51 protein-coding genes and 1 pseudogene (1 of these 52 only partly in view) are annotated in these 56,313 nt (G+C 72.4%); 26 read left to right on the top strand and 26 right to left on the bottom strand.

Features of this window, described 5'->3' with window-relative positions:
* The 4 genes from ACWCPY_RS10985 to ACWCPY_RS10970 all read left to right on the top strand — a co-directional run.
* Positions 1–284, top strand: partial view of a GNAT family N-acetyltransferase gene (locus tag ACWCPY_RS10985; RefSeq protein WP_451264012.1) — the end only. It extends 325 nt beyond the left edge of the window; 284 of the gene's 609 nt are visible here — the last part of the coding sequence; its start codon lies off the left edge, out of view; it ends in the stop codon at positions 282–284.
* Between the two features lie 342 nt (positions 285–626).
* Positions 627–1,655 (top strand): L-threonine 3-dehydrogenase, encoded by a 1,029-nt coding sequence (tdh, locus tag ACWCPY_RS10980; RefSeq protein ID WP_451264011.1) that lies wholly within the window; start codon positions 627–629, stop codon positions 1,653–1,655.
* A 51-nt stretch (positions 1,656–1,706) separates the two neighbouring features.
* Positions 1,707–2,900, top strand: a complete 1,194-nt coding sequence (locus tag ACWCPY_RS10975) for a glycine C-acetyltransferase (RefSeq protein ID WP_362447244.1) — start codon at positions 1,707–1,709, stop codon at positions 2,898–2,900.
* Positions 2,901–2,970: 70 nt separating this feature from the next.
* The gene (locus tag ACWCPY_RS10970) at positions 2,971–3,903 is read left to right on the top strand and encodes a LysR family transcriptional regulator (RefSeq protein WP_451264010.1); all 933 of its coding nucleotides are present in this window, start codon (positions 2,971–2,973) and stop codon (positions 3,901–3,903) included.
* Between the two features lie 19 nt (positions 3,904–3,922).
* Here the strand turns inward: ACWCPY_RS10970 and ACWCPY_RS10965 are convergent, their stop codons facing one another.
* Positions 3,923–6,544: an ABC transporter permease gene (locus tag ACWCPY_RS10965; protein WP_451264009.1), complete on the bottom strand. Its 2,622-nt coding sequence runs from the start codon at positions 6,542–6,544 to the stop codon at positions 3,923–3,925.
* Entirely contained in the window at positions 6,541–7,257 is a 717-nt protein-coding gene (locus tag ACWCPY_RS10960; protein WP_451264008.1) for an ABC transporter ATP-binding protein, read from the bottom strand. The genes ACWCPY_RS10965 and ACWCPY_RS10960 overlap by 4 nt, the downstream gene beginning before the upstream one ends.
* 163 nt (positions 7,258–7,420) lie before the next feature.
* Here ACWCPY_RS10960 and ACWCPY_RS10955 point away from each other — a divergent pair, with 163 nt between their 5' ends.
* The 4 genes from ACWCPY_RS10955 (at position 7,421) to ACWCPY_RS10940 (ending at position 11,252) form a co-directional block, all read left to right on the top strand.
* Positions 7,421–8,728: a sensor domain-containing protein gene (locus tag ACWCPY_RS10955; RefSeq protein ID WP_451264007.1), complete on the top strand. Its 1,308-nt coding sequence runs from the start codon at positions 7,421–7,423 to the stop codon at positions 8,726–8,728.
* Positions 8,716–9,375 carry a LuxR C-terminal-related transcriptional regulator gene (locus tag ACWCPY_RS10950; RefSeq protein WP_451264006.1) on the top strand — a complete coding sequence of 220 codons (660 nt, stop codon included), beginning with the start codon at positions 8,716–8,718 and terminating at the stop codon, positions 9,373–9,375. The genes ACWCPY_RS10955 and ACWCPY_RS10950 overlap by 13 nt, the downstream gene beginning before the upstream one ends.
* A 27-nt stretch (positions 9,376–9,402) precedes the next feature.
* Entirely contained in the window at positions 9,403–10,053 is a 651-nt protein-coding gene (locus ACWCPY_RS10945) for a nucleoside/nucleotide kinase family protein (RefSeq protein WP_451264005.1), read from the top strand.
* A gap of 71 nt (positions 10,054–10,124) precedes the next feature.
* Positions 10,125–11,252, top strand: a complete 1,128-nt coding sequence (locus ACWCPY_RS10940) for an aminopeptidase P family protein (protein WP_451264004.1) — start codon at positions 10,125–10,127, stop codon at positions 11,250–11,252.
* Between the two features lie 46 nt (positions 11,253–11,298).
* On the opposite strand, the gene treZ is transcribed toward ACWCPY_RS10940, so the two are convergent.
* Positions 11,299–13,089 carry a malto-oligosyltrehalose trehalohydrolase gene (gene treZ, locus ACWCPY_RS10935; protein ID WP_451264003.1) on the bottom strand — a complete coding sequence of 597 codons (1,791 nt, stop codon included), beginning with the start codon at positions 13,087–13,089 and terminating at the stop codon, positions 11,299–11,301.
* A gap of 169 nt (positions 13,090–13,258) precedes the next feature.
* Between treZ and ACWCPY_RS10930 the strand changes: the two genes are divergently transcribed.
* On the top strand, positions 13,259–14,626 hold the full coding sequence (locus tag ACWCPY_RS10930) for a GH1 family beta-glucosidase (protein ID WP_451264002.1): 1,368 nt from the start codon (positions 13,259–13,261) through the stop codon (positions 14,624–14,626).
* Between the two features lie 34 nt (positions 14,627–14,660).
* On the top strand, positions 14,661–15,791 hold the full coding sequence (locus ACWCPY_RS10925) for an alpha-L-fucosidase (RefSeq protein ID WP_451264001.1): 1,131 nt from the start codon (positions 14,661–14,663) through the stop codon (positions 15,789–15,791).
* Here the strand turns inward: ACWCPY_RS10925 and ACWCPY_RS10920 are convergent.
* A complete protein-coding gene (locus ACWCPY_RS10920; RefSeq protein ID WP_451264000.1) occupies positions 15,763–16,674 on the bottom strand; it encodes a GNAT family N-acetyltransferase in 912 nt (303 codons plus the stop codon). The two genes, ACWCPY_RS10925 and ACWCPY_RS10920, sit on opposite strands and share 29 nt — an antisense overlap.
* A gap of 179 nt (positions 16,675–16,853) precedes the next feature.
* On the bottom strand, positions 16,854–17,807 hold the full coding sequence (locus ACWCPY_RS10915; protein WP_451263999.1) for a GNAT family N-acetyltransferase: 954 nt from the start codon (positions 17,805–17,807) through the stop codon (positions 16,854–16,856).
* Between the two features lie 185 nt (positions 17,808–17,992).
* Between ACWCPY_RS10915 and ACWCPY_RS10910 the strand changes: the two genes are divergently transcribed.
* Positions 17,993–18,559 (top strand): DUF1707 and FHA domain-containing protein, encoded by a 567-nt coding sequence (locus ACWCPY_RS10910; RefSeq protein WP_451263998.1) that lies wholly within the window; start codon positions 17,993–17,995, stop codon positions 18,557–18,559.
* A 26-nt stretch (positions 18,560–18,585) separates the two neighbouring features.
* Here ACWCPY_RS10910 and lpdA read toward each other — a convergent pair whose 3' ends face one another.
* A complete protein-coding gene (gene lpdA / locus ACWCPY_RS10905) occupies positions 18,586–20,037 on the bottom strand; it encodes a dihydrolipoyl dehydrogenase (RefSeq protein WP_451263997.1) in 1,452 nt (483 codons plus the stop codon).
* A 99-nt stretch (positions 20,038–20,136) separates the two neighbouring features.
* Between lpdA and ACWCPY_RS10900 the strand changes: the two genes are divergently transcribed.
* Together ACWCPY_RS10900 and ACWCPY_RS10895 are read left to right on the top strand one after the other, a co-directional pair.
* The gene (locus ACWCPY_RS10900; RefSeq protein WP_451263996.1) at positions 20,137–21,093 is read left to right on the top strand and encodes a LysR family transcriptional regulator; all 957 of its coding nucleotides are present in this window, start codon (positions 20,137–20,139) and stop codon (positions 21,091–21,093) included.
* 69 nt (positions 21,094–21,162) lie between these two features.
* On the top strand, positions 21,163–22,230 hold the full coding sequence (locus ACWCPY_RS10895) for a cytochrome P450 (RefSeq protein WP_451263995.1): 1,068 nt from the start codon (positions 21,163–21,165) through the stop codon (positions 22,228–22,230).
* Here the strand turns inward: ACWCPY_RS10895 and treY are convergent.
* Positions 22,190–24,586 carry a malto-oligosyltrehalose synthase gene (gene treY, locus ACWCPY_RS10890; protein ID WP_451263994.1) on the bottom strand — a complete coding sequence of 799 codons (2,397 nt, stop codon included), beginning with the start codon at positions 24,584–24,586 and terminating at the stop codon, positions 22,190–22,192. The genes ACWCPY_RS10895 and treY overlap by 41 nt on opposite strands.
* Before the next feature lie 90 nt (positions 24,587–24,676).
* Entirely contained in the window at positions 24,677–26,842 is a 2,166-nt protein-coding gene (gene glgX / locus ACWCPY_RS10885; protein WP_451263993.1) for a glycogen debranching protein GlgX, read from the bottom strand.
* Between the two features lie 566 nt (positions 26,843–27,408).
* Here glgX and ACWCPY_RS10880 point away from each other — a divergent pair.
* Entirely contained in the window at positions 27,409–28,641 is a 1,233-nt protein-coding gene (locus ACWCPY_RS10880) for an SAV2148 family HEPN domain-containing protein (protein WP_451263992.1), read from the top strand.
* 78 nt (positions 28,642–28,719) lie between these two features.
* Positions 28,720–29,451 (top strand): exonuclease domain-containing protein, encoded by a 732-nt coding sequence (locus ACWCPY_RS10875; RefSeq protein ID WP_451263991.1) that lies wholly within the window; start codon positions 28,720–28,722, stop codon positions 29,449–29,451.
* A 37-nt stretch (positions 29,452–29,488) separates the two neighbouring features.
* Here the strand turns inward: ACWCPY_RS10875 and ACWCPY_RS10870 are convergent, their stop codons facing one another.
* Complete coding sequence (locus ACWCPY_RS10870) at positions 29,489–30,355, bottom strand: phosphotransferase enzyme family protein (RefSeq protein WP_451263990.1); 867 nt, start codon at positions 30,353–30,355, stop codon at positions 29,489–29,491.
* A 104-nt stretch (positions 30,356–30,459) separates the two neighbouring features.
* Here ACWCPY_RS10870 and ACWCPY_RS10865 point away from each other — a divergent pair, with 104 nt between their 5' ends.
* The 6 genes from ACWCPY_RS10865 (at position 30,460) to ACWCPY_RS10840 (ending at position 36,255) form a co-directional block, all read left to right on the top strand.
* Entirely contained in the window at positions 30,460–31,431 is a 972-nt protein-coding gene (locus tag ACWCPY_RS10865; protein WP_451263989.1) for a carbohydrate ABC transporter permease, read from the top strand.
* A complete protein-coding gene (locus ACWCPY_RS10860; RefSeq protein WP_451263988.1) occupies positions 31,428–32,267 on the top strand; it encodes a carbohydrate ABC transporter permease in 840 nt (279 codons plus the stop codon). Before ACWCPY_RS10865 ends, ACWCPY_RS10860 begins: the two co-directional genes overlap by 4 nt.
* Positions 32,267–33,565 (top strand): ABC transporter substrate-binding protein, encoded by a 1,299-nt coding sequence (locus ACWCPY_RS10855; protein ID WP_451263987.1) that lies wholly within the window; start codon positions 32,267–32,269, stop codon positions 33,563–33,565. Before ACWCPY_RS10860 ends, ACWCPY_RS10855 begins: the two co-directional genes overlap by 1 nt.
* Positions 33,566–33,972: 407 nt before the next feature.
* Positions 33,973–35,175 (top strand): S8 family serine peptidase, encoded by a 1,203-nt coding sequence (locus ACWCPY_RS10850; protein ID WP_451263986.1) that lies wholly within the window; start codon positions 33,973–33,975, stop codon positions 35,173–35,175.
* A gap of 88 nt (positions 35,176–35,263) precedes the next feature.
* A complete protein-coding gene (locus tag ACWCPY_RS10845) occupies positions 35,264–35,875 on the top strand; it encodes a DUF1697 domain-containing protein (RefSeq protein ID WP_451263985.1) in 612 nt (203 codons plus the stop codon).
* The gene (locus tag ACWCPY_RS10840; protein WP_451263984.1) at positions 35,872–36,255 is read left to right on the top strand and encodes a nuclear transport factor 2 family protein; all 384 of its coding nucleotides are present in this window, start codon (positions 35,872–35,874) and stop codon (positions 36,253–36,255) included. Before ACWCPY_RS10845 ends, ACWCPY_RS10840 begins: the two co-directional genes overlap by 4 nt.
* 7 nt (positions 36,256–36,262) lie before the next feature.
* Here the strand turns inward: ACWCPY_RS10840 and ACWCPY_RS10835 are convergent, their stop codons facing one another.
* Together ACWCPY_RS10835 and ACWCPY_RS10830 are read right to left on the bottom strand one after the other, a co-directional pair.
* Positions 36,263–37,120 (bottom strand): ABC transporter ATP-binding protein, encoded by an 858-nt coding sequence (locus ACWCPY_RS10835; RefSeq protein WP_451263983.1) that lies wholly within the window; start codon positions 37,118–37,120, stop codon positions 36,263–36,265.
* A 14-nt stretch (positions 37,121–37,134) separates the two neighbouring features.
* Complete coding sequence (locus tag ACWCPY_RS10830) at positions 37,135–38,004, bottom strand: aldo/keto reductase (RefSeq protein ID WP_451263982.1); 870 nt, start codon at positions 38,002–38,004, stop codon at positions 37,135–37,137.
* Positions 38,005–38,117: 113 nt separating this feature from the next.
* On the opposite strand from ACWCPY_RS10830, the gene ACWCPY_RS10825 reads away from it, so the two are divergent.
* The 3 genes from ACWCPY_RS10825 to ACWCPY_RS10815 all read left to right on the top strand — a co-directional run bounded on the left by ACWCPY_RS10825 (position 38,118) and on the right by ACWCPY_RS10815 (position 40,914).
* Positions 38,118–39,122, top strand: a complete 1,005-nt coding sequence (locus ACWCPY_RS10825) for a ketopantoate reductase family protein (RefSeq protein WP_451263981.1) — start codon at positions 38,118–38,120, stop codon at positions 39,120–39,122.
* An 83-nt stretch (positions 39,123–39,205) separates the two neighbouring features.
* Positions 39,206–39,790, top strand: a complete 585-nt coding sequence (locus ACWCPY_RS10820; RefSeq protein ID WP_451263980.1) for a TIGR03086 family metal-binding protein — start codon at positions 39,206–39,208, stop codon at positions 39,788–39,790.
* Between the two features lie 491 nt (positions 39,791–40,281).
* Positions 40,282–40,914 (top strand): DsbA family protein, encoded by a 633-nt coding sequence (locus ACWCPY_RS10815; protein WP_451263979.1) that lies wholly within the window; start codon positions 40,282–40,284, stop codon positions 40,912–40,914.
* Positions 40,915–40,926: 12 nt separating this feature from the next.
* Here the strand turns inward: ACWCPY_RS10815 and ACWCPY_RS10810 are convergent, their stop codons facing one another.
* From ACWCPY_RS10810 to ACWCPY_RS10745, 14 genes are all read right to left on the bottom strand, one after another.
* On the bottom strand, positions 40,927–41,691 hold the full coding sequence (locus ACWCPY_RS10810; RefSeq protein ID WP_451263978.1) for a sirohydrochlorin chelatase: 765 nt from the start codon (positions 41,689–41,691) through the stop codon (positions 40,927–40,929).
* Between the two features lie 8 nt (positions 41,692–41,699).
* Positions 41,700–42,590, bottom strand: coding sequence for an ABC transporter permease (locus tag ACWCPY_RS10805; protein ID WP_451263977.1), 891 nt, complete (start codon positions 42,588–42,590; stop codon positions 41,700–41,702).
* Entirely contained in the window at positions 42,577–43,368 is a 792-nt protein-coding gene (locus ACWCPY_RS10800; protein WP_451263976.1) for an ABC transporter ATP-binding protein, read from the bottom strand. The genes ACWCPY_RS10805 and ACWCPY_RS10800 overlap by 14 nt, the downstream gene beginning before the upstream one ends.
* A gap of 36 nt (positions 43,369–43,404) precedes the next feature.
* The gene (locus ACWCPY_RS10795; protein WP_451263975.1) at positions 43,405–44,520 is read right to left on the bottom strand and encodes an aliphatic sulfonate ABC transporter substrate-binding protein; all 1,116 of its coding nucleotides are present in this window, start codon (positions 44,518–44,520) and stop codon (positions 43,405–43,407) included.
* A gap of 234 nt (positions 44,521–44,754) precedes the next feature.
* Positions 44,755–46,086, bottom strand: coding sequence for a sulfate adenylyltransferase subunit 1 (locus ACWCPY_RS10790; protein ID WP_451263974.1), 1,332 nt, complete (start codon positions 46,084–46,086; stop codon positions 44,755–44,757).
* Positions 46,087–47,022, bottom strand: a complete 936-nt coding sequence (cysD, locus tag ACWCPY_RS10785) for a sulfate adenylyltransferase subunit CysD (RefSeq protein WP_072486023.1) — start codon at positions 47,020–47,022, stop codon at positions 46,087–46,089. It lies immediately after the preceding gene.
* Positions 47,019–47,564, bottom strand: a complete 546-nt coding sequence (gene cysC, locus ACWCPY_RS10780) for an adenylyl-sulfate kinase (protein WP_266428495.1) — start codon at positions 47,562–47,564, stop codon at positions 47,019–47,021. The genes cysD and cysC overlap by 4 nt, the downstream gene beginning before the upstream one ends.
* Before the next feature lie 23 nt (positions 47,565–47,587).
* Entirely contained in the window at positions 47,588–48,289 is a 702-nt protein-coding gene (locus ACWCPY_RS10775) for a phosphoadenylyl-sulfate reductase (RefSeq protein ID WP_451263973.1), read from the bottom strand.
* Positions 48,286–48,465, bottom strand: coding sequence for a hypothetical protein (locus tag ACWCPY_RS10770; protein ID WP_388585710.1), 180 nt, complete (start codon positions 48,463–48,465; stop codon positions 48,286–48,288). Before ACWCPY_RS10770 ends, ACWCPY_RS10775 begins: the two co-directional genes overlap by 4 nt.
* Positions 48,462–50,159 carry a nitrite/sulfite reductase gene (locus ACWCPY_RS10765; RefSeq protein WP_451263972.1) on the bottom strand — a complete coding sequence of 566 codons (1,698 nt, stop codon included), beginning with the start codon at positions 50,157–50,159 and terminating at the stop codon, positions 48,462–48,464. Before ACWCPY_RS10765 ends, ACWCPY_RS10770 begins: the two co-directional genes overlap by 4 nt.
* A 115-nt stretch (positions 50,160–50,274) precedes the next feature.
* Positions 50,275–50,358, bottom strand: coding sequence for a putative leader peptide (locus tag ACWCPY_RS10760; RefSeq protein WP_317864749.1), 84 nt, complete (start codon positions 50,356–50,358; stop codon positions 50,275–50,277).
* Positions 50,359–50,548: 190 nt separating this feature from the next.
* Complete coding sequence (locus tag ACWCPY_RS10755) at positions 50,549–51,145, bottom strand: GNAT family N-acetyltransferase (RefSeq protein WP_451263971.1); 597 nt, start codon at positions 51,143–51,145, stop codon at positions 50,549–50,551.
* Positions 51,146–51,236: 91 nt separating this feature from the next.
* Positions 51,237–52,529 carry a GAF domain-containing protein gene (locus ACWCPY_RS10750; protein ID WP_451263970.1) on the bottom strand — a complete coding sequence of 431 codons (1,293 nt, stop codon included), beginning with the start codon at positions 52,527–52,529 and terminating at the stop codon, positions 51,237–51,239.
* Positions 52,530–52,787: 258 nt separating this feature from the next.
* Complete coding sequence (locus ACWCPY_RS10745) at positions 52,788–54,425, bottom strand: acyl-CoA dehydrogenase family protein (protein WP_451263969.1); 1,638 nt, start codon at positions 54,423–54,425, stop codon at positions 52,788–52,790.
* Positions 54,426–54,526: 101 nt separating this feature from the next.
* On the opposite strand from ACWCPY_RS10745, the gene ACWCPY_RS10740 reads away from it, so the two are divergent.
* Entirely contained in the window at positions 54,527–55,648 is a 1,122-nt protein-coding gene (locus ACWCPY_RS10740) for a YihY/virulence factor BrkB family protein (RefSeq protein ID WP_451263968.1), read from the top strand.
* A gap of 34 nt (positions 55,649–55,682) precedes the next feature.
* Here ACWCPY_RS10740 and ACWCPY_RS10735 read toward each other — a convergent pair whose 3' ends face one another.
* Positions 55,683–56,075, bottom strand: a complete 393-nt coding sequence (locus ACWCPY_RS10735) for a CU044_2847 family protein (protein WP_451263967.1) — start codon at positions 56,073–56,075, stop codon at positions 55,683–55,685.
* A gap of 51 nt (positions 56,076–56,126) precedes the next feature.
* Between ACWCPY_RS10735 and ACWCPY_RS10730 the strand changes: the two are divergent.
* Positions 56,127–56,313 (top strand): annotated as a pseudogene (locus ACWCPY_RS10730) (hypothetical protein); the annotation flags it as partial.

Here is a 56,313-nt window from a genome sequence, read left to right as displayed (position 1 = left end):
GGCTGGCGATGGCCGGCTACTGGCTGTTGCCCACCGCCCGTGGACGGGGCCTCGCGACCAGGGCGGTCGCGGTGGTGACGAACTGGGGCTTCGCGACGGCCGACGCCCGCCGCATCGAGATCGCCCACGCCGTCGGCAACGAGGCGTCCTGCCGGGTGGCGGACCGCTGCGGCTACCTCCCCGAGGGCGTCCTGCGCGCCTCCTACCGCTTCGGCGACGGCGAGTACCACGACGAGCACCTGCACGCCCGGCTGGCCGACGATCCGCAGCCCGCCGGACTCTGACAGGGCGCCGGATGCCTGGGAACCCGCCGTCCCTCTCCCGCGGACGGGGTGCGCCCGGGGCGCCGCACCACGGTCTGAGCCGGCCCCTTCGTGCGCCGGACGGGGGAACCGTGCCGATGGCATGAAGCGGATCTTCGGGCGCGCTTAAGAAAACCTCGATGGACCTGTGGCGCGGGGTGCGGCAGATTTCTCCGTGACGGCCGAGGATGGTGCGCGGCAGCCGATCGACGCGCGCTGCCGATGTGTCCCGTCCCTCTCGATCCTCCCCGGGCCGCAGGCTTCCCCTTGGCATGCCCCCGGCCCGGGGTACTCAACGCCGCACCAGCGCAGGGAGCCACAGCCGTGAAGGCACTCGTGAAGCAGAAGGCCGAGCCCGGACTCTGGCTGATGGACGTGCCGGAGCCGGAGATCGGCCCCACGGACGTACTGATCAAGGTCCTCCGTACCGGCATCTGCGGCACCGATCTGCACATCCGCAACTACGACGGCTGGGCGCAGCAGGCCGTACGCACCCCCCTCGTCCTCGGGCACGAGTTCGTCGGCGAGGTCGCGCGGACCGGCGCCGACGTCGTCGACATCAACGTCGGCGACCTGGTCAGCGGCGAGGGCCACCTGGTCTGCGGCAAGTGCCGCAACTGCCTGGCCGGCCGCCGTCACCTGTGCCGCTCCACGGTCGGCCTCGGCGTCGGCCGGGACGGGGCCTTCGCCGAGTACGTCGCCCTGCCCGCGTCCAACGTCTGGGTGCACCGGGTCCCCGTCGACCTCGACGTCGCCGCGATCTTCGACCCGTTCGGCAACGCGGTGCACACCGCGCTGTCGTTCCCGCTGGTCGGTGAGGACGTATTGATCACCGGTGCCGGGCCGATCGGCATCATGGCCGCGGCCGTCGCCAAGCACGCCGGTGCCCGCAACGTCGTCATCACCGACGTCAGCGAGGCCCGCCTCGAACTGGCCCGGAAGGTCGGCGTCAGCCTCGCCCTGAACGTCGGCGAGGAGACCATCACCGAGGGCCAGAAGCGCCTCGGGCTGCGCGAGGGCTTCGACGTCGGCCTGGAGATGTCCGGCCGGCCCGAGGCGATGCGCGACATGATCGCGAACATGACGCACGGCGGCCGGATCGCCATGCTCGGACTGCCGTCCGAGGAGTTCGCCGTCGACTGGGCCCGCATCGTCACCTCGATGATCACCGTCAAGGGCATCTACGGCCGCGAGATGTACGAGACCTGGTACGCCATGTCCGTACTGCTGGAGGGCGGCCTCGACCTCGCCCCCGTGATCACCGGCCGGTACGGCTACCGCGACTTCGAGGCGGCCTTCGACGACGCGGCGAGCGGCCGCGGCGGCAAGGTCATCCTCGACTGGACCTCCTGACCCGACGCCTCCGAAGACGACGCCACCGTAGACAGCTGGGAGACACCCCTCATGTTCGACTCCGTACGCGACGACATGCGCACCACCCTCGAAGAGATCGAGGCCGCCGGACTGCACAAGCCCGAGCGCGTGATCGGCACCCCGCAGTCCGCGTCGGTCGCCGTCACCGCGGGCGGCCGCCCCGGTGAGGTGCTCAACTTCTGCGCCAACAACTACCTGGGCCTCGCCGATCACCCCGAGGTGATCGCCGCCGCCCACGAGGCGCTGGACCGCTGGGGCTACGGCATGGCCTCGGTCCGCTTCATCTGCGGCACCCAGGAGGTCCACAAGGAGCTGGAGCAGCGGCTCTCCACGTTCCTCGGCCAGGAGGACACGATCCTCTACTCCTCCTGCTTCGACGCCAACGGCGGTGTCTTCGAGACCGTCCTCGGCCCGGAGGACGCGGTGATCTCCGACGCCCTCAACCACGCCTCCATCATCGACGGCATCCGCCTCTCCAAGGCCAAGCGGTTCCGCTACGCCAACCGCGACATGGACGACCTGGAGAAGCAGCTCAAGGAGGCCTCCGGCGCCCGGCGCAGGCTCGTCGTCACCGACGGCGTCTTCTCCATGGACGGGTACGTCGCACCGCTGCGCGAGATCTGCGACCTGGCCGAGCGCTACGACGCCATGGTCATGGTCGACGACTCGCACGCCGTCGGCTTCGTCGGCCCCGGCGGCCGCGGTACGCCCGAGCTGCACGACGTGATGGACCGGGTCGACATCATCACCGGCACCCTCGGCAAGGCGCTCGGCGGCGCGTCCGGCGGCTATGTCGCGGCCCGCGCCGAGATCGTCGCACTGCTGCGCCAGCGCTCCCGCCCGTACCTCTTCTCCAACTCCCTCGCCCCGGTCATCGCGGCCGCCTCGCTCAAGGTCCTCGACCTGCTGGAGGCCGCAGGCGACCTGCGCGAGCAGCTCAACGCCAACACCGCGCTCTTCCGCACCCGGATGACCGAGGAGGGCTTCGACATCCTGCCCGGCGACCACGCCATCGCCCCCGTCATGATCGGGGACGCGGCGAAGGCAGGCCGGATGGCGGAGCTCCTCCTGGAGCGCGGTGTGTATGTGATCGGGTTCTCCTACCCGGTCGTCCCGCAGGGCGCGGCCCGTATCCGCGTCCAGCTCTCCGCCGCGCACTCCACGGCGGACGTGAACCGCGCCGTGGACGCGTTCGTCGACGCGCGGGCCGCGCTGGGGGAGTAGCCCCGGGTCCTGCAGGGGGAGCCCCGCCCGGGGGGTGGGGTTCCCTCCGTGACCTGGGACAATGGGTCACATGATCGATTCACGGCGGCTGCGCATCCTTCGTGCGGTGGCCGACCACCGTACGGTGACCGCCGCGGCCGCCGCGCTGTATCTCACCCCTTCCGCGGTCTCCCAGCAGCTCGCCGCCCTGGAGCAGGAGACCGGGCACCGGCTCGTCGAACGGGGCGCGCGCGGCGCCCGGCTCACCCCCGCCGGGGAGATCCTGCTCACCCACACCAACGCGGTGCTGGCCCAGCTGGAACGGGCCGAGGCGGAGCTCGCCGCCTACGACGCGGGGGAAGCGGGTACGGTCACCGTCGCCGCGTTCGCCACCGGCATCGGTCTGGTCCTCGCTCCCGCGATCGCCGAACTGACGCACACCGCGCCCGGCATCCGGGTCCGGGTCCAGGACGCCGAGGGCGACGCGAGCGTGCCGATGGTGCTCGACCGGCAGGTCGATGTGGCGGTCGCCGTCGAGTACCGGGGCGCCCCGGGCGAGGACGACCTGCGGCTGACCCGGGTGCCGCTGTACTCCGAGCCGTTCGACGCGGTGCTGCCGGTCGGGCACCGGCTGGCCGACCGGGCACAGGTGGCCATCGCCGATCTGGAGAAGGACGCGTGGATCGGCCCGTACCCCGGCAACCCCTGCCACGACGTGGTGGTCCTGTCCTGCGAGTTCGCCGGCTTCCAGCCGAGGCTGGCGCACTCCTCGGACGACTTCCGCGCGGTGGTCGCGCTGGCCGGGGCGGGCGCCGGGGTGGCGCTGGTGCCGCGGTCGGCGCTGCGCGGGATGGAGCTGGCGGGGGTGGTGGTGCGGCCGGTGGCGGGCAGTGCGCCGACCCGCCGGGTCTTCGCCGCGGTACGGCAGGGGGCGGAGGGGCATCCGCTGATCGCCCCGGTGCTCGACGCGCTGGCCGCCGCGGCGGCCCGGGAGGGGGCGCTGCCCCTGCCCGCGGCACCGTGACACCCCGGGGCGACCGCCCTCACGCCCGCCGCCCGCGGCCGGACCGGCCGCCGGACAGCCCCGGCCACAGCGTCCCCGCACCCGCCGCGACCGTCACGGCCAGGGCGAGCACCCCGTACCGCTCCGGTGGCAGATACGGCACCGAACCGGTCGCCGACACCGCGAACGCCACCAGCGGGACCGCCGCGACCAGCGTGCCGATCGCCAGCCCGGCCACCGCCACCAGCCCCGTCTCCAGCACCAGCATCCGCCGCACCTGACGGCGGCCCGCACCGATCGTCCGCAGCAGCCGGAACTCGGCGCGGCGGCCCACCGTGATCAGGGACAGCGTGCTGACCACGGCGAGCAGCGCGAAGCCGCCGATCACCCCGACACCGATGATGATCATCGCGTCGTCCTGGTCCGAGGACGTGGGTGCGATCCGTACGTCGTCGGCCGTCGCGGGCCGGACCCGCACCCCCTCGTACCGGGCGAGCGCACGCCGTACCGAAGCGGCGGCCGTGCCGTCCGTCGAGCGGACCAGGATCCGCTGGTCGCGAAGGGCCGGGACATGCCCCGCCAGCGCCTCGTGGGGCAGCATGAACTCGCCGAGCCCCAGCGCCCGTGCGTAGAGCGCCACCACACGGAGCCGTACCTCGGTGCCGTCGCCGAGACGGAGCTCCACCGTGTCGCCGGGGCCGATGTCGAGATCGTCGGCCCGGTCCTCGCCGACCGCCACCGTGCCCCTGCCGGTGAGGCCGGCCAGATCGCCCGCGGTGACCCGCGGATCGAGCGTGCCGGCCAGCTGGTCCGCCGTCACACCCAGCACCGGGAACCGGTCGAGCTTCGGATCGCCCATCTCCCGGTGGGCGAGGACGACGCCGGAGTGCAGCACTCCGGTCGCCGCCGCCACCCCCGGCGCCCCGCGCACGGCCCGGGCCGCACCGGCAGGCAGTCCGGCCGCCGGGCCCGTCACCACCAGATCGGCCCGGAGCGCGGCGGCGGCCTGCCGGTCGGCGGCCCGCTCCAGGGTCGAGGCCGCCGCGAGCTGTACGCAGACGAAGGCGACGACCAGCACGATCGGCGTGATCGCCGCACCGAGGCGCCGGTTGTGCGCGGCGGCGCCCCTGGCGGCGAGGAAGCCGGAGACCCCACCGGCGCGCCGCACCGGAGTGCCCAGGACCCGCATCGTCACCCGGGCGATCCACGGACCGAGCAGCGCCACGGAGATGATCAGCGAGGTCGCCGCACCCGACGCGGCCACCGCGGCGGCCTGCCCGCCCTGCGCCGTCGCCGCACCGGCCGCACTCACACCCGCCAGGGCCAGCACCGCTCCGCAGACCGTACGCACCCGTCCCGGCTCGCCCGGCTCGGGCGCACCGGCCGCGCCCAGTGCGGCGGCGGGCCGCAGCCCGGTGATGGACCTGGCCGCGAGGACCGACACCGGGCGGGCGGCGAGCGCGACGAGCGCGGCGGCCGCGGCCGCCGCGGCGAACGGCAGCCACACCGGTACCGGCAGCGGCAGCGGACCCGTCGTCAGGAGCGACCGCATCAGCAGCCCCAGCGGTACGGCACCGACCCCGCCCAGCAACGCCGCTCCACCGGCCACCCGGCTCACCTCACGGCCGACGGCCGACCTGAGCTGCCGGGGTGTCGCCCCGACGGCACGCAGCAGCGCCAGTTCACCGGAGCGCTGGTGGACGGCCTGGGAGAGCGTGGTGGCGATCACCAGGAGCGCCACCATGAAGACCGTCCCCGTGATGGAGGCGAGCAGCGGCAGCAGCTCGCCGCGGGCGCCGAGCGCGTCCGGATGCTCGGCCTGCCCGCGCTCCGGGCCGGTGAGCACCAGGACGTCGCGGTCGCCACGGGCCCGGTCGGGCAGCACCTTCTCCAGCGATGCCCGTAGCGCGTCCGTGGAGACGCCTTCCTCGGCGAGGACGCCGATCGCGTCGACCGTGCCGGGATGCCCGGCCAGGGCGGTGAGGCGCCCCTCGGTGAGGAAGACGGCGGGGGGACCGCCCGGGTGCCCGGTGCCGGCGACACCGCTGACGGTGTAGGGCCGGGGAGCCCCGTCGGCCTGCAGGGTCACCCGGTCACCGGTCCCGCTCCCGGTGGCCGCCGCCAGCGCGCCGTCGATGACCACCTCGGTGGCGGTCCTCGGCGCGTGGCCCTCCGTCAGCCGGTACGGGGTGAGCGCGGCGGCCGCCCAGGAACGGCCGGAGCCCGGTGCCGTGCCGCCCCCGCCGCCCACGGTCACCGCCACCGAATCGTCCGCGACGGCCTTCGCGACGCCGTGCGCGGCGGCCGCCCTCGCCACCACGGAGCGGTCCAGCCGCACCCGTTCCGGCAGGTACGCCGTCGCGGTCTGCGGTTTGCTGCCCCACGGCTTCGCCGTGTACGTCACCCGCTGGTCGGCCGCCAGCACCGCGTCGGCCCCCGCGTAACGCTCCACCGGCGGCTGCGCCAGCAGCAGCGAACCCACGACGAGAGCGAAGGCGCCGATCAGCGTGGCCGCCGCCGTCGTCGCCACGAACACCGCGCCCCAGGCCCGGCGGTGGGCCTTCAGCGACCGCCTGGCGAGGAACGCCGACGCCCGGCGGACACCGTGCCGCACACCCGGCCCGGGCCGTGCCGTGTCCTGGCTCGCCTTCCCCCCGCTCATCGCAGCCGGCCGCCGTCCATCGTCAGCACGGTGTCCGCCCAGCTCGCCGCCACCGGGTCATGGGTGACCATGACGACCGTACGGCCGTCGATCCGCACCGCGTCCCGCAGCAGGCCGAGCACCAGCGCCGCCGACTCCGGGTCCAGGGAGGCGGTCGGCTCGTCCGCGAAGATCACCTCGGGTCCGGTCACCAGTGCCCGTGCCACCGCGACCCGTTGCTGCTCGCCGCCGGAGAGCGTCGCCGGGCCCTGCGCGCCGCGCCCCGCCAGACCGACCCGGGCCAGCAGGTCCCGCCCCAGGGCCAGCACCCGCTCGTCCACCGGGTCGGCGCCGGCCAGCACCAGCGGCAGCACCACGTTCTCCTCGATGCTCAGCGAAGGCACCAGATTGAGGGCGTGCGACTGGAAGACGAAGCCGATCCGGTCCCGCCGCAACCGGGTCAGCGCGGCCTCCGAGAGCGCACCGAGATCGGTGTCCCCGATCCGTACCGTGCCCGAGGACGGACGGTCCAGCCCCGCCGCACACTGGAGGAACGTGCTCTTGCCCGACCCCGAAGGACCCACCACCGCGGTGAAGCTCCCGGCCGGGACCACGCAACTGACCGCGTCGAGCGCGGTCGTCTCCCGGCCGCTCCGGCCGTGGCGCCGGCTCACCGACTCCAGCCGCAGCGCGGACGATCGCACCGCTGTGATCGTGTCCACCGTTGCCTCCACCTTCCCTGCCCTGCCTGGCCCTTCTGACCTGGGTAAACGCTATGAATCCCGAGCCGCCCGCACGAGGGTGCGCGGTCCCGGAACGGGGGTGCAGCCAGCTCCACCCCGCCCCGGGGGAGGGCTCCACTCCGGCGGTGGGCGGACCCCCGTAACGTGATGCGTCATGAGCACCACTCCCGCCCCGCTGACGGCCGCCATCCGGCGTTCGTGGGACGCCTCGCGCTATCTGGCCATCGGTATCGCGGTCGCGCTGCTCGCCTATGTGAGCGCGTTCCTGGTGGTGGCGGTGCTGCTGTTCGCCGCCGTGATCATCGGACTGCCCGCGCTGCCGGAGGCCGCCAAGGTGCTGCGCCGCTTCGCGGAGTTCGAGCGGCGCAGGGCCGCGGCGCGGCTGGGCGTGCCGTTCACCCCGACGCGGTATCCGCCGCTGGACCACGGCGAACTGTCCGAGCGGGTACGGCGGGTGCTGGCCGATCCGACGGTCTGGCGCGACGTTCTCTGGCTTCCCCTCCAGGCGCTCATGGGCAACGCCATCGGCTACCTCGCGATGGTGCTGTGGCCGGTCGGACTCCTGGTGGACGGGGTCGCGCTGCCGGTCGTGCACCTGCTGGACCGGCGCGCCGCCGACGAGTACGGGACCCCGTTGCCCGAGCGGCAGGGGTGGGTGCTGCGCTGGCACGGCGTACTCGCGGACCTGTCGGCCGGCTGGACACGGTCGCTGCTCACCTCGTCGCCGTCGGCCGCGCTCGCCGAACGGATCGCCCAGCTGACCGAGAGCCGGGCCGGTGCGGTCGAGGCGCACGGCGCCGAACTGCGCCGCATCGAGCGCGATCTGCACGACGGCGCCCAGGCCAGGATCGTCGCGCTGTCGCTGCGCATCGGCCTCGCCAGACAGCTCCTGGACAGCGACCCGGCCGCCGCGCGCATCCGCCTGGACGAGGCGCAGGACGGCGCGGAGGCGGCCCTCGCGGAACTGCGGCACGTGGTGCGCGGCATCCATCCGCCGGTGCTGACGGACCGTGGACTGGCGGGCGCGGTACGGGCGCTGGCCGCCGACGCGGGCGTGCCCGTCACCGCCGAGCTGGAGGGCGTGGAGGACGGCCGGCGGCTTCCGGCCGCGATCGAGGCCGCCGCCTACTACGTCATCGCCGAGGCGCTCACCAACATCAGCAAACACAGCGGTGCGACAGCCGCGACCGTGCGCGTCGAACGTCCCCCCGGCACCCTGCGGGTGACCATCAGCGACAATGGGCACGGCGGCGCGGGCGAACGGCACGGCACCTCGGAGAAGCCCTCCACCGGTGGCGATCGCCCGGGCCCCCGGCCCACACGGGCGACGGACCGGGGTGGGTCCGGCAGCGGGCTGGTCGGCATCGGACGGCGGATCGCCGCGCTGGACGGCACCACCCGCATCAGCAGCCCCATCGGGGGGCCGACGGACATCGAAGTGGAGCTGCCGTGCGGATCGTGATCGCCGAGGACAACGCGCTGTTGCGGGAGGGCCTGATCCTCCTGCTCACCAGCTCGGGCCACGAGGTGGTGGCCGACGCGGCGACCGGCCCCGAGGTGCTGCCCGCCCTGCTGGAACACCGTCCGGACGCCGCCGTGCTCGATGTGCGGCTCCCGCCCAGCTTCCGCGACGAGGGGCTGCGCGCCGCGCTCGCCGCCCGCGCGGAGCTGCCCGAGCTGCCGATCCTGGTGCTCTCGCAGTACGTGGAGGAGACGTACGCCGCCGAGCTGCTCGCCCAGGGAGCGCAGGGCATCGGTTATCTCCTGAAGGACCGGATCGGCCGGGTCGACCAGTTCCTCCAGGCGCTGGACCGGGTGGCGGCCGGCGGCACGGCCCTCGACCCCGAGGTCGTGACCCAGCTGCTGACCCGCAAGTCGTCGGCCGAGCCGCTGCGGAGCCTCACCCCGCGCGAGCGCGAAGTGCTCGAACTGATGGCCCAGGGCAAGGCGAACGGCACCATCGCGGCCGAGCTCGTCGTGACCGAACGGGCGGTGAGCAAACACATCGGCTCGATCTTCGCCAAGCTCGGCCTGGAACCCGACGACGGAACGGTGCACCGACGGGTGCTTGCGGTGCTGGCGTATCTGGAGGGCAAGGGGGCGCGCTGACGCCCTCGGTCCGCGACAATGCCCCGCATGGACACCAGCGATCCGGCCGTCAGCGATCCCACCGGAGCGACGGCCCGGGCCCGCCGCCTCGCCGTCCCGGGCCACCGCCGCATCCTCGGCATCGCGGGGCCGCCCGGGGCCGGAAAGTCCACCCTGGCGGCGCGGCTCGTCGAAGCGCTCGGCGGTCTCGCCGTCCTCGTCCCCATGGACGGCTTCCACCTGGCCGGGGCCGAACTGGAACGGCTCGGCCGCGCCGCGCGCAAGGGCGCCCCCGACACCTTCGACGCCGCCGGGTACGCGGCCCTGCTCCGGCGCCTGCGCACACCGGAGGCGGGAACCACCGTGTACGCCCCCGCCTTCGACCGCGCCCTGGAGGAGCCGGTCGCCGGGTCCGTCGCCGTGCCCCCGGACATCCCCCTCGTGGTCACCGAGGGCAATTACCTGCTGCACGGCGAGGGCCCCTGGGCGGCCGTGCGCGGGCTGCTCGACGAGGTGTGGTTCCTGGAGGCCGACCCGGTCCTGCGGGTACGCCGGCTCGTCGAGCGGCATGTGCGGTTCGGGAAGCCGCGACCGTACGCCGAGCGGTGGGTGACGGAGTCCGACGAGGCCAACGCGCGCCTGGTCGAGCGCGGCCGGACCCACGCCGACCTCGTCGTGCGGCAGGGTCCGGAAGCCTGAGCCCCGCTCGCGTCGACCGGCCCGGACGGGCAGGATGCTGTGTGCCGTGTCGCGTCGCCAGGAGGTCCCGCATGTCCAGCCAGAGCCAGCCCGTACCGTTCACCGCCGACGACTACCGGGCCCGTATGACGCGCGCCGCCGAGACCGCCGCCGAGGCCGGGCTCGCGGGCGTCCTGGTCGCGCCCGGACCCGATCTCGTGTACCTCACCGGCTACCAGCCCGTGAACACCGAACGCCTCACCGTCCTCGTCCTCACGGCCGGTCAGGACCCGGTCCTCGTCGTCCCGACACTGGAGGCCCCGGACGCCGAGAAGGCCGTCGGCGCCCCGGCCCTCACCCTGCGGGACTGGACCGACGGCAAGGACCCCTACGCCGTCACCGCACCACTGCTCGACGGCGCGGGCCGCTTCGGGATCAGCGACAACGCCTGGGCGATGCATCTGCTCGGGCTGCAGCGCACCCTGCCGGGCACCTCGTACGTCTCCCTCACCGAGGCACTGCCGATGCTGCGCGCGGTGAAGGACGCCCATGAGCTGGAGCGGCTCGCGGCCGCCGGAGCCGCCGCCGACGCCACGTACGAGGAGATCCTCAAGGTGCGTTTCTCCGGCCGCAAGGAGACCGACATCGCCGCCGAACTGGCCGGACTCCTCAAGAAGTTCGGGCACTCCCAGGTCGACTTCACGGTCGTCGGCTCCGGCCCCAACGGCGCCAATCCGCACCACGAGGCCGGTGACCGCACCATCGAGCGGGGCGACATGGTCGTACTCGACTTCGGCGGCCTCAAGCACGGCTACGGCTCGGACACCTCCCGTACGGTCCACGTCGGCGAACCCACCGCCGAGGAGCAGCGGGTCCACGACATCGTGCGGGAGGCGCAGGAGGCGGGCTGCGAAGCGGTCCGGCCGGGCGTCGCCTGCCAGGAGATCGACCGCGCGGCCCGCGCGGTCATCACCGAGTTCGGCTACGGCGAACGCTTCATCCACCGCACCGGTCACGGCATCGGCGTCACCACCCACGAACCGCCCTACATGATCGAGGGCGAGGAGCAGCCGCTGGTGCCCGGGATGTGCTTCTCCGTGGAGCCGGGCATCTATCTGCCGGGCCGGTTCGGCGTGCGGATCGAGGACATCGTGACCGTGACCGAGGACGGGGGCCGGCGCCTCAACAGCACCGCGCGCGAGCTGGCGATCGTCGAGTAGCCGGACGCGGGGCGGGCACGGGGCGCGGCCCGCCCCGCCCGGCCTCTCAGCCGTCGGCCAGCACCACGCACGACTCCGGCGGCAGGTGCAGCAGCCCGTCGGAGCCCGGGGCCTCCACCGGTTCCCACGCCGCCACCACCCGGTCCCCGCCGCCCCGGCGCCGGCCGCCGCCCAGCGGGATCGTGGCCGGCTTCTCGCCGAGGTTGACCGCGATCCGCAGATCGCCCCTGCGGTACGCCAGCCAGCGCGCCTGCTCGTCGTGGGCGGTGCGCACCGACGCCAGGTCCGGGTCGTGGAGGTCGGGCAGGGCGCGGCGCAGCGCGATCAGCTCGCGGTACCAGGCGAGCAGGCGGGCCTGTGGCTCCTGCGACGGTTCGTCCCAGTCCAGACAGGAACGGTTCCGGGTGGCCGGGTCCTGCGGGTCGGGAACGTCGCCCGCCGCCCAGCCGTGTGCCGCGAACTCCCGCCGCCGGCCGCTGCGTACCGCCTCGGCGAGCTCCGGATCGGTGTGGTCGGTGAAGAACTGCCACGGGGTGCGCGCGCCCCACTCCTCGCCCATGAACAGCATCGGTGTGAAGGGCCCGGTCAGGACCAGGGCCGCGGCGCAGGCCAGCAGGCCGGGGGAGAGGGCGGCGGAGAGCCGGTCGCCCAGGGCCCGGTTGCCGATCTGGTCGTGGGTCTGCGCGTAGCCGACGAAGCGGTGGGCGGGCGTGCGGACGATGTCGACGGGGCGGCCGTGGGTGCGGCCCCGGAAGGCGGAGTACGTGCCGTTGTGGAAGAACGCGCTCGTCACGGTCTTGGCGAGGGCGGCCAGCGGAGCCTCGGCGAAGTCCGCGTAGTAGCCCTGGGACTCCCCGGTGAGCGCGGTGTGCAGGGCGTGATGGAAATCGTCGTTCCACTGGGCGTGCAGACCGATGCCGCCCGATTCGCGGGGGGTCGTGGTCCGCGGGTCGCAGAGGTCGGACTCGGCGATCAGCGGGAGCGGACGGCCCAGCTCGGCCGCGAGCGCGTCGGCCGCCGTGGACAGCTCCTCCAGGAAGGTCAGTGCCCGTCCGTCGACCAGGGCGTGGACCGCGTCGAGCCGCAGCCCGTCGAGCCGGTAGTCCCGCAGCCAGGCGAGCGCGCTGCCCAGCAGGAACGCCCGCACCTCGTCCGAACCGGGGGCGTCGAGATTGACCGCCGCACCCCACGGCGTGTGATGGGTGTCGGTGAAGTACGGGCCGAAGGCCGGGAGGTGATTGCCGGACGGGCCGAGGTGGTTGTGGACCACGTCCAGGAGGACCGCGAGCCCGAGACCGTGTGCCGTGTCGACGAAGCGCTTGAGCCCCTCCGGCCCGCCGTACGGCTCGTGCACGGCCCAGAGCGACACCCCTTCGTACCCCCACCCGTGGGTGCCGGGGAACGGGCAGACCGGCATCAGCGACACATGGGTGACGCCGAGCCCGGCGAGATGGCCCAACCGGGCGGCCGCGGCGTCGAAGGTGCCCTCGTCGGTGAACGTACCGATGTGCAGCTCGTACAGGACGGCGCCCGGAAGCCCCCGGCCGGCCCAGTCGCTGCGCCATTCGAACAGCGAGTGGTCGACGACGGCGCTCTCGCCGTCCGGCCCGTCCGGCTGGCGGCGCGAACGCGGATCGGGCAACGCCCGCGGGCCGGCGCCGCCTCCCTCCCCGCCGTCGCCCCCGTCCAGGACGAAGCCGTAGCGGTCCCCGTCCGAGGCCTCCGCCTCGGCCGTCCACCAGCCGTCCCGCCCGGGATCACGCCCCATCGCCCGCAGCCCGCCCGACAGCCGCAGCCCGACCGAGTCCGCATCCGGTGCCCATACCTCGAACAGCATTGCAACGCTCCTCGTCTCCTCGCCCCGCGCCCCATCGTCGGCAGCAGCCGCGATCACCGGCCCACGACACTGGATCGAGCCCGTTACTGGCGATTAAGGTCTGGCTCTGATCATTGCCCCGCCAGGTTCCGCTCAATACGCACTCCCCCTTACGGCTGTGGAGGCCGAGATGACCGTGCCGTCGTTCCCGCCCGGCTTCCTCTGGGGAGCCTCCGCGTCCGCGTTCCAGACCGAGGGGGCGGCCGACACCGACGGCAAGGGCCCCTCCGGCTGGGACGCCTTCGCCGCACAGCCCGGACGGATCAAGGACGGCACCGACACCACCCGCGCAACCGGCTTCCACCAGCACTACCGCGAGGACGTCGCCCTGCTGGCCGGCCTCGGCGCCGACGCCTTCCGGTTCTCCGTCAGCTGGCCGCGCGTGGTGCCCGGCGGGAGCGGACCGGTCAACCCGCAGGGGCTCGACTTCTACGACCGCCTCGTCGACGAACTCTGCGCCCACGGCATCACCCCGGCCCCCACCCTCTACCACTGGGACACCCCGCTCCCGCTGGACGAGGAGGGCGGCTGGCTCAACCGGGACACCGCCTACCGCTTCGCCGAGTACGCGGGCATCGTCGCCGAGCGCCTCGCCGACCGCGTACCGATGTGGATCACCATCAACGAACCGGCCGAGGTGACGATGCTCGGCTACGCCCTCGGCGAGCACGCACCCGGCCGCGCCCTCCTCTTCGACGCCCTGCTCGCCGCCCACCACCAGCTCCTCGCCCACGGCCTGGCCGTGCGGGCCCTGCGCGGCGAGGGCGCGGACAACATCGGCATCGCCGTCTCGCACACCCCCGTCTGGACCGCCGGGGACCGCGACGAGGACCGCCTGGGCGCCCGGCTCTACGACACGATCACCAACTGGCTGTTCGCGGACCCGCTCCTCACCGGCCGCTACCCCGACGAGAACCTCGCCGCACTGATGCCGGGACCGGTCGAGGACGACCTGACGACCATCTCCGCCCCACTCGACTGGTACGGGGTCAACTACTACAGCCCCACCCTCGTCGGCGCCCCCGACGCCGGTGCCCAGGACACCTTCTCCGGCTTCCGGATGCCCGCCGAACTCCCCTTCGGCATCCGCGAGATAGAGGGCTACGAGAAGACCGACTTCGGCTGGCCCGTCGTCCCCGACGGCCTGCGCGAGACCCTCGTCCAGCTCCACCACCGCTTCGGCGACCGGCTCCCGCCGCTCTACATCACCGAGAACGGCTGCGCCGTCGACGAGCCCGCCGAGGACACCCGCCGCATCGCCTACCTCGAAGGGCACCTGCGGGCCCTGCGTACGGCCATCGACGCGGGCGTCGACGTACGCGGCTACTTCACCTGGTCGCTCACCGACAACGTCGAGTGGACCGAGGGCGCCAGCAAACGCTTCGGCCTGGTGCACATCGACTACGAGACTCTGCGCCGGACCCCCAAGGACTCGTACGCCTGGTACCGCGAGCTGATCCGCACGCAGAAGGCGGGGCGGTCCGGCACACCGGCCTGACGGACCGCCCACGGTGTGATCCATACTTCGCGGCATGGTTGCTTCATGGTGGACCCGGGCCGGACTGGGGATCTTCGTGCACTGGACGCCCGCCTCGGTACCGGGCTGGGCCCCGCCGTACGTCCCGGCGGACGAACTCCCCCTGGCCGGCCGCCGCGCGCCGCTCGGCTGGACGTCGTACGCCGAGTGGTACGAGAACGCGCTCCGGTTCCCCGGCAGCCCCGTCTCCGCCCACCACCGCGCGACCTACGGAGCCCGCCCCTACACCGCCTTCGGGGGCGACTTCAACGACGCCCTGGCGAGCTGGGACCCCACCGAGTGGGCCCGCGGCTTCCGCGCCGCGGGTGCCCGCTACGCCGTCCTCGTCACCAAGCACCACGACGGCTTCTGCCTCTGGCCCTCCGAGGCCGCCAACCCGCACCGCGCCCGCTGGCACACCACACGGGACGTCGTCGGTGAGTTCGCCGAAGCGGTACGGGCCGAGGGGCTGCGTTTCGGGGTCTACTACTCCGGCGGACTCGACTGGACCTTCGACGACCGCCCCATAGGAACGGGCGCGGACACCGTCTCGGCCGTACCGCGCGGCGGCTATCCCGCCTACGCGGGCGCCCAGATACGCGAACTGATCCGCCGCCACCGCCCCGACATCCTGTGGAACGACATCGCCTGGCCCGGCTCCCGCACCGATGTCCAGCGGATCGTCGAGTACTACCGCTTCGCCGTCCCGCACGGCGTCGTCAACGACCGGCTGTTCCCGTACGCACCGATGTGGCGCGCACTGCGGCTGCCCGGCGCCAAGGCCCTGTACGACAGCTGGGAACGCCGCACCGTCGCCCAGGGCGAGGGCTTCGTCCCGCGCCGGCCCCCGTACTACGACTTCCGCACCCCGGAATTCGCCCGTTACAGCGGCCCCGACCCGTACGAGATCACTCGCGGCATCGACCACAGCTTCGGCTACAACCGCAACTCCCCGCCCGAGGCGTACCTCGGCCGCGAGGCACTGGAGTCGCTGGTACGGGAGACGGCGGCCGACGGCGGCAACCTGCTGCTCAACGTGGGGCCGCGCGGCGAGGACGCGACGATCCCCGCCGAGCAGCGGCTCCGCCTGGAATGGCTGGCGGAACTCACCCGTGAAATCACACCAGATGGATGCGTTCCTGGTTGATGCGATGACCGGCCCGCGCGAACGCGGCCGCCATCGGCACATTGCCCCGGTCGGTGGCGCCCGCGATGAACCCGGCGCCCTCGGCCGCGAGGAAGTGCGTGCACTCCGCGAGCAGGTCGTACCCGTAGCCGTGACCCCGCTGTTCGGGCACGACGCCGATGAAGCCGATGCACGGCCCGGACGGGTTGTGGGCGGGCACCTGGATGCCCGCCAGCTCACCGTCGCGGGTGTACGCCAGCTGCCACCAGGAGCGCGGCGAGGGGCACCAGTGGAAGAAGTCGAGCTCCTCCCGCGCGGCCTGCTCCAGACCGCCGGGGCCCTCGATGGCCCGCCGGGCGTGGGCGTCCAGCGTGACGGAGTGGACCCGGCGCAGCACATCGAGGATCACCTCGTCGTCCGGCTCCGGCCGGAACTCCAGCCGCCCCGGCCGCTCGGGCAGGCCGAACTCCGGTGTCCACTCGTAGCGGTACCGCTCGACCAGCGGCTTCATCCCGGCCGCGCGGGCGGCGGAGATCCGGCCCTGCGCGGCGGCCCGGACATCGGGCCGCTCCCGCCAGTCGGCGGGCAGGATCAGTTCGTACTCGGCGTACAGCGGGGCGCGGCGCAGCAGTTCGGCGCCCGCCGCCTCCTCGCCGTCCGCGAAGTCGAACCAGTTGAGCAGCATCGGCTCGGTGTCGTGCGGCCCGGCCCACCAGGCGGCACGGGCCACCACGACACCGTCGCGCAGGGCGACCCAGGTCCACTCGGGGCGGTAGTCGCCGCCGTCGTCCGTGGTGGCGTAGTGGTGCCCGAACGCGGCGCGGCCGACGAGGTCACGGCCCGGCAGGGTGTGGAAAAGATGTGCGTCGCTCTCGGTGAGCGCGCGGATGACCAGATCGGTCATGGAACAGTCCTCCGGAAGAAGCGGTGCGCTCCCGGTCAGACCGAAACCGAAACCGCCCGGCGAACGGGACGGGAGCGCGGGAACACAGCAGTGGGTGTACGCACGGTTCTCGCCTCCTTCCTCGGTTCTCGGGCGGTGCCGTCACCTTAACCGTCGGCCCGCAGGACCGTCCACCGAATTCAGTCCCACACCATGTCGAAGGACCGCTCGAAGTTCACGTACCCGAGGCGCGCGAAGGACTCGGCCATCGGTACGTTGCCGAGGTCGGTGGCGGCCCGGATGCGCTCCACGCCCTCCTGCGCGGCCAGCACCCCGGTGCCCTCGGCGAGGATGTCGTCGATGTAGCCGCGGCCGCGCCGTGCGGGCAGCACACCGATGTACGCGATGATCGGGTTGTAGGCATTGCGCGCCGGGATCACGAACCCGACCGGTTCACCGTCCGGAAGCTCGGCGATCCGCCACCACTCGCGCGGAGTCCGGTACTTCGCCAGCTCCTCGTCGTAGTGCTTCTCGGCGGCCTCGCGGGCACCGAGCCCGGAGGCCAGGTCGGCCTGCCCGTGGGCGTCGAGGGTGCCCTCCATCACCGGTGTCATCAGCGCGAGGAGATCCTCGCGGCCGTCGACCGGGCGGAACCGGAGCCGGCCGCTGCCGGCGGGGACCGGCGTGCCGGCGCGCCACTCCAGACGGAGCCGCTCGACCAGCATCCGCGCACCGGAACGCTCCATGACCCGGATCCGGGCCTCGACGGCGTCACGGACGGCCGGGTCCTCGCGCCAGTCGGCCGGTACGAAGCGCCCGTACTCGGGCCGCGGGGTGCCGGCCGGTACGACCGCGGCCGTTGCCGTCTCCAGCAGCTCCAGGCCGACCGCGCCGCGTTCGGGATCGGGCAGGGTGTCGTCCAGGTCGAAGAAATCGAGGAGCAGCGGCTTTTCCCCGTCCAGGCTCCACCACGCGATCCGCGCCACCAGGCGTTCGCCGCGCATCGCCACCCACATCCACTCGGGACGTCGACGCCCGCTCTCCAGGTCGTCGGCGAGCTCGTGATCGAGCGTGTACGACAGTCGGCGGAAGAGCCCGAGTTCCTCGGGACCGGCGAGCGGACGGACGGTCAGTTCCTGTGGTGCAAGGGTCACACAAGCTCCTCGGGTGTGCGCAGGCGTGTCTTCCGGCGGATACCGGGCAGCCCGCGGCGGGAGACAGTAGCAACGGATCCGCGGCCGTGCCGGGGACATTCGCGGCGGGGCGTTCCGCGCGGGCCCGGGGCGGGACACGGGTCCCTTCTGGACACTCCGGGGCGGTCGGACCGACAATTGGCGGCGTGACGTCCCCCTTCGAGTCCCACACATATTCCGTGCGGCTGTCCGACGCCCAGCGCGACCGTGTGCTCGGCGTACTCAGAGACGGCGCGGCACAGGGAAAGCTGTCCCACGACACCTTCATGCGGCGCATGGAACTGGCCCTCACCGCCCGGCGCTCCGAGGAACTGGACGCACTCACCGCCGACCTGGAGGGCGAGGGCCGCTGGTCACGGCGGATACTCCGGGTCGTGGGCGGGGTGTCCGGATTCCCCGGCCGGGTGCGCCGGGTCTGGCAGACCGAGCGGCTCCCGAAGCTCCTCCTCCCCACCCCCGGCCCGCACCCCCTGCTGATCGGCCGTGACCCCGGCAACGGTCTGCGGCTCAACCACGAGACCGTCTCCCGGATGCACGCCGAGCTCACCGTGCGGGGCGGCTGCTGGCTGCTGCGCGACCTCGGCTCGACCAACGGCACCTGTGTCAACGGCCAGCGGGTCACCGGCACGGTCCCGGTCCGCGACGGGGACCAGGTGAGCTTCGGACGGATGAGCTTCCGGCTCTCCGCGCCCGTCCTCCCGCCCCCGGACTGAGAGCCCACGCCCGGAGGCCGGCCGGTTCAGGGCCGCTGGTGCAGCCCGCGTCCGCCGAGGGTGAGGAAGACCTCGCCGACCGCTTCGGAGAGCGTCGGATGGGCGTGGATGTGACGGGCCACATCGGCCGGTTCGGCGTCCCAGCCGACGACGAGCTGACTCTCGGCGATCATCTCGGAGACATGCGGTCCGACGAGATGCACCCCGAGCACCCGGCCGCCGCGCTCGGTGACCACCTTCACCATGCCGCCCCGCCCGTGCACCATCCCCTTGGCCACCGCTGTCAGCGGCATACTGCCCACCGTGACGTCGTGCCCGGCGTTACGGGCCTCCGCCTCGGTCAGACCCACCGCGGCGGTCTGCGGGGACGAGTACGTGACGCGGGGGACGGCGGCGTAGTCCACCGCCGGTGAGGGCAGACCGGCCAGCGTCTCGGCGACCAGCAGCCCCTCCGCGAACGACGCGTGGGCCAGCCCGGGGGACGGCGGCGGCAGCAGATCGCCCACCACGTGGATGCCCGGCACCGGCGTTTCGAGACGTGACCAGTCGGCGGGCGCGACATGGCCCCGCTCGTCGGCGGCCAGCCCCGCCGCCGCGAGCCCCAGCCCCTCGGTCACCGGAGCCCGCCCCACCGCGACGAGCAGCCGCTGCGCCCGCACCGTCCGGATCTCGCCGCGCGAGGTGCGCAGGGCCGCGCGCACCCCGTCGTCCAGCATGCTCGCGTCCGTCAGCCGCGTCCCCGTGAGCACATCGATCCCGCGCTTCTTCAGACCGCGGGTCAGATGGCGCGACACATCGGCGTCCTCCAGCGGCACGAGCCGCTCCGCGGCCTCCACCAGGGTCACATCGGCGCCCATCGACCGGTGGAACGAGGCGTACTCGACGCCGATCGCCCCGCCGCCGAGCACCAGGACGGTCCGCGGCAGCCCCGGCGCGAACAGCGCGTCGTCGCTGGTGACCACCCGGTGCCCGTCCGCCTTCAGACCCGGCAGCATGCGCGGTCGCGAACCGGTCGCCAGGACGATGCCGCGGCGTGCCACGACCGTCCCGTGCCCGGTGACACGCGTGCTGCGCGGACCGGTCAACTCGGCGCTCCCGCGCACCACTCGGACCGCCGCGTGCGCGAGGTGGTCCTCCACGCCGCGGTGGTTGCGCGCCACGATGTCGTCCCGGGTGGCGACCAGGGCCGGCCAGTCCACCGAGTCCAGGGTCGCCTTCACCCCCCATCGTTCCCGGGCCTCCGCGATGCCGTCCACGAGTTCGGCGGCGTGCAGCATCGCCTTGCTGGGAATGCAGCCGCGGTGCAGACAGGTGCCGCCCACCTTGTCGCGCTCCACGAGGACCACGTCCAGACCGAGGGAAGCGGCCCGCAGGGCGGTGGAGTATCCGCCGGTGCCACCGCCGATCACCAGGACATCGGTCTCCGTACCGTTCTCACCCGTTGCCGTTGCCGTTGCCGTTGCCGCTGTCCGTGTCATGGCCTCAGCCTCCGGCCGGTGCTTGCCATGAGTCCAAGGCAATGTTTCTGTGGGACCGATGCACAGTCCTTATGGGTACGGACCACGGGGGAGAGCGCGATGAGCCTGCGGCAGATGGAGTACTTCCTCACGGCCGTCGAGGAGTCGTCGTTCACCCGGGCCGCCGAGCTCCTCCATGTCACCCAGCCCGCGCTCTCCCACCAGATCAAAGCCCTGGAGCGGGCCGTCGGCGGCGCCCTGCTCGAACGGCTGCCGCGCGGTGTGCGCCTGACCCCGATGGGGCGTGCCTTCCTGCCGCACGCCGAGCGTTCCGTACGCAGCGCGGAGCGGGCCACGCGGGCGGCGCGGGCCGCGGCGGGCGCGGAGGGCGGTGAACTGCACCTCGCGACGGTGCACGCGGTGGCCGTCGGCATCCTCCCGGACGTCTTCGCACGCTGGCGCCGGGCGCATCCCGGGGTGGGCCTGGTCCTCCACGAGTACGCCACCCCGGAAGCCCTGGAGGAACAGCTCGAACGCGGCACCGCCGACCTGGCCGTCGGTCCGCCGCCCGCGCACTGGCCGGGGCCGGTCGTCCCGGTCGGCGAGGAGGACATCGTCCTGGTGGTCCCCTTCGACGACCCGCTCGCCGGACGCACCTCGGTCCGCCTGCGGGAGCTGGCCGACCGGCCCTGGGTGCGCTGCGCGATGGAACCCGTGGTCCAGGGCCGGCCCTTCCTCGACCTGGCCTGCGGAGAGGCCGGCTTCACACCCCGTACGGCGGTGCGCACCGAACACACGTCGACGGCGGTGCGGATGGCGGCGGCCGGGGTCGGGGTCGCCACGGCACCGGCGCACGTGGTCCGGGGCGCGGTGGGTGAGGACTGCGCGGTCCTGGCCGTGGAACCTCCGTGGCGGCGCCGGCTGGCGGTCTTCTCCCGGGTCGAACTCACCGGGGCCGCCGCCGCGTTCACGGACCTGCTGGGGGCCTCCTGGCCGCTCCGCCCCCGGACGCCGGCGGACCGAGCCCCCGACCGGGCGCACCGCCGTCACCCGGACGGCCGTACGCCGGCTGCGTGACGCCGCCGGTGGTGGTCCGCTGGGGGAAACCGCGCCGCACACCGGCGCCCTGACGCCCGGGGGGTACCGATGCAGGCCGACGCGCCGGAAGGCATACCCGCGGCGGAACGCGGCCGCCGGACCGGCAGGCCGGCCCGCGGCCCCCGCCCGAGCACCGGCCCCAGCCTGCTCTCACCCGGCGCGGCGCACGACCCGTACCGGCTCTACCGCGTCCTGCGCGAGGAGTACCCGCTCAGCTACGACGCACCCCTGGGCGCCTGGCTGGTCAGCCGGTACGCGGACGTGGCCACCGCCCTCACCGACCCCCGGTTCGCCGGCCTCCCGCACGACACCGGACCCCGTGGCGGTCCCGCCCCGCTCGGCCTCTGCCACGGCGGCCCCCTCTGCGCACCCCGCAAGCACCGCACGGCCGCGCCAGGCCCGGTGCACCCTCACATGCCGTACCCCGGCCCGGTACCACGTCACACGGCGGCGCGGATCGAGCGGACCGCGTACGTCCTGGCGCGCCGGATCGCCGGCCGTCAACAGGCCGACCTGGTCCAGGAGTTCTGCCGCTGGCTGCCGGTCGGTGCCGCCCCCGGCGAGAGCGTCCGGCCGCACCGGCCGGCCGGCCCCGGGACAGGCATCGTGACCGGCACCGCCGCCGCACCCTGCACCCGGCACACCGGCCTCCGCGAGCGGGCGCTCGCCTCCTTCCTCGCCAATGTGCTGGACGCCCCCGACCTCCTCGCCGCCCTGCGCATCGAACCCGCCCTGGCCGACCGGGCCTGGACCGAGTCGCTGCGCCGCGACCCGCCGGTCCAGGTGGTGCTGCGCCGCACCGTCACCGAGGTCGCCCTCAGCGGCGGCACCCTGCCCGCCGGGGCGGACGTCGCCTGCCTGACCGGCGCGGCCGGCCGCGATCCGGCACGGTTCGCCGCCCCCGACCTCTTCGATCCCTTCCGCCGCGACCAGGGCCGGTCCCTCACCGGCCCCGCGGCCTGCCCGGCCGTCCTGCTCGGCCGGCTGGAGGCCCGGCAGGGCTTGGGCGCGCTGCTCGACGCGATGCCCCGGCTCCGCTGGGCCGACGGATTCCGCCCGGCCGGCGCCGGGCTGCTCACCCGCGGCCCGCGGGCCCTCCTCGTCCGGCCCGGCTGAGCAGCGCCACCGGCCGCACGGCGAAGAGCTCGCGGAGCGCGACCGATCCCCCGGCGAACTCCCGGCCGGACGTCAGCAGATCGCTCCACGGCCCGTCGTCGGGCAGCGCCAGCTCCGTGTCGTGCCAGCCGCCCGACTCCGCCAGCCGCAGCGACAGCCTGGTCACCGCGGTGACCACCTCGCCCGAGCGGCAGAACGCCAGACAGTGTGCGGCCGCCGGGCCACGGGCGTCCAGCGCGGTGTACGTACCGCACTCGCCGAACACCTCCGGCCGCTCGCGCCGCAGCCGCAGGGCGGCCGCCGTCAGCTCGCCCTTCTCGCCGAGGGCCCCGTCCAGCGACGGCTCGCGAAACGGCCGCCGGTTGTCCGGATCGACCAGAGCCAGATACTCCCGCTCCGTGCCCTGGTACAGATCCGGCACACCCGGCATCGTCAGATGCACCAGCGCCGCCCCCAGCACATTCGCCCGCACATACGGGTCGAGCCTGCTCGCGAACCGCTCCAGAATCTCGCGCACCGGACCGGAGCCCGCGGCCGGACCGGCCGCGACGAAGTCCGTCACCGCCCGCTCGTACCCCGGATCGGACTCGGTCCAGCTGGTGAAGAGCCCCGCCTCGCGGACCGCCTTCAGCAGCGCGGGCTCCAGTCGGCCCGCCATCTCGCGGCCGGGCAGTTTCGCGCAGCCCACGGCCGTCTGCCAGGCCTGCCAGGCGAGCTGGGCGTCGGGCGCGGTGGCCGGCGTGGCCCGCTCCAGCTCCGTCAGCAGCCCGGACCACGACTCCGGGCACTCCGTCAGCACCGCGATCCGGGCCCGCACATCGGCGCTCCGTTTGGTGTCATGGGTGGTCAGCGCCGTGCCGGTGGCCGGCCAGTCGCGGGCCAGCCGGGCACAGAACGCGTGGAACTCCTCCGGCGCCACCGCGGGCTGCCCGGGTTCGCCGCCCACCTCGTTGGCCGAGATCAACGGCACGTACCGGTAGAACGCCGTGTCCTCGACCGACTTGGCGCGCAACGCGGAAGCGGTCTGGGCGAACCGGGCACAGAACGCGGCCCGTTCGGGCCCCTCTCCCAGCCGCCCCAGAGCCAGCTCCCGGACCACGTCGACGGCAGAGGCCTCCTCCGCGACGGCGAACACCGCCTTCGCGTCCCGCACGACCGCGTCCGGCAGCGCCTGTTCGGCCGTCGCCGTGCAGGGCCCGCCGGCCGTCGCGTACGGGCGGTAGACCGGTACCCGCACCAGCAGTTCGCGCACCGCGGCGTGCAGCGTCCACGGGGCGTGGTCGCGCAGCGCGGGGTCGTCCGCGCAGATCCGTACCGCGAGCCGGGTCAGCAGCTCCGTCTCGGCGGCCAGTTCGTGCGTCACCACCCGGTACGCGGCACGGCGCACGGTCGCCGTCCAGTGACCGCCGCGGTCGCCGGCGGGGCCCGCGTACTCCCGGTAGCGGCCGACCAGCTCCGCCGCGCCCATCGGGTCGACGAACAGGCCGTCGACGCGGTGCAGCACGTCGTACCCGGTCGTCCCCGCGACGGCCCAGTCCGCGGGCAGCGGCTCCCCGCCGGTGAGGATCTTCTCCACCACGGTCCACCGCCCGCCGGTCGCCGCCGAGAGCCGCTCCAGGTAGGCCGCGGGGTCGGCCAGCCCGTCGGGGTGGTCGATGCGCAGCCCGTCCACGACACCGTCCCGGACCAGTTCGAGGATCTTGCCATGGGTGGCGGCGAAGACCTCGGGGTCCTCCACCCGCACCCCGATGAGCTCCGAGATGGTGAAGAAGCGCCGGTAGTTCAGTTCGGTGCGGGCCAGCCGCCACCAGCCCAGCCGGTAGTGCTGGGCGTCCAGCAGCTCGGGCAGCGGCAGACCGGCGGTGCCGGTCCGCAGCGGGAACTCCTGCTCGCCGTAGCGCAGCACGTCCCCGTCGGCCCGGAGCCTGCCGAACTCGTCGCCGATCCGCCCGCCGAGCACGGGCAGCAGCACCTTGCCGCCGCCCGCCGCCCAGTCGATGTCGAACCAGCGGGCGTACGGGGACCCGGGACCCTCGCGCAGCACCTCCCACAGCGCGTGGTTGTGGCGGGGGACGGCGGCCATGTGGTTCGGCACGATGTCCACGATCAGTCCGAGACCGTGCCCGCGCGCCGTGCGGGCCAGCTCCCGCAGCCCCTCCTCACCGCCGAGCTCGGCGCGGATCCGGCCGTGGTCGACGACGTCGTAGCCGTGCCGGGAGCCGGGCACGGCCTCCAGGACCGGGGACAGATGCAGATGGGAGACGCCGAGCGAGGCGAGATACGGCACGGCCTCCCCGGCGGCCGGGAACGGGAAGTCGGGCTGGAGCTGGAGCCGGTAGGTGGCGGTGGGCGTCATGCGGACGTTCGTACCCAGCCTGGCGGCTTCTGTGTCACGGAACGCCGCAAAGGGCTCGACCGGCGGTGTGCCCCGGCCGCCGGACACGCCCTACGCGGGCCGCTGCAGCACGGCCATGCTGCGTCCGACCAGCGTCACCCGATCGCCCGCCGCCACCTTCGGCCCCGAGCCGGGCATGACTCCGACCGGGCGGGCCGTCTCGACCACCACCAGCCACTGCCGGCCGAGGTTCACCGGAACGGAGAACTCCAGCGTCTCGGCGCTCGCGTTGAACATCAGCAGGAACGAGTCGTCGGAGATCCGCTCGCCGCGCGGCCCCGGCTCCGAGATCGCGTGTCCGTTGAGGAAGACCGTCAGCGCCTTGGCATGTGCGGCCTGCCAGTCCCGCTGCGTCATCTCGCGGCCCTCCGGCGTGAACCACGCGATGTCGGAGAGCTCGTCGTGGGTGCCCTCGACCGGACGGCCGTGGAAGAACCGGCGGCGACGGAAGACCGGATGGTCGCGGCGGAGCCAGACCATCGCCCGGGTGAACTCCAGCAGGCTGCTGCCGAGGCCGCTCTCCCCGTCCCGGCCGGCCTCCTCCACGTCGTCCTGTGCGGCTTCTTCCGGGTCCGGCCAGTGCACCCACGACAACTCGCTGTCCTGGCAGTACGCGTTGTTGTTGCCCTGCTGCGTCCGCGCGAACTCGTCGCCGTGGCTCAGCATCGGCACGCCCTGCGACAGCATCAGCGTGGCGATGAAGTTCCGCATCTGCCGCATCCGCAGATCCAGGACCTCCGGCTGGTCGGTGTCCCCCTCCGCGCCGCAGTTCCACGACCGGTTGTGACTCTCGCCGTCCCGGTTGCCCTCGCCGTTCGCCTCGTTGTGCTTGTCGTTGTACGAGACCAGGTCGTGCAGCGTGAATCCGTCGTGGCAGGTGGTGAAGTTGATCGAGGCGAGCGGCCGCCTGCCGTCGTCCTGGTACAGGTCCGACGAGCCGGTCAGCCTTCCCGCGAACTCGGCGAGGGTCCGGGGCTCGCCCCGCCACAGGTCGCGCACGGTGTCCCGGTACTTGCCGTTCCACTCCGTCCACAGCGGCGGGAAGTTCCCCACCTGATAGCCGCCCTCGCCCACGTCCCACGGCTCGGCGATCAGCTTCACCTGGCTGACCACCGGGTCCTGCTGCACCAGGTCGAAGAAGGACGACAGCCGGTCCACCTCGTGGAACTGCCGGGCCAGGGTGGCCGCCAGATCGAAGCGGAAGCCGTCCACGTGCATCTCCGTGACCCAGTACCGCAGCGAGTCCATGATCAGCTGGAGCACGTGCGGCGACCGCATCAGCAGGGAGTTCCCGGTCCCCGTGGTGTCCATGTAGTACCGCTGGTCGTCCGCCAGCCGGTAGTACGAGGCGTTGTCCAGGCCCCGGAAGGAGAGCGTCGGACCCAGGTGGTTGCCCTCCGCGGTGTGGTTGTAGACCACGTCGAGGATCACCTCGATGCCGGCCTGGTGCAGCGCCCGCACGGCCTGCTTGAACTCCAGCACCTGCTCGCCGCGGTCGCCCCAGGAGGCGTAGGCGTTGTGCGGGGCGAAGAAGCCGATGGTGTTGTAGCCCCAGTAATTGGCCAGCCCCGCGTCGGCCAGCCGGTGATCCTGGACGAACTGGTGAACCGGCATCAGTTCGATCGCCGTGACGCCCAGTTCGGTCAGATGGGCGATCACCTCCGGATGGGCCAGCCCCGCGTAGGTGCCGCGCAGCTCCTTGGGCAGTCCCGGGTGGAGCATCGTCAGGCCCTTCACATGGGCCTCGTAGATCACCGTGCGGTGGTAGTCCGTACGGGGCCGCCGGTCGTCGCCCCAGTCGAAGTACGGGTTGACCACGACCGAGGTCATGGTGTGCGGCGCCGAGTCGAGGTCGTTGCGCGCGTCGGGCCGGCCGAACGGATAGCCGTACACCGCCTCGCCCCAGCGGATCTGCCCGGCGACGGCGCGGGCGTACGGGTCGAGCAGCAGTTTGGCCGAATTGCAGCGGGCGCCGCGCTCCGGCTCGTACGGCCCGTGGACCCTGAATCCGTACCGCTGACCGGGCATCACGCCGGGCAGATAGGCATGGCGGACGAAGGCGTCCGTCTCCCTGAGCTCCACCGCCGTCTCGGAACCGTCGTCGTGCAGCAGGCACAACTCGATTCGTCTGGCGGCCTCCGAGAAGACCGCGAAGTTGGTCCCGGCGCCGTCGTACGTGGCACCGAGGGGATACGCCTGTCCCGGCCAGACCTGCATAGGTTCGACTCTTCCACTTCTGATCCGGGTGCCTGGGGCTTGCGGGCTGCCAGAACCCGTCCGACCCCTGATCCGCCGGACAGGCCCTGGAGCCTGCCGGGTGGCCTCCGACCGGGCGGCCACGCCCTGGCGCGCACGCTTCCCGCGTTGTCGTCGGTCGCCAACGCTCCGCGTTGACTCCCTCCTCCGCCTTGGAATCGCACGTACCAGACCGCGTCCGCTGTCCGACCGGAGGCCACCCGACAGGCTCTGAGCCAGATCTTCCCCGAAACAGGTGCGGCTACCTAGGACCGACCGGCACGTCACGCGGTCCGGTCAACATCGGGCCTCTCCGTGTAGCCCGGAACCGGGATCCGGAGCCCCGGCCCCGGCGCTCGCCCGGTACCGGGCGCCGTACGGGGTGCTCAATCACTATGAATCCCCTCACTACGGCAGATCTTGCCGCCGGAAACATCCTTGCGACATAGGGGAGTTGACGAAGCAGCATGTGCATCGGGCTGCACCGGCTCCCGCTCCCGGAGTACCCTTCCTTGATCGTTGGTGGGGGAGTGGAAGGCGGTGCGCGGGTGAGCTCGGGAGGCTTCGAGCTGCCCCCAGGTGACCCAGGTCACGAGGGGGAATCCACCGATGCCCCGCCGGGGGCGGTTTCACTTGCGCAGCCCATGGAGATCGGCGCGGAACTGGACTGGGGGGCGGACGCCTGGAGCGAGGTGCGTACGCGCGCCCAGCGGGCCGGGCGGGCCTACATCTGGCTGAATCTCGTGGAGCAGCGGCTGCGCGCCGTGGTGGCCGCGGTACTCCGGCCCATCTACGAGCCGGTGCACGGCGAGGACTGGGTGGTGGCCGCCGCCGGGCCCGCCGGACAGGAGTGGGTGCAGCGCGCCGTCGCCGTGCGCGAGGTCTCGCGCCGCAAGGGCTATCTGCTGGACCCCGCCGACGACAACGTCCTCAGCTTCCTCACGCTGCCGCAGCTGCGTGAGCTGATGGTCCAGCACTGGCCGTGCTTCGAGGCGTATTTCGACGACCGGCGCGAGGTGGAGCTGGCGCTCGACGAGCTGGAGGTCGCCCGCAACGTGGTCTCCCGCAACCGCGCCCTGAACGAGGCGGTCCTCGCCCAGGCCGAGCGCGCCTCCGCCCGGCTCCTGGAGATCCTGGGCAGCGGCGCCGCGGTGCCCTCGGCCGACCGGCTCCCGGTCGACGCCGTCGAGGAACTGGTCGGCGACCGCTACGCGGACGTGGTCTCCGTCCACTCCGACCGGGTACGGCTCCAGCGCCAGCTGCCGGCCGAGGATCTCTTCGGCGGTGCGCGCCGGCTCGACGCGATCGGCATAGGGCTCAACCTGCTGGTGCAGAACTTCTCCGGGCGCAGGCTCATCAGGCTCGCCGAGTCGGGCTGCCGGGTGCGGCTGCTCTTCATCAACCCGGCGAGCAGCGCGGTCAAGCGCCGGGAGCGGGAGCTGGGCCTGAAGAAGGGCGAGCTGAGCCGGTCGGTGGAGATGAACATCCTCCATATGCGCCGGGTCCGCTCCAAGCTCCGCGATCCGGGCGCCTTCGAGATCCATGTCTTCGACGAGACCCCGCGCTTCACGGCCTATCTGGTGGACGGCGACGGGACGGACGCGGTCGGGGTCGTGCAGACCTATCTGCGGCGCGCACGCGGCATGGAGGCACCCGTGCTGGTGCTGCGCGGCGGCGGGCGTGCCGTGGTCCGGGCGGGGCAGGACAACGAGCACGGGCTGTTCGAGACGTACCGCGAGGAATTCGAATCCGTGTGGGCGGACTCCCGGCCCGTCTCCTGAGGGGCCGCGACCGCGTTGTCAGTGGCGCGTGCGAGGGTGGTCATCACCTGGGGGAGAGCACCACGAAGGAGGTACGGGATGAGCTGGCACCGGGAGGCGCTGGTCGGCTTCGACCTGGAGACGACCGGCACCGATCCGCTGGAGGCCCGGATCGTGACGGCCGCGGTCGTCGGCGTCGGCGGCAGGGACGGGGAGCCGGTGCGCCAGCGCACCTGGCTGGCGGATCCGGGCATCCGGATTCCCGAGCAGGCCTCGGCTATCCACGGCATCAGCAGCGAGCGGGCGGCGGCGGAGGGCCGGCCGGTGCGCGAGGTGGCCGACGAGATCGCCGGGACGCTCACGGAGTACTGGCGCCGGGGCGTGCCGGTCGTCGCGTACAACGCCGCCTTCGATCTGACGCTGCTCACGGCGGAGTTGCAGCGGCACGGGCTGCCGTCGCTGAGCGACCGGCTCGAAGGGGCCGGCATCGGGCCGGTGATCGACCCGTACACCATCGACCGGGCCGTCGACCGCTACCGCAAGGGAAAGCGCAACCTGGAGGCGGTCTGCGTCGAGTACGGGGTGGTGCACGGCGGAGCCCATGACGCGGGGGCGGACGCGCTGGCCGCGGTCCGGGTGGCGTACGCCATAGCCGAGCGGCACGGCGCGGTCGCCGGGCTGACCGCCGCCGAGCTGCACGAGCGCCAGGTGGAGTGGTACGCGCAATGGGCGGCGGACTTCCAGCAGTTCCTGCGCCGCAAGGGCACCGCCGACGCGGTGGTCGACGGCCACTGGCCGCTGCGGGAGCCGGCCGGCGTCGCCGCCGGCTGACGGCCCGGCCCCGCGGCCAGGGTTCGCAGGGCGGCGCTCAGAACGGATACCACCGCACCGCCGTGTCACCGTCACGCAGCGAGGCCACTCGGCGGCGGAATTCCGCGAGGGCCTTCGGGTTGCCCGGCGCGTGCTGGGACACCCAGGCGCAGCTGGCCGTCTCCCGGGCCCCGCGAAGCACCGCGCAGCCCTCCCACTCACGGACGTCCCAGCCGTACGCGGCGGTGAACGCGTCGTACGCCTCGGGCGCCAGGCCGTACCGGTCCCGGGACAGGGCGAGCACCACCAGGTCGTGCTCGCGCAGATCCGCGGAGAAGGTCTCCAGATCGACCAGTACCGGCCCGTCCGGACCGACATGGACGTTGCGGGGCAGCGCGTCGCCGTGGATCGGTCCCGGCGGCAGATGCGGGACCAGTGCGGCGGCCGCCGCCGCGAAGCCGTCGCGGCGCTCGCGCAGATAGTCGGCGTCGGCCGGGTCGATCGTGTCGCCCGCGAGCCGCAGCCAGCGTTCGACGCCGCCCAGCAGTTCACGGCGCGGCAGACCGAGGCCGTCCAGAGCGGGCAGCGCGTGCACCAGGGTGAGCAGCTGCGCCAGGTCCCGCGGCTCGGCGGGTCGCACGGCGCCGGGCAGCCGGTGCCAGAGGGTCACGGGGTGGCCCTCGACCAGGCGCGCCGTGGCCTCGGCGGCCCGTACGGCGGGTACGCCCGAGTCGGCCAGCCACCGGGCGACGGCCACCTCGCGTTCGGCCCGGTCCCGTAGTTCGGGGTGGCGCTCGGCGTCCCGGCCGACCTTGACCACCAGGTCGCCGACGGCGAACACCGCGTTCTCACCCAGCGCGAGCAGCTCCGCACCGCCGGACAGTCCGGCAGCGGCCAGCACCTCACGCGCACGCATCTCGTTCATGGCTCCGATTTTCGCATCAGTGCAGGTTGGCTTGACGAACCGACGGCCCGTCAGCACGATGACGGAGGCCACCTGAGCGGCCAGAACGGTATAAAACCGATCGAATGACGCAAGGGGGCGAATTCATGACATTAACTAGTACAACCGTACGTTCGGAGCGTCACGGCCCGCCCGGCGGGCCGCAGGACAAGCGGCTCCGGCCGGCCGGCCGGAGCGCCGGCACCTGGTTCCTGGTGCTGCCCGCGCTGATCCCGATCCTGGTCCTGAGCATCGGCCCCCTGCTCTACGGCATCGCGCTGGCCTTCACCGACGCCCAGTCCGGCCGCACCCGCTCCACCCAGTGGGTGGGCGGGCTGAATTTCCAGGATCTGCTCCACGACACCCTCTTCTGGGACTCGTTCCGGATCGGCCTGGTGTGGGCGTTCGGCGTCACCGTTCCGCAGTTCGTACTGGCCCTCGGCCTCGCCCTGCTGCTCAACCAGAATCTGCGGATGCGCTGGCTGGCGCGGGCGCTGGCGATCATTCCGTGGGCGATGCCCGAGGTGGTCGTGGGCCTCATGTGGCGGCTCGTCTACAACCCGGACGCGGGCATCCTCAACGAGACCATCCGCGATCTCGGCCTCGGCGACGGCCGGGACTGGCTCACCGGACTCGCCACCGCCCTGCCCGCCGTGATCGTCGTGGGCGTCTGGGCGGGCATGCCCCAGACCACCGTCGCCCTGCTCGCCGGGCTGCAGAACACCCCGCAGGAGCTCCACGAGGCGGCCGCGCTGGACGGGGCCGGTGCCTGGCGCCGCTTCCGCACCGTCACCTGGCCCGTGCTCAGGCCGGTCGCGCTCGCCATCACCGCGCTCAACTTCATCTGGAACTTCAACTCCTTCGCGCTGGTCTACGTACTGACCAACGGCGGGCCCGGCGGGCGCACCCGGCTGCCGATGCTCTTCGCGTACGAAGAGGCCTTCCACTACGGACAGTTCGGATACGCCGCGGCGATGGGCTGTGTGATGGTCGCGGTGATCTCCGTGATCCTCGCCGTCCATCTCGCCGGCCGGCTCAGGGGAGGCGAGGACCGATGAGCACGCGTACCGGCAGAACCGCACGTGCCGGACAGTACGCCGCGCTGCTCGGCTATCTGGTCTTCCTGGCGTTCCCGTTCCTCTGGCTGGTCTCCACCGCCTTCAAACCGGCGCGAGAACTCGGCTCCCTGCATCCCACCTGGATCCCCGACCATCCGACGCTCGACAACTTCCGCAAGGCCTTCGACGAGCAGCCGCTGCTCCAGGCCGCCGCCAATTCTCTGATCGCCGCGGTCTGCGCCGCCCTCATCGCGGTCGTCGTCGCCACCCCCATGGCGTATGTGATGGCCCGCCGCCGATCCAGGCTCTCGACGGCGGCCACCGCATGGGTCGTGATCAGCCAGGCGTTCCCGCTCGTCCTGCTGGTCATCCCGCTCTTCCTGATCCTGAAGAACCTCCATCTGATCAACACCCTGTGGGGGCTGATCATGGTGTACGTCGTCTGGGCCCTGCCCTTCGCGCTCTGGATGCTGGTCGGCTACGTACGGGCCGTGCCCGCCGAGCTGGAGGAGGCCGCCTCGGTCGACGGCGCGGGCCGGCTGCGGACTCTCGTCTCGGTCACGGCACCGCTGCTGGCCCCCGGCATCGTCGCCACCGCGCTCTTCGCCTTCATCACCGCGTGGAACGAGCTCTTCTTCGCGCTCGTCCTGCTCAAGACCCCGGAGAAGCAGACCTTGCCGGTCGTACTGACCCACTTCATCGGTGCTGAGGGCGCGGCCGACCTCGGGCCGCTCGCCGCCGCCGCGTTCCTCGCCACCCTGCCCTCGCTGGTGATCTTCGCGATCATCCAGCGGCGGATCACGGGCAGCATGCTGGCCGGGGCGGTGAAGAGCTGATGCGGGCATCCCTGCGGACGACGGCCGCCGCAACGGCCACCGCGCTGGCACTGCTGCTCACCGGCTGCGCCGGGACGGACGACGGGCGGGGCGCCGACGGGCGGATCGAGCTCAGCTTCCAGTCGCTGGCCTGGCAGAAGGAGTCCGTCGAGGCCAACGAACAGCTGGTGAAGGAGTGGAACGAGGCCCACCCGGACATCCATGTCAGCTACGTCCAGGGCAGTTGGGACACCGTCCACGACCAGCTGCTCACCTCCTTCGAGGGCGACGAGGCGCCGGACATCATCCACGACGCCTCCGACGACCTGGCCGACTTCGCCTACAGCGGCTACCTCGCGGATCTGCGCGGGCTGCTCCCCGGCCGGCTGACCGCCGACATCCCGCGGCAGAGCTGGTCCACCACCACCTTCGGCGACGGCGTCTACGGCGTGCCGTTCCTCCAGGAGCCCCGCGTCCTGATCGCCAACACCGAGATCCTCACCGAGTCCGGGGTCCGCGTCCCGACCCCCGACGAGCCGTGGAGCTGGGAGGAGTTCCGGCAGGTCACCAAGGAACTGACGGGCAAGGGCCGGTACGGCGTCGCCTGGCCGCTCAAGGAACCGGTCTCCCTCACTCTCAACCTCGGACTCTCCAGCGGCGGACAGCTCTTCCACCGCGGCGCCGACGGCAAGGTGACCATCCGCGCGGACGAGGGCGACCAGGTGGTCCCCGGCACCATCCACGACCAGGTCGGGACCGACCGCAGCGCCTCGCGCGCCGCACTCGGCATGGGCGGCTCCGACACCCTGCCCGGGTTCTTCGGCGGCAAGTACGCGATGGTGCCGCTGGGCTTCTCGTACCGCCAGCAGGTCGTCGAGCAGGCGCCCGAGGGCTTCGAGTGGACGGTCCTGCCGGCCCCCGCGGGCAGCGCGGGCCTCGCCCAGGGCGTGAGCCCCCAGACCCTGTCCGTCTCGGAGGCCAGCCCGCACAAGAAGGAGGCCGCGCAGTTCATCGACTTCATGCTCCGGCCGCCGAACATGGTGCGCCTGGCCAAGGGCGACTGGATGCTCCCGACCGGCACCGAGGCCCTCGCCGACCCCTCCCTGCACACCGCCGAGAACGGCTGGGCGACCGGTGTCGCCGTCGCGGAGGCGCTCCGGCCGGCGCCCGCCCAGTCGGTGCGCGGCTACCCGGAGTGGAAGGACAAGGTCGCCACGCCCGCCCTCCAGGAGTACTACAGCGGGGCCATCGGGGCGCGGGAGCTGAGGAAGCGTCTGGTCGACGACGGGAACCGGGTCCTGGCCCGCTACCAGCGTTGAGGTACTGAGGTTGTGAGGTGCCGCTCGCCCGGCCGGTGGGGCCATCGGGGTCCGCGTCGTCCGGAGCCGACCTCAACGTGGTCACCTCGTGAGAGCTCTGTGAACACGGGGATGGAATCAAGCCGCCGCCCCGCCCGTCCGTACGGTCGGGCGGGGTTGGTCTTCCCGAGTGCGAAGAGCGCCGGTCGTGCCCCGGGCCCGGTGTGCGCGGCGGATGTCGCGGCGGCCGCGCCCGACTTGGGCGCGGCTGGCCGGTTTCTTATTACGAAACTTTGTTGAGTAAGTCACAGCCGCATGAAGGTCTTGATCTGGGCGCGTCAATCGGCGAGGGTTTCGAGCCAGCCCCCCGGAGATCTTCCGGCCGGGGGTCGATCCCCCCACAAAGAATGACGAGGAGACCCCTCTTCATGGCAATTCACAAGCGCGCACGCCGGATCAAGCTGACCGCGGCGATAACCGCCGTGGCCGCGGCCGCCGGAGTCACCCTGCTCAACACCTCCATCGCCGGGGCGGCCCCCGCCCCCGCGATGGGTGTCGTCTACGGCGCGGACGCGGCGGACGCCGTCTCCGGCAGCTACATCGTGATGCTGGACCAGAAGGCCGACAAGGCGAAGCTCGCCAAGGAGTACGGCGGCAAGCTGCAGCGGAACTACAGCTCCGCCATCAACGGCTTCTCCGCCAGCGGCCTTTCGCTCACCGAGGCCAAGCGTCTGGCGGCCGACCCGGCCGTCTCCAAGGTCGTCCAGAACAAGAAGTTCCACATCGACGAGACCCAGCAGAACCCGCCGTCCTGGGGGCTGGACCGGATCGACCAGACCGAGACGGCCGGCGACAACGCGTACACCTACCCGGACAGCGCGGGCGAGGGTGTCACCGCGTACGTCATCGACACCGGCGTCCGTACCACGCACAACGAGTTCGAGGGCCGGGCCAGCTCGGGCTACGACGCCGTGGACAACGACGACAGCGCCGACGACGGCAACGGCCACGGCACCCATGTGGCGGGGACCATCGCCGGTGCGACCTACGGGGTTGCCAAGAAGGCCAAGATCGTCGCTGTCCGGGTGCTCGACGACTCCGGCTCGGGCACCACCGAGCAGGTCGTCGCCGGTATCGACTGGGTCACCGAGAACCACGAGGGCCCCTCCGTCGCCAACATGAGCCTCGGCGGCGGCGCGGACGAGGCACTCGACGCCGCGGTCCAGAAGGCCATCGCCTCCGGAGTCACCTTCGCGGTGGCCGCCGGCAACGACTCCTCCGACGCGAGCGAGAGCTCCCCGGCCCGCGTCCCCGAGGCCATCACGGTCGCCTCGTCCACGGTGGACGACGAGCAGTCGTACTTCTCCAACTACGGCCCGATCGTGGACATCTACGCCCCGGGATCGGACATCACCTCGTCCTGGAACGACAGCGACGACGGCTCCAACACCATCTCCGGCACCTCCATGGCGACCCCCCACGTCGTCGGTGCCGCCGCCGTCTACCTCGCCGGTCACCCGGACGCCACCCCCGAGGAGGTCGCCACGGCACTGACCGACGGGGCCACCCCCGACGCGATCTCCAACGCGACCGAGGGCACGCCGAACAAGCTGCTGAAGGTCGTCGAGTAACCGGCCCGCAGCCACGACAGGCCGCCGCGCCCTCCCCCACGGGGCGCGGCGGCCGCGTCGTGCGAAGAGATCGTCCTATGGTGTGCCCATGACCATGTACGCGGCGCTGTTGCGCGGGATCAATGTGAGCGGCCACAAGAAGCTCCCGATGGCCGAACTCCGTACACTGCTCACCGAACTGGGACACGGAGACGTCCGAACCCACCTGCAGAGCGGCAACGCCGTCTTCAGCAGCCCGTCGGACGACGAGAACGCACTCGCCGCCGAACTGGAGCAGGCCGTCGAGAAGCGCTTCGGCTTCTTCGTGCCCTGCCTGGTCCGGGCCGGTGCCTACCTGGCGGCAGTTGCGGCGGCCTGCCCGTTCCCGGCCGCCGAACTCGAAGGAAAACAGCTCCACATCACCTACTACGACCAGCCGGTCGACGCCGGCCGCTTCGCCCGGATCGACCCGGCGGCCTTCCTCCCCGAGGCATTCGGACTCGGCGACCGCGCCCTCTACCTCTACGCCCCCGACGGACTGGGCCGCTCGAAGCTCGCCGAGGCGCTGTCCCGCTCCTCCGTCACCAAGGGCCTCGTCGCCACCTCGCGCAACTGGAACACCGTGGTCAAGCTGGTGGAGATGACGGCACCCACAGGGACCACGGCACCCACAGGGACCACGCCGCCCCCGGCACCCGCGCACGACGGAGCCCGCACATGACCGAACCGTCACCCGGCGTGGCCGCCGCGGTCGAGGGCGAGCTGCGCCTCCTGGACCCGGCCGTGCGCGCCTCCGCCGAACTCCTCGCCCGGCTGCTGCACCCCGACTACCGCGAGATCGACTACACCGGCCGGGTCTGGGACCGCGACACCATGATCGCCTCGCTCACCGCGGCGGACGCCCCGCGCCCCGGCCCGCTCACCGCGTCCCGGATGAGCGGGGTCCAGCTCGCCGACGACCTCGTCCACCTCACCTACGACACCGAGACGAAGGGACGCCTCGCCCATCGCAGTTCGGTGTGGCGGATGACCGACGAGGGCTGGGTGCTCTACTTCAACCAGGCCACACCGTTCGACGGCGTTGCCGGAACCGACGGCTGAGCAGCGGTCAGCGACGGGCCACGCGCTGAGCCCGGGCCGCCCACCGGCCGTCCGTACGGGAGATCCGCACCGGGTGCCCGAAGCAGTCGCTGACCCGGTCGGTGGTCAGTACCTCGTCCGCCGGACCCGAGGCCACGCACCGGCCGCCCCGCAGCAGCAGCGCGTGCGTGGTGGAGGCGGGCAGCTCCTCCAGGTGATGGGTGACCAGGACCGTGGCCAGCTCCGGATGCTCCTCCCGCAGCACATCCAGGCTGTCGAGCAGCTGCTCGCGCGCGGCGAGGTCGAGGCCGGTGGCCGGCTCGTCGAGCAGCAGCAGCCGCGGCTGCGGCATCAGGGCGCGGGCGATGAGCGTACGGCCCCGCTCGCCCTGCGACAGCGCCGGCCAGCGCGAGCCCGACTTGCCGCCCATGCCGAGCATCTTCAGCAGCCGCTCCGCCCGGTCCCGCTGCTCCTCGCTCACCGACCGGCGCGGCACCGGCTCGACCGAATTGGTCAGACCGGTCAGCACCACCTCGTGCACCGACAGCGGGGAACGCAGCGGATGACGCGGATTGACATGCCCGAGCAGCGACCGCAGCTCCCGGAGATCGACCCGGCCGAGGGTGCGTCCCAGCACCTCCACCGAGCCCCGGGTGGGGTGGTTGACCGCGCCGAGCAGCCCCAGCAGCGTGCTCTTCCCGGCGCCGTTGGCACCGAGCAGCGCCCAGTGCTCGCCGCTCCGGACGGTCAGCGAGACCGAGTCGAGCAGCACATTGCCCTCCCGCACGAGCGAGACGGCATCGGCCCGGATCACCGGGGCGGAACCACCCGGTTCGGGAGCGGCAGCCGGGGCGGGGACGGCGGGGGTGGTGCGGGGGGTGGTCATGGGCGAGCGCTCCTTCACGCGGGTGCGAGAGCCTCCAGGCGGCTCAGGTCCTCGGTGGACAGCCGGATCTCCCGGGCCCCCAGGTTCTCCGCCAGATGGGCGGGCGAACCGGTGCCCGGGGTCGGGCACAGCACGGGGGACCGGTGCAGCAGCCAGGCGAGGGCGATCTGCCCGCGGGTGGCACCGTGCCGGTCGGCGATGCCGGTGAGCGCCGCGGCGGCGTCGCCGGTCAGAGCGCCGTTGGCCAGCGGGAACCAGGGCAGAAAGGCCAGGCCGTGGGCCTCGCACACCTTCAGTACCGCGTCCGACGAACGGTCGAGGAGATTGAAGCGGTTCTGCACCGAGGCGATCCCGGTCAGGGAGAGCGCCTGCTCCAGCTGGTCGGCGGTGAGGGTGTCCAGACCGATGTACCGGATCTTACCCTCCTGCCGCAGTGCATCCAGGGTGCCCAGCTGGTCGGCCATCGGCACCTCGGGGTCCAGCCGGTGCAACTGGTAGAGGTCGATCCGGTCCGTCCGCAGCCGCCGCAGACTGGCCTCGCACATCGCCCGCAGCTGCTCCGGCCGGCCCGCGATGTGCCAGGCGCTGTCACTGGTGCGCACCACACCGCCCTTGGTCGCGATCACCAGATCCTCGCGGTACGGGTGCAGCGCCTCGGCGACGAGCTCCTCGGCCAGCCCCGGACCGTAGTTGTCGGCGGTGTCCACGAGCGTGACGCCCTGCTCGACGGCGGCCCGCAGCACCGCCACGGCGTCCTGCCGCTCACCGCGCGGGCCCCAGTAGCCGGGGCCGGTCAGCTGGGCGGTGCCGTAGCCGAGCCGGCGTACGGGCAGTTCGCCGCCGAGCAGGAACACATCATCGGGAAGGGGTGCGAGAGAAGACATGACGGGAACACTAGTCGCAATCGGTGCTGTGGCCACGGACCCTATGCTGAGGCGCCGACGCCCCTTCGAGGGGGCGGGATTTCTGACCTGTGGGCCGTGGAACGGGAGTCGGGATGCGTTACGTCGTCATCGGGGCGGGTGCCGTCGGCGGTGCCATCGGGGGACGTCTGGCCGAGGCCGGCCACGAGGTCGTGCTCGTGGCGCGCGGTGCGCAGTACGAGGCACTGCGGACCGGCGGGCTGCGGCTCGTCACCCCCGAGGGCGCCCGCACCCACCGGCTCCCCGTCGTGGACCGGCCCGAGGCGCTCGATCTGACCGCGGAGGACGTACTCGTACTCGCCGTCAAGACGCAGGACAGCACGGCCGCCCTCGACGCGTGGAGCGTCCGGCCGGTCGCCGGCGGCGGCACGGCGGGGGAGCGGCTGCCGCTGGTCTGCGCGCAGAACGGGGTGGAGAGCGAACGGCTCGCCCTGCGCCGCTTCCGCCGGGTGTACGGCATGTGCGTCTGGCTGCCCGCCACCTTCGTCCGGCCCGGCGAGGTCTCCGCCGCCGGTACCCCGCTGACCGGCATCCTGCACCTGGGCCGCTACCCCACCGGGACCGACGGGACGGCCCGGCTGATCGCCGCCGACCTGGAGAAGTCGAAGCTGCTCGCCCCCGTCGTGCCGGACGTGATGCGCTGGAAGTACGGCAAGCTGCTCTCCAACCTCGCCAACGCGATCGAGGCCGTCACCGGCCCGCTCGGCGGACAGGCTGCCCTCGAACTGTTCGAGCGCGCGCACGCCGAGGGGACGGCCGTGCTCACCGCCGCCGGAATCGACCCGGTCGGCCGGGAGGAACAGGCGGCGGTACGCGCCGGAAGGATCCGCTTCGAACCGTTCGACGGCTCCCCGCGCGGCGGCGGTTCGTCCTGGCAGAGCCTCTGCCGGGGCACCGGCACGATCGAGGCCGACTTCCTCAACGGCGAGATCGTGCTGCTCGGCCGCCTCCACGGAATTCCCACCCCGGTCAACGAGGTGCTCCGCCGCACCGCGAACGCCTTCGCGCGCGAGCGCCGGGAGGCCGGCTCGATGCCCGTGGCCGAGCTCGTCGCGCTCGTCGACGCCGAGGGTTCCTGAGCGGGCCGCACCGGACGGCGCCGCCTGCTCCCGCGTCGCATTTCTTCAATACCGGCCGCCGGGAAGACCTCAGACTGGGACGCATGAAGAACGAGCACGCGTACCTGACCGAAGTCGCCGCCGAGGCGGCCCGCATCGCCCGCTCCGTCCGGGCCGAGCAGCTCGACGCACCGGACTCGCCCTGCGGCGACTGGGATGTGCGCGGGCTCGTCAACCACTGGGTGCTGTACACCTCCCACGGCCTGGAGCACCGCGCCCTGCGCAAGGACCTCCCGGAGGAGCTCACCGCCCGCGACTTCACCGCCGACGCCGACTGGGCGCAGCAGTACGCCGCGCAGCTGGACCGCGCGGTCGCCGCCTGGTCCGACCCGGCGGTCTGGGAGGGCGAGGTCGACCTCGGGGGTTCGACCACCCCGGCCGCCGACATCGCCGCGATGCTCATCGCGGAGACGGCCCTGCACGGCTGGGACGTGGCCCGTGCCGTCGGCGAGGAGTACCGGCTCTCCGACGGGGCGGCCGCCTACGTCCTGGGCGTCGTCGACAGCATGGCCGCGCTCTACCGGCAGTACGACGGCTTCGCCGACGAGGTGACGGTGCCCGCGTCGGCTTCGGTCTTCGAGCAGGCACTGGCCCACAGCGGACGCGACCCGCAGTGGACCGGGGCCTGATCCGGACGGGCGTCCCCGGTCCTCCCCGCAGGAGAGAGAAGGGGCTGCGGCGCCAGGCCCGCCGCGGCCACGGCCCGGCGCAGCAGCTCGTCCTCGTCCGGCTCGACGGGCGGCTCGGCGCAGATGGCCTCGACCCGCCACCGCGGGGCGCCCGGCTCCCCGCAGCCGTGCCCGTACTCCCGGAGGATCACCCCGCGCAGTTCGTCGTCCGGACCGGAGCCCTCGACCCCGGGGGCCCGGCGAGTCATGGAGGGCCCGGGTCGGTCGGCAGCGACCGGGCGAGGTGCGCGACCGCCCGGTCGGGGTCCGCCAGCGCGTCGGTGACGTCCTGGCCGGCCCGGCGCCGCATCCGGACACGGAAGGCGCGACCAGTGCCTCGACGGTCGGCATCCGGGGATGCTGCCGCCCGCCCTTCCGGGCCCGAAGTGGCCCAGTCGAAACGTCGTCCAATGGCCCGGGACCACGTGCCAATCCATGTCTAGGCTCGACCCATGACCACATCGCACACACCGGAACAGAGCCGGACCGCCGTCGACTTCTACTTCGACCCGGCATGCCCGTTCGCCTGGATCACCTCCCGCTGGATGCTGGAGGTGGAGCAGCGGCGCGACATCGATCTCCGCTTCCGCGTCATGAGCCTCTTCCTGCACAACACCGGCAATGAACTCCCCGACTGGTACCGGGAGCTGGTCGACAAGTCGATCGGCCCGGTACGGGTCGCGGTCGCGGCGGCCGAGGCCCACGGCGACGGGGTGCTCCGCGATCTCTACACCGCGATGGGCGTCCGTATCCACCAGAAGAAGAACGAGGACTTCGACGAGGTGATCGCCGAGTCCCTCGCGGAGCTCGGCCTGCCCGCCGGGCTCGCCGCCGCCGCGCACTCCCAGGCGTACGACGACGCGCTGCGGCGCAGCCACGACGCCGGAAAGGACCCGGAGGCGGACGGCTACGTCGGTACGCCCACGATCCATGTCGACGGTGCCGTGTGGTTCGGGCCCGTGCTGCGGGCGGCACCGCGTGGCGAGGAGGCCGGGCGCGTCTTCGACAGCTTCCGGGTGCTCGCCGGGAATCCGGACCTCTTCGAACTCAAGCGGACCCGCACGGGCAGCCTGGACGTGGGGTGAGCGGGCGCCGCGTCACGCGGTGAGCGCCGCGGTCCGGGCCGCCGGCACCCGGGCCCCGTCGTACCGGTTCAGCAGCAGCCGCGCCAACTCCGGTGAGGCGCCGAGCACATCGGCCAGCACGTCCGCGCCGGCCGCCCCTTCGGCGATCCGGTCCGGGAGCCGGCCGGGAGCGATGACGTAGGGCGCCACCGCGACCCGGCGCACCCCTTCGTCCCGCAGGGCCCGTACCGCGTCCTCGGTGCGCGGGAACCCGGCGGGAGATGTGGCGGAGGCGAACGCAGGCCGCACGGAACACCAACCGGTGTGCCGCAGCTCCCGCGCGATTTCAGCGATCACTGCGATCGCCTCCGGGTCTGTGGAGCCCGCCGAGGCCAGGACGAGCCCGGTCGAACTCCGGTCGCCGGGACGGATCCCGGCTTCGTGCAGCCGCCGTTCCAGCGCCGAGTTCAGCAGGGGTGACGGGCCGAGCACCCCGGCCTGCCGGACCCGCAGCCGGGGCAGTCTGCTCCGGGCCTCGCGCAGCACCGTGGGGATGTCGGACTTGGCGTGGAAGGCCCGGGTGAGGAGCAGGGGGAGCGCGACGACGTCCTGCGCCCCCTGCGCGGCCAGCCGCTCCAGGACCTGCGGTACCGACGGCGCGTTGAAGTCGAGGAAACCCGTCGCCACGCGCAGCCCGGGCCGCAGCGACCGCACCCGCGCGGTGAGCGCGTGCACGGTCGCCGCGTGCCGCGGGTCGCGGCTGCCGTGGGCGATGACGAGAAGTACCGGAGCGGTCATGGTCGTACTCAGCTCCTGACGAGGAGGCCGCGGCCGCGCAGCACCCAGCGCTCCAGCGGACTGAAGATCAGCAGGTCGATCGCGATGCCGACGGTGAGGATCAGGATGATGGCGAGGAACACCATCGACATGCTGCTGGTCTCCCGGCCCTGCTCCAGCAACTGCCCCAGGCCCACCCCCAGATCGGGCGAGGAGGCGATGATCTCGGCGGCCATCAGCGAACGCCAGGAGAACGCCCAGCCCTGCTTCAGCCCCGCCAGGTAGCCGGGCAGCGCGGCCGGCAGCACGATGTGCCAGGTGCCGCGGAGCCCGGTGGCGCCCAGCGTCTTCCCGGTCCGCAGATGCAGCGGCGGGATCTGGTCGACGCCCGCGACCAGTCCGTTGGCGATCGACGGGACCGCGCCCAGCAGGATCACCGCGTACATCATCCTGTCGTCGAGCCCCAGCCAGATCACCGCGGGGGGCACCCAGGCGACCGACGGCAGCGACTGGAGCCCGGAGAGCACCGGCCCGATCGCCGCGCGGACCAGCTTGACGCGCGAGACCAGCAGCCCGAGCGGGGTACCGATGGCCAGTGCCAGCAGGAAGCCGAGCAGACCGCGCGAGACGCTGGTCCAGATGTAGCCGAGCAGGGTGCCCTGCGCCCAGGCGTTGGTCACCTCGTCCCACACCTGGGACGGCGACGGCAGCTTGTAGTCGTCGGTGACCTGCGCCCAGATCAGGATCTGCCAGACGGCGAGCACCAGGACCACCGCCACGACGGGCGGCAGCACCTTGCGCACCAGCACCTCGCGGACCGGGGTGCGGCTCACCCGTACGGCGTCGAGGGCGTCCAGCCCGGCCTCCAGGCCCGCCAGGTCCTGGGCGGTGTCCTGGGCGGCGGTCTCAGTGCTGGCCATGTCGGCGGATCTCCCCACGCAGTTGTTCGGTGATCTCCACGGACAGCTCGGCCACCGCGGTGTCCTCGATGCGGCGCGGCTGCTCGATGTCGACCGTCCACTCCCGGGCGATCCGGCCCGGCCGCGACGACAGCAGGACGACCCGCTCGGCGAGCCGGACCGCCTCGCGCACGTTGTGCGTGACGAAGAGGACCGAGACGTCCGTCTCGCGCCAGATCCGGGTCAGCTCGTCGTGCAGCACATCCCGGGTGATGGCGTCGAGTGCGGCGAACGGCTCGTCCATCAGCAGCAGTTGACTGTCCTGGGCGAGCGCGCGGGCCATCGCCACCCGCTGCCGCATGCCGCCCGAGAGCTCGTGCACCCGCTTCCCGTACGCCCCGCCGAGCCGTACGAGTTCGAGCAGCCGCTCCGCCTCGGCGCGGCGGTCGGACCTGGGTACGCCGCGCAGCCGCAGCGCGAGTTCGATGTTCTTGCCCGCGGTCAGCCACGGGAAGAGGGCGTGCTCCTGGAACATCAGGGCCGGCCGCCCGCCGGGGGTCTCGATGGACCCCGCGGTCGGGCGGTCGAGTCTGGCCACCAGGTTGAGCAGGGTCGACTTGCCGCACCCGGAGGCGCCCAGGAGGGTGACGAACTCGCCGGGAGCGACATCGAGTGTGATGTCGTCCAGGACGAGCTGCTGCCCCTCCGGTCCGCCGAAGGACTTCGAGACGTGGTCGATGCGGGCGGCGTGCCCGACCGCCGTACGGTCCTCGGCCTCGGTGAGCGTGGTGGTCGCCATGGTCGTCACCTCCTGGGATCCTTTCCGGGTGCCGGATTACTTGACGCCGAGACCGGCGTCGGCGACCTCGGGCTTGCCCGCGGCCTTGAGGATCTTGTTCAGCGGCTTCAGGTCGTAGATGCCCGTCAGGTCCGTCTGCTCCAGCAGTCCCGCCTTCACCGCGTGCTCGGCCTCGGTGTCGAGCGTGGCGGCCAGCGGGTCGTCGATGAACCGGATCGACTTCCACGCCGGGTCGAGGACCTCGGGCGGCAGCTCCTTGCCGGACAGCGTCTTGAGCGCGGCGTTGGCGGAGGCCTTCGCCTTGTCCGGGTTGGCGTTGATCCACGCGTTGGTGTCGACGGTGCCGCGCAGCACCGCCTCGACGACGTCCGGGTGCTCGGTCAGGAACTTCTGCGACACGATGATGTTCGTGATGACGAACTTGTTGTCCGGCCACAGCGTCGACTCGTCGAGGAGCACCTTGGCGCCCTGCGCGACCAGCTTGGAGGCGGTCGGCTCGGGGGCCCAGGCGCCGTCGATGGAACCGGACTTGTAGGCGTCCGGCGTCACCTTGTTGTCCGTACGGACCACGGAGACGTCGCCCTTGCCGCTGTTGGCGTCGACCTTCCAGCCCTTCTCGGATATCCAGTTGAGGAAGGCGACGTCCTGGGTGTTGCCGAGCTGCGGGGTGGCGATCTTCTTGCCCTTGAGGTCGTCCAGGGTCTTGATCTTCTTCGGGTCGACGACCAGTTTCACGCCGCCGGACGCCGAACCGCCGATGATCCTCAGGCTCTTGCCCTTGGACTTGGTGTAGCCGTTGATGGCGGGCGAGGGGCCGATGAAGCCGATGTCGATCGAGCCCGCGTTGAGTGCCTCGATCTCGGAGGGACCGGCGTTGAACGTCGACGGCTTGACCGTCGTGGAGCCGAGCTCCTTGGCGATGATGCCTTCCTGGATGCCGACCAGGGCGGTCGCGTGGGTGAGGTTCGGGAAGTAGCCGATCTTCACGGTGTCCGCGGAGAGCTTCTTGCCGCCGGCGGCGACGTCCGCCTTCTCGGCGTCGTCCTGCTTCGCCTCGGAGCCGTAGCCGCAGGCGGTGAGCGCGAGGGCGAGCAGCGGCAGGGCGGCGACGGCGGCCAGGGCGCGGCGCGGCGTGGTACGGGGGGCAGACACGGGAGGCTTTCCTCTCGTCGGCCCGGTCCTCGCGTCCCGGTCGATCACGGGGACGCGGCCGGGAGGTCGGCAGGTCTTCGTCTGAACTGGCTGTGCGGGCGGAGCGGTTGGGCGCGCAGGCGGTGCGCGTACGTCATCGCGCACATCGCGCGACCCCGCCCTGGCCGCTGCCGAGGGCGCCGCTGCCGATGCGGCCGCCCTCCTTCGCGAACGTGGAGTAGATGTCGATGGTCATCAGAAGTCCCATCCGGCGTCGTCCGCGGCGGCCTCGGGCCCGTCCGCGGCGGCGAACGAGGCGCCCGCCATCCCGGCCGTCAGCGTGGTGCCGTCCGCGGGGTCGATCAGCAGGAACGATCCGGTGCGCCGGGAGTCCGCGTACGCGTCGAGCGCGAGCGGCTCCGCGGTGCGGACGACGACCCGGCCGATGTCGTTGGCGACGAGCCGGCCGGGCGCCGGGTGCTGGGAGAGGTCGTCCAGCGTGAGGCGCGAGGGGATGTCCTTGACGATCGCCTTGACCGTGCGGGTGGTGTGCTTGAGCAGCACCCGCTGGCCGACGGCGAGCGGCTGGTCGGCGACGTGGCAGACGGTCGCCTCGACGTCCTGGGTGACGGCCGGCGCGTCGTCGGCCGGTGCGATCAGGTCACCGCGCGAGATGTCGATGTCGTCGGCCAGCCGGAGGGTCACCGACTGGGGCGCCCAGGCGATGTCCACGCTCTCGCCGAGCGCGTCGATCCCGGCGATCGTCGACGTACGGCCGGAGGGGAGGACGGTGACGGCCTCGCCCACCCGGAACGCGCCGGCGGCGATCTGACCGGCGTAGCCCCGGTAGTCGGGGTGCTCGGCGGTCTGCGGCCGGATCACGTACTGGACCGGGAAGCGGGCGTGGCAGGTGGTGAGGTCATGGCTGACCGGCACCGTCTCCAGGTGCTCCAGCACCGTCGGCCCGCCGTACCAGTCCATGTGCGCGGACGGCTCCACGACGTTGTCACCGGCCAGTGCGGAGATCGGGATCGCGGTGATCTCCGGGACGCCGAGCGAGGCGGCGTACGCGGTGAACTCCTCGGCGATGGCGGCGAACACCGGCTCCGCGTAGTCGACCAGGTCCATCTTGTTGACGGCCAGCACCACGTGCGGAACCCGCAGCAGCGCGGCGACCGCGGCGTGCCGTCGGGTCTGCTCGACGACGCCGTTGCGGGCGTCGACCAGGACGACGGCCAGCTCGGCCGTCGAGGCGCCGGTCACCATGTTCCGGGTGTACTGCACGTGCCCCGGGGTGTCGGCCAGGATGAACCGGCGGCGCGGCGTCGCGAAGTAGCGGTAGGCGACATCGATGGTGATGCCCTGCTCGCGCTCGGCCCGCAGGCCGTCGGTCAGCAGCGCCAGGTCGGGTGCCTCCTGGCCCCGGTTGCGCGAGGCGTGCTCGACGGCCTCCAGCTGGTCGGTCAGGACCGACTTGGAGTCGTGCAGCAGACGTCCCACGAGGGTGGACTTGCCGTCGTCGACGGATCCCGCGGTGGCGAACCGCAGCAGGGTGGTGGCCGACAACTGCTCGGCTGTGGTGGTCATTTAGAAGTACCCCTCGCGCTTGCGGTCTTCCATCGCGGCCTCGGACATCTTGTCGTCGGCACGCGTCGCGCCCCGCTCGGTGAGCCGGGAGGCGGCGATCTCGGTGATCACGTCGTCCAGCGTCGTCGCGTCCGAGTCGACGGCGCCGGTGCACGACATGTCGCCGACGGTGCGGTAGCGCACCTGCCGGGTCTCGACCCGCTCGCCCTCCTTGGGGCCGCCCCAGTCGCCCGCGGTCAGCCACATTCCGGAGCGGCTGAAGACCTCGCGCTCATGGGCGAAGTAGATCTCCGGGAGCTCGATGCCCTCGCGCGCGATGTACTGCCAGACGTCCAGCTCGGTCCAGTTGGAGATCGGGAAGACCCGGACGTGCTCGCCGGGGGCGTGCCGGCCGTTGTAGAGCTGCCACAGCTCGGGGCGCTGGCGGCGCGGGTCCCACTGGGAGAACTCGTCGCGCAGCGAGAAGACCCGCTCCTTGGCGCGGGCCTTCTCCTCGTCCCGGCGCCCGCCGCCGAACACGGCGTCGAAGCGGTGCTGCTGGATCGCCTCGGTCAGCGGCACGGTCTGCAGCGGGTTGCGGGTGCCGTCCGGGCGCTCGCGGAGCTTCCCGGCGTCGATGTACTCCTGTACGGAGGCGACATGGAGCCGCAGCCCGTGCCGGGCCACCGTGCGGTCGCGGTACTCCAGCACCTCGGGGAAGTTGTGCCCGGTGTCCACGTGCAGCAGCGTGAACGGCACCGGCGCGGGCGCGAACGCCTTGAGCGCCAGATGCAGCATCACGATGGAGTCCTTGCCGCCGGAGAACAGGATCACCGGCCGCTCGAACTCGCCCGCCACCTCGCGGAAGATGTGCACGGCCTCGGACTCCAGGGAGTCCAGGTGGCTGAGTGCGTACGGGTTGCCGGTGCCTTCCTGCACGGTCGCGACGGTCGTCATGCCGCACCCCTCTCGCTCAGCAGCGCGTAGAGCTCCGCCGCGGACTCCTGGACGGTCTGCCGGTGCGACTCGATCCGCAGGTCCGGCGACTCGGGCGCCTCGTACGGGTCGTCGACCCCGGTGAGCCCGCTGATCTCGCCCGCCGCCTGCTTGGCGTAGAGCCCCTTCACATCGCGTTCGGAGCACACCTCGACCGGGGTCGCGACATGCACCTCCAGGTACGCGGTGCCCTCGGTCTGGTGCCGCTTGCGTACCGCGTCCCGGCTGTCCGCGTACGGGGCGATGACCGGGACCAGCACCTTCACGCCGTTGGCCGCCAGCAGCTCGGCGACGAAGCCGATGCGCTGGACGTTGGTGTGGCGGTCCTCGCGGGAGAAGCCGAGACCCGCGGAGAGGAACTCCCGGATCTCGTCCCCGTCGAGCACCTCCACGCGGTGGCCCTCGCCGCGCAGCCGCCCGGCGAGTTCGTACGCGATGGTGGTCTTGCCCGCGCTCGGCAGACCGGTCAGCCAGATGGTGGCTCCCGTCTCCGTCACGCTCATCGAAGTCTCCTGATCAGTCGTCATCACTCGTGCAGCCCGCACTCGGTCTTGCCCCGGCCGGCCCAGCGTCCGGCGCGGACGTCCTCGCCCTCCAGCACCCGGCGGGTGCAGGGCGCGCAGCCCACGGAGGCGTAGCCGTCCATCAGCAGCGGGTTGGTGAGTACGCCGTGCTCCGCGACGTACGCGTCGGCGTCGTCCTGCGTCCAGCGGGCGATCGGCGAGATCTTCACCTTCTGCCGCTTCGCGTCCCAGCCCACGACCGGGGTGTTCGCCCGGGTGGGGGACTCGTCGCGGCGCAGTCCGGTCGCCCAGGCCGTGTATCCCGTCAGGCCCTCCTGGAGGGGCTTGACCTTGCGCAGCGCGCAGCACAGGTCGGGGTCGCGGTCGTGCAGCTTCGGCCCGTACTCGGCGTCCTGCTCGGCCACGGTCTGCCGGGGGGTCAGCGTGATGACGTTGACGTCCATCACGGCCTCGACCGCGTCACGCGTGCCGATCGTCTCCGGGAAGTGGTAGCCGGTGTCGAGGAAGACCACGTCGACGCCGGGGAGGACGCGCGAGGCGAGGTGCGCGACGACCGCGTCCTCCATGGAGGAGGTGACGCAGAACTTCCCGCCGAAGGTGTCGGCGGCCCACTTCAGGATCTCCGGCGCCGAGGCGTCCTCCAGTTCACGGCCGGCCCGCGCGGCCAGGGTCTCAAGGTCTTCGGTCCGCAGAGCCCGAGTCATGTCCCGTCCCCTTCGACGTCGTTGCGCCGCAGTCCCCGGGTCAGCAGGCCCAGGAACTTGAGCTGGAACGCGCGGTTGCAGGAGGCACATTCCCAGGCGCCGTGGCCGCTCTCGTGCGGGCGCAGGTCCTCGTCCCCGCAGTACGGGCAGTGGAACGGTGCGGCGCGCTCGCTCATGACAGCGACTCCGCACTCGCCCGCGCCGCCCAGGCCGCGAACCGCTCGCCGTCCTCGCGCTCCTCCTGGAACCGGCCCAGGACCCGCTCGACGTAGTCGGGCAGCTCGGCCGAAGTGACCTTCAGGCCGCGGACCTTGCGGCCGAACCCGGCCTCCAGGCCCAGGGCGCCGCCCAGGTGCACCTGATAACCCTCGACCTGGTTGCCGTCCTCGTCCAGCACGAGCTGGCCCTTGAGGCCGATGTCGGCGGTCTGGATGCGGGCGCACGCGTTGGGGCAGCCGTTGAGGTTGATGGTGAGCGGCTCGTCGAAGTCCGGCAGGCGGCGCTCCAGTTCGTCGATGAGCGCCGCGCCGCGCGCCTTCGTCTCGACGATCGCCAGCTTGCAGAACTCGATGCCGGTGCAGGCCATCGTGCCGCGCCTGAACGGCGAGGGCCGTACCTGGAAGTCGAGCGCCTCCAGCCCGGCGACCAGGGAGTCCACCTGGTCCTGCGCCACATCGAGGATGATCATCTTCTGCTCGACGGTGGTGCGCAGCCGGTCCGAGCCGTGTGCGGCGGCCAGGTCGGCGATCTTGGCGAGCGTGGAGCCGTCCACCCGGCCGACCCGGGGGGCGAAACCGACGTAGAAGCGGCCGTCCTGCTGCTGGTGCACACCCACGTGGTCGCGCCAGCGGCTGGTGGGCTGCTCGGGTGCGGGGCCGTCGGTCAGCGGACGCTTCAGGTACTCGTCCTCCAGCACCTGGCGGAACTTCGCCGGGCCCCAGTCGGCCATCAGGAACTTCAGCCGGGCGCGGTTGCGCAGCCGCCGGTATCCGTAGTCGCGGAAGATGCCGACGACTCCGGCCCAGACGTCCGGAACCTCGTCGAGCGGCACCCATGCCTCCAGCCGCTCGGCGAGCCGCGGGTTGGTGGAGAGCCCGCCACCGACCCAGACGTCGAAGCCCGGACCGTGCTCGGGGTGGACCACGCCGACGAACGCGATGTCGTTGATCTCGTGGACCACGTCCTGCACCGGCGAACCGGAGATCGCGGTCTTGAACTTGCGCGGCAGGTTGGAGAATTCCTTGTTGCCGATGTACCGGTCGTGGATCTCGTCGACGGCGGGCGTGCCGTCGATGATCTCGTCGGCGGCGATGCCGGCCACGGGGGAGCCGATGATCACACGGGGGCAGTCGCCGCACGCCTCGGTGGTGGAGAGCCCGACGGCCTCCAGCTTCTCCCAGATCGCCGGGACGTCCTCGATGCGGATCCAGTGCAGCTGGATGTTCTGCCGGTCGGTGATGTCCGCGGTGCCGCGCGCGTACTCCTGCGAGATCTCGCCGATCACCCGCAGCTGTGCGGTGGTCAGCCGGCCGCCGTCGATCCGGACCCGCAGCATGAAGTACCTGTCGTCCAGCTCCTCCGGCTCCAGGATCGCGGTCTTGCCGCCGTCGATCCCGGGCTTGCGCTGGGTGTAGAGACCCCACCAGCGCATCCGGCCGCGGAGATCGTTGGGGTCGATCGAGTCGAAGCCGCGCTTGGAGTAGATCGTCTCAATGCGCGTCCGCACATTGAGACCGTCGTCGTCCTTCTTGAACTGCTCATTGCCGTTGAGAGGAGTGTGGTGCCCCACGGCCCACTGGCCTTCGCCACGGTGGCGTCCGGCCTTGCGGCGAGGCGTGGTGGTCGCAGGCTGTTCCGGGGTAGCGGCCATGACAGTACGTCCTTCGGGACTGCAGGAGGGCGGCTCTGAACTGCACACTCGCGTCAAGGCGCGGCGGTGCGCAGGGATTGCAGAGAAAAAGGGGAGCGCGGCGGTGCTGGGACTCTCAGCTCGCCGGACAGATGGCGCTGGACACGCGGCCGAGGTCGACGTGGCGTCGACTCACCAAGGCAATTCCGGTTCCAGGCATGACGGAAGCGTGGCACGCGTATCTCGGGCCAGTCCACCACTATCCAAGATGTGGACGAGAGTGTCCCGCATCGCGAGATGCTGTGGTGCTCGTCACCCGGGACACCCGGGCCGCCTCGCCCGTAATAGCCGCAATCCCCCCACTTGTCGCCGGTGGCCTCACCGCGGGCGGAGGGCTGCCGCCCGTCCCGTCACCGCCCGGCCCCCGGCCACGGCCCCGGCGTCGCCGCCTCCGGCTCCAGCTCCACCTTCGTGTCGAAGAGCCGGAAGCCGCGCCGCAGATAGTTGTCCATGGCGTGCGGGCCGTCCTTGGAACAGGTGTGCAGCCACACCCGCTTCGTCGGCGTCCGCTCCGGCCAGCGCTCCGCCAGGTCCCAGGCACGCGCGGCCCCGAACGAGAGCAGATGACCGCCTATCCGCCGCCCCCGGAAAGCCGGAATCAGCCCGAAGTACATGATCTCGACCGCGCCCTCGTCCTGCGGGTCCAGCTCGATGTAGCCCGCCGGGGTGCCGTTCTCGTACGCCACCCAGGTCTCGGCCCCCGGCCGGTCCAGGGCCTCCTGCCACTGCGCGTACGTCATGCCGAGCCGGTCCGTCCACCGGATGTCGCCGCCGACCGCCGTGTAGAGGAACCGGCTGAACTCGGGAAGCGGAATCTGTGACCGCACGATCCGCACATCGCCCTCGGGGACCGCGGCGGGCCGCAGGTCGTCGGGGGAGGTCTGCTCCAGGGACCAGATGGTCACCTCGGTGGTGGCGGGCGCGGCGGCGGGTACGGAGTTGCTCATGGCTGCCAGGGAACCACGCCCCGCCGCCCGCGCCAAAGCCGGTCCCGAGGCGCGGACCGCGGACCGCGGACCGGACCGGAACCGGAACCGGCTACGAGGTACCCCGGTCGCCCGTCCGCGCCCTGACCACCACCGGGGCCGTCGAGTGCGGCAGCAGATCGGCCGGGTCGTCCGGGTGGATCACCTCCACCTCGATGTCCTCGCCGAAGCGGTACGGGCGGTGCGCGAGCACCTGGGCGAGGTGGCGGCGCATCCGGGAGACCTCCGCCCGCACCGTCACCGTCCGGGTCGCGTCGCCGAAGATGTCCTGGGCGAGCTCGGACGCCGTACGCCCCTCGCGGTGCAGCGCCAGGGTGTACAGCAGCTCCGCGTGGCGCGGCGAGAGCCGCTGCGTCCAGGTGCCCACCGCGCCCACCACATTGACCGTGAGACCGCGGGGCCGGCTCAGATCCAGCACCACCCGTTGCGGCGCCCCGTCCGAGGGCCCGTCCGCGACCTGCAGCAGCCAGCCGCCGGGCAGCGGCTCCACCCGGCACATGCCGAGCGACGGCAGCCACACCCGGCCCGGCCGCAACGACTTGGGCAGCGGCAGCCGGTCGACCGGCGGCATCCCGGTCACCGCGGCGAGCCAGCCGTGGGTGTCCACCGCCAGGGCCCGCCCGCCCAGCCGGCACACCAGCGGTGCCGCCACCGAGCGCAGCCGGTCGATCGCCTGCAGATGCCGGTTCCTGATCTCGCTCTCCGCGAGCCTGGCGACCGAACTGACCAGGGCGAGCGTCGTCGGATGGAACGTCGACGCGGGACCGCTCATGTCGACGATCCCCATCACCTTGCCGTCCCGCGGGTCACGGACCGGGGCCGCCGCACACGTCCAGTTGTGCAGGGTGCGGACGAAGTGCTCCGAGGAATGGACCTGGACCGGGACACGGGAGACCAGCGCCGTACCGATCGCGTTCGTCCCCGTGCTCTCCTCCGCCCAGGCCGCGCCCTCCGCCAGACAGACCTCGTCCGCCCGGCGCAGCACCGTCGCGTTGCCCCGGCGCCACAGCACCCGGCACTCCACATCGGTGACCACCATGATCTGCCGGGCGGCGTCGGCCAGGGCGACCAGACCGTCGTTCAGCAGCGGCATCACCTCGCCCAGTGTCGAGACCCGGCGCCGGTGCTCGATCTCGTCCACGCCCAGCAGCTCGCTCTCGGTGGACTGGTCCGGATCCATGCCGCTGCGCAGCACCCGGTCCCACGAGGCACCGATCTCGGCCCGCGGCGAGACCGGCCGGCGTTCACCGGCGAGCCTGGCCTCCCTGGCCCGGTGGACCAGGCGGGTGGCCTCCGCGGACTGCCGGGCATCCGTTGGTGTCACCCCGAAGGCACTTGTCTCCACTCCGGTTTCCCCCACATCCCAGGCCGGCTCGACGATCCACGGGCCCCATCCTGCCGCCGAGAGGAGGCGGGCACCGCACACTCCGCACAATGGTTGCAACCCTTTGCAACTCTGGCGAGGGGGTGGAGGTCCGTACGAGAGTGGTGGAACGCCGTGCGGCGGAGCCTGCGCTCCACTGTCCGGTGTGCACAGCATGGAGGGTGGTGCCGTGTCGGCGCAGCACCACCCTCCGATGCCGTGCACGGGAAACGGGCCCCGCTAATCCGCGACCGGCCGCGCCCGTTCGACGACCGAGGCCAGATCGAGGCTGTGCGGCAGCGTGCCGAAGGCCGCGCCCCGGTCCCCGCCCAGCCGCGACGCGCAGAACGCGTCGGCCACCTCCGGCGGCGCCCACCGCACCAGCAGCGACCCCTGGAGCACCAGCGCCATCCGCTCGGCCAGCCGGCGGGCCCGCGCCTCGATCCCGTTCAGATCGGCGAGCTCCGTCAGCATGTCCTTGATCGCCCCGTCCAGCCGGTGATCGGCCCCGCGCGCCCTGCCGACCTCCTGGAGGAACGCGTTCAGGGCCATCGGCTCACGCCGCAGCGCCCGCAGCACGTCCAGCGCCTGCACATTGCCCGAGCCCTCCCAGATCGAGTTGAGCGGCGCCTCGCGCAGCAGCCGGGGCATGCCGGACTCCTCGACGTAGCCGTTGCCGCCGAGACACTCCAGCGCCTCGGCCACCACCGGCGTGCACTGCTTGGTCACCCAGTACTTCGCCGCGGGCACCGCGATCCGCAGGAAGGCCCGCTCGCTCTCCGAGCCGTCGTCGTACGCCGCCGCCAGCCGCATCGCCAGCACCGTCGCGGCCTCCGACTCCAGCGCCAGATCGGCCAGCACATTGCGCATCAGCGGCTTCTCGACCAGCACCCCGCCGAACACGCTGCGGTACGTGCAGTGGTGGATCGCCTGCGCCACCGCCTGCCGCATCAGCGCCGCCGAACCGATCACGCAGTCCAGCCGGGTCGCCGCCACCATCCCGAAGACGGTGCGCACCCCGCGCCCCTCCTCGCCGACCCGGCGCGCCCACGTACCGTCGAACTCGACCTCGGCCGACGCGTTCGACCGGTTGCCCAGCTTGTCCTTGAGCCGCTGGATCGCGAAGGCGTTGCGGGTGCCGTCGGGCAGGACCCGGGGCAGCAGAAAACAGGTCAGTCCGCCCGGTGCCTGCGCCAGCACCAGGAATCCGTCGGACATCGGCGCCGAGCAGAACCACTTGTGCCCGGTGAGCAGGTACTCGCCCGCCGCGGCAAGCGGCTCGGCGCGGGTCGTGTTCGACCGTACGTCCGTGCCGCCCTGCTTCTCCGTCAGTCCCATCCCGAGGAGCACCCCGGCCTTGCGCGCGGCGGGCCGCAGCCCCCGCTCGTACACCGTCGAGGTGAGCAGCGGCTCCCACTCGGCGGCCAGTGCCGGATCGGTGCGCAGCGTGGGCACCGCCGCGTGCGTCATCGACAGCGGGCAGCCGTGCCCCGCCTCGACCTGCGTCCACACGAGGAAGCCGGCCGCCCGCCGCACATGACCGCCGGGCCGGCCCCAGGCATTGGTCAGGCCCGCGCCGACCGCGTGGCCGAGCAGCCGGTGCCAGGCCGGGTGGAACCCGACCTCGTCGATGCGGTGGCCGTAGCGGTCGTGGGTACGCAGCACCGGCGGATCAGCGTTCGCCTGCGCGCCCCACTCCTGCGCCTGCGCGGAGCCCGCGGACCTGCCCAGCTCACCGAGCTCGCCCCGGACTTCGGCCAGGAGCCCGGGTGACGTGTGACGTCGCACCGCCTCGGTGAGCGCCCGGTCGGCGGCGAAGACGTCGTAGCCGGTGAGCGGCGGTACCTGGTTGGACACGGTGTGGGTGGTGGCTGCCATGCCGATACGGTAAGGACGTGCAGGCAGCAAATGAAACACCCGAGCGGCCGGGTCGGCTCCACCGAGCCCGAGTTCTCTACCGCAACGTATCCAAGCGGCAGATGGCCTGGCAGTTGCTCAAGGACACGGTCAACTCGTGCATGGAGTACCGCATTCTCGGGCTCGCCGCCGAGGCGGCGTTCTTCACCCTGCTCTCCCTGCCGCCCCTGCTGCTCGGCCTGATCGGGCTGCTCGGCTACGTCGACGAGTGGACCAGCACCACCACGGTCGCCTCCATCGAGCGCAACATCCTCAACGCCGCGCAGACCGTGCTCAGCGAGCGGGGCGTCAACGACTTCGCCAAGCCGCTCCTGGCGGACGTCACCACCGGCGCCCGGCCCGATGTCATCTCGATCGGCTTCGCGATCGCGCTCTGGTCCGGTTCCCGCGCGGTCAACGTCTTCATCGACACGATCACCGTGATGTACGGCCTCGACGGCCAGCGCGGCATCGTCAAGACGCGGCTGCTCTCCTTCCTGCTGTACGTCGTCGCGCTGCTGCTCGGCTCCGTGGTGCTGCCGCTGCTGGTCGTCGGACCGGACAGGGTCGTGGAGTTCGTCCCGTGGGGCACCGAGCTCATAAGCGTCCTGTACTGGCCGCTGGTGATCCTGCTGTCGATCGCGTTCCTGACCACGCTCTACCACGTGTCCGTGCCGGTCCGTTCGCCGTGGATCGAAGACATGCCGGGTGCGCTGGTGGCGCTCGCGATGTGGGTGCTCGGCAGCTTCCTGCTGCGGATCTATCTCACCAGTACGGTCGAGGGGCCCACGATCTACGGCTCGCTGGCGGCCCCGATCGCCGTCCTGCTGTGGATCGGCATCTCCGCGTTCGCGGTACTGGTGGGAGCGGCGGTGAACGCTGCCATCGACCGGGTGTGGCCCTCGCTGGCGACGGCCGCCGCCCGCGCGGCCAACGACCGGGTGCGCGCGGCCCAGGCGGCGGAGTTCGTCGCCCGGACGCAGGCGGGGAACCAGGACGACGAGGACCGGTACGACGATGACGACGACGAGGACGACGAGGGTGACAGCCCCTACATGCCGTCCGAATTCCCCGAGCGCTGGTCGAAGTTCCTGCCGCCGGACGACGTGAGGTCCAGGCTCCAGCCGAGCCGCGACAAGGAGCCGGACAAATCGAACCAGGGCAAGCCGAACGCCGACGAGCGGGATGACGAGTCCGACGGCTGAGCGGCTTTCGCGGCTGCGACCGCCGCGGCGGTCGCTATGGCGCGGGTGCGGGCGCCGGAACGACCGGAGCCGCTGGTTCCGCCGGAGTCGCCGGTTCCGCCGGTGTCGCGCCGGGGGACCAGGACAGCTTGACCACCATGTGGCCCTCGACGGCGCTCTTCGCGATCACGGCCCCCGCCTCCGCCGTGATCTTCACCCCGAATTCGAGCTCCACACCGTCCGGCTTCAGGGCGCCGTCCCGGAACACCGCGAGGGCGGACTCGGCCGCCGAACGGATTCCGGTGAGGGCGCTGTCGAAGGTGCGCCCGGCCCTGGCCAGGGTGTTGTCGTCGCCCAGCGCCACCAGCTGCGCGCCCTGCGTGTGACGGTCGACCTCGACCGTCACCGTCGCACCGTTGTCGGTGGTGAACTCCATCAGTGCCGTCATGACCGCCCCGGGAAGCCGATTGCCTTCGCCGACGAGATTAGCGTGTGAGGCATGGGCGACAGGTACGAAGAGCGGACATCGCGTTTCGACGGTGCGATCGTGTGGACATTGAGCATGCCGGAGGGCACGGTCCACCCGGTGCTGCCGCGGCCCGCCCGGGCGCCGAGGAGCCTGCGTACGCACCCGGTCGAACAGTGGCAGGTCAACGGCCCCGCCCCGCGCCGCTCGATCCGGACGG

This window comes from Streptomyces sp. NPDC002403, assembly GCF_053593015.1.
This window is presented reverse-complemented; position numbering and strand designations above follow the sequence as displayed.

Excerpts from the sequence above, each read along its gene's own strand:
- ACWCPY_RS10975 (WP_362447244.1), top strand. The coding sequence starts at position 1,707 with ATGTTCGACTCCGTACGCGACGACATGCGCACCACCCTCGAAGAGATC.
- ACWCPY_RS10970 (WP_451264010.1), top strand. The coding sequence starts at position 2,971 with ATGATCGATTCACGGCGGCTGCGCATCCTTCGTGCGGTGGCCGACCAC.
- ACWCPY_RS10965 (WP_451264009.1), bottom strand. The coding sequence starts at position 6,544 with ATGAGCGGGGGGAAGGCGAGCCAGGACACGGCACGGCCCGGGCCGGGT.
- ACWCPY_RS10955 (WP_451264007.1), top strand. The coding sequence starts at position 7,421 with ATGAGCACCACTCCCGCCCCGCTGACGGCCGCCATCCGGCGTTCGTGG.
- ACWCPY_RS10945 (WP_451264005.1), top strand. The coding sequence starts at position 9,403 with ATGGACACCAGCGATCCGGCCGTCAGCGATCCCACCGGAGCGACGGCC.
- ACWCPY_RS10940 (WP_451264004.1), top strand. The coding sequence starts at position 10,125 with ATGTCCAGCCAGAGCCAGCCCGTACCGTTCACCGCCGACGACTACCGG.
- treZ (WP_451264003.1), bottom strand. The coding sequence starts at position 13,089 with ATGCTGTTCGAGGTATGGGCACCGGATGCGGACTCGGTCGGGCTGCGG.
- ACWCPY_RS10930 (WP_451264002.1), top strand. The coding sequence starts at position 13,259 with ATGACCGTGCCGTCGTTCCCGCCCGGCTTCCTCTGGGGAGCCTCCGCG.
- ACWCPY_RS10925 (WP_451264001.1), top strand. The coding sequence starts at position 14,661 with ATGGTTGCTTCATGGTGGACCCGGGCCGGACTGGGGATCTTCGTGCAC.
- ACWCPY_RS10920 (WP_451264000.1), bottom strand. The coding sequence starts at position 16,674 with ATGACCGATCTGGTCATCCGCGCGCTCACCGAGAGCGACGCACATCTT.
- lpdA (WP_451263997.1), bottom strand. The coding sequence starts at position 20,037 with ATGACACGGACAGCGGCAACGGCAACGGCAACGGCAACGGGTGAGAAC.
- ACWCPY_RS10900 (WP_451263996.1), top strand. The coding sequence starts at position 20,137 with ATGAGCCTGCGGCAGATGGAGTACTTCCTCACGGCCGTCGAGGAGTCG.
- ACWCPY_RS10895 (WP_451263995.1), top strand. The coding sequence starts at position 21,163 with ATGCAGGCCGACGCGCCGGAAGGCATACCCGCGGCGGAACGCGGCCGC.
- treY (WP_451263994.1), bottom strand. The coding sequence starts at position 24,586 with ATGACGCCCACCGCCACCTACCGGCTCCAGCTCCAGCCCGACTTCCCG.
- glgX (WP_451263993.1), bottom strand. The coding sequence starts at position 26,842 with ATGCAGGTCTGGCCGGGACAGGCGTATCCCCTCGGTGCCACGTACGAC.
- ACWCPY_RS10875 (WP_451263991.1), top strand. The coding sequence starts at position 28,720 with ATGAGCTGGCACCGGGAGGCGCTGGTCGGCTTCGACCTGGAGACGACC.
- ACWCPY_RS10870 (WP_451263990.1), bottom strand. The coding sequence starts at position 30,355 with ATGAACGAGATGCGTGCGCGTGAGGTGCTGGCCGCTGCCGGACTGTCC.
- ACWCPY_RS10865 (WP_451263989.1), top strand. The coding sequence starts at position 30,460 with ATGACGCAAGGGGGCGAATTCATGACATTAACTAGTACAACCGTACGT.
- ACWCPY_RS10860 (WP_451263988.1), top strand. The coding sequence starts at position 31,428 with ATGAGCACGCGTACCGGCAGAACCGCACGTGCCGGACAGTACGCCGCG.
- ACWCPY_RS10855 (WP_451263987.1), top strand. The coding sequence starts at position 32,267 with ATGCGGGCATCCCTGCGGACGACGGCCGCCGCAACGGCCACCGCGCTG.
- ACWCPY_RS10850 (WP_451263986.1), top strand. The coding sequence starts at position 33,973 with ATGGCAATTCACAAGCGCGCACGCCGGATCAAGCTGACCGCGGCGATA.
- ACWCPY_RS10845 (WP_451263985.1), top strand. The coding sequence starts at position 35,264 with ATGACCATGTACGCGGCGCTGTTGCGCGGGATCAATGTGAGCGGCCAC.
- ACWCPY_RS10840 (WP_451263984.1), top strand. The coding sequence starts at position 35,872 with ATGACCGAACCGTCACCCGGCGTGGCCGCCGCGGTCGAGGGCGAGCTG.
- ACWCPY_RS10835 (WP_451263983.1), bottom strand. The coding sequence starts at position 37,120 with ATGACCACCCCCCGCACCACCCCCGCCGTCCCCGCCCCGGCTGCCGCT.
- ACWCPY_RS10830 (WP_451263982.1), bottom strand. The coding sequence starts at position 38,004 with ATGTCTTCTCTCGCACCCCTTCCCGATGATGTGTTCCTGCTCGGCGGC.
- ACWCPY_RS10825 (WP_451263981.1), top strand. The coding sequence starts at position 38,118 with ATGCGTTACGTCGTCATCGGGGCGGGTGCCGTCGGCGGTGCCATCGGG.
- ACWCPY_RS10820 (WP_451263980.1), top strand. The coding sequence starts at position 39,206 with ATGAAGAACGAGCACGCGTACCTGACCGAAGTCGCCGCCGAGGCGGCC.
- ACWCPY_RS10815 (WP_451263979.1), top strand. The coding sequence starts at position 40,282 with ATGACCACATCGCACACACCGGAACAGAGCCGGACCGCCGTCGACTTC.
- ACWCPY_RS10810 (WP_451263978.1), bottom strand. The coding sequence starts at position 41,691 with ATGACCGCTCCGGTACTTCTCGTCATCGCCCACGGCAGCCGCGACCCG.
- ACWCPY_RS10805 (WP_451263977.1), bottom strand. The coding sequence starts at position 42,590 with ATGGCCAGCACTGAGACCGCCGCCCAGGACACCGCCCAGGACCTGGCG.
- ACWCPY_RS10800 (WP_451263976.1), bottom strand. The coding sequence starts at position 43,368 with ATGGCGACCACCACGCTCACCGAGGCCGAGGACCGTACGGCGGTCGGG.
- ACWCPY_RS10790 (WP_451263974.1), bottom strand. The coding sequence starts at position 46,086 with ATGACCACCACAGCCGAGCAGTTGTCGGCCACCACCCTGCTGCGGTTC.
- cysD (WP_072486023.1), bottom strand. The coding sequence starts at position 47,022 with ATGACGACCGTCGCGACCGTGCAGGAAGGCACCGGCAACCCGTACGCA.
- cysC (WP_266428495.1), bottom strand. The coding sequence starts at position 47,564 with ATGAGCGTGACGGAGACGGGAGCCACCATCTGGCTGACCGGTCTGCCG.
- ACWCPY_RS10775 (WP_451263973.1), bottom strand. The coding sequence starts at position 48,289 with ATGACTCGGGCTCTGCGGACCGAAGACCTTGAGACCCTGGCCGCGCGG.
- ACWCPY_RS10770 (WP_388585710.1), bottom strand. The coding sequence starts at position 48,465 with ATGAGCGAGCGCGCCGCACCGTTCCACTGCCCGTACTGCGGGGACGAG.
- ACWCPY_RS10765 (WP_451263972.1), bottom strand. The coding sequence starts at position 50,159 with ATGGCCGCTACCCCGGAACAGCCTGCGACCACCACGCCTCGCCGCAAG.
- ACWCPY_RS10760 (WP_317864749.1), bottom strand. The coding sequence starts at position 50,358 with ATGCCTGGAACCGGAATTGCCTTGGTGAGTCGACGCCACGTCGACCTC.
- ACWCPY_RS10755 (WP_451263971.1), bottom strand. The coding sequence starts at position 51,145 with ATGAGCAACTCCGTACCCGCCGCCGCGCCCGCCACCACCGAGGTGACC.
- ACWCPY_RS10745 (WP_451263969.1), bottom strand. The coding sequence starts at position 54,425 with ATGGCAGCCACCACCCACACCGTGTCCAACCAGGTACCGCCGCTCACC.
- ACWCPY_RS10740 (WP_451263968.1), top strand. The coding sequence starts at position 54,527 with ATGGCCTGGCAGTTGCTCAAGGACACGGTCAACTCGTGCATGGAGTAC.
- ACWCPY_RS10735 (WP_451263967.1), bottom strand. The coding sequence starts at position 56,075 with ATGACGGCACTGATGGAGTTCACCACCGACAACGGTGCGACGGTGACG.